At 65.8% G+C, this 57,671-nt stretch carries 49 protein-coding genes (2 of these 49 running past the window's edge); 37 read left to right on the forward strand and 12 right to left on the reverse strand.

Annotation, left to right across the window (positions count from 1 at the left end; translation table 11 throughout):
- A protein-coding gene (locus FG93_RS04175; protein ID WP_244448492.1) for an ABC transporter substrate-binding protein crosses the window boundary here: on the forward strand, positions 1–263 show its final stretch. It extends 874 nt beyond the left edge of the window; 263 of the gene's 1,137 nt are visible here — the last part of the coding sequence; its start codon lies off the left edge, out of view; it ends in the stop codon at positions 261–263.
- A 178-nt stretch (positions 264–441) separates the two neighbouring features.
- On the opposite strand, the gene FG93_RS04180 is transcribed toward FG93_RS04175, so the two are convergent.
- The 7 genes from FG93_RS04180 to FG93_RS04210 form a co-directional block, all read right to left on the reverse strand.
- Positions 442–1,446, reverse strand: a complete 1,005-nt coding sequence (locus FG93_RS04180) for a Gfo/Idh/MocA family protein (RefSeq protein ID WP_043232172.1) — start codon at positions 1,444–1,446, stop codon at positions 442–444.
- Positions 1,443–2,471 carry a Gfo/Idh/MocA family protein gene (locus tag FG93_RS04185; protein WP_043232174.1) on the reverse strand — a complete coding sequence of 343 codons (1,029 nt, stop codon included), beginning with the start codon at positions 2,469–2,471 and terminating at the stop codon, positions 1,443–1,445. The genes FG93_RS04180 and FG93_RS04185 overlap by 4 nt, the downstream gene beginning before the upstream one ends.
- Position 2,472: 1 nt before the next feature.
- Positions 2,473–3,663: an extracellular solute-binding protein gene (locus tag FG93_RS04190; protein WP_043232176.1), complete on the reverse strand. Its 1,191-nt coding sequence runs from the start codon at positions 3,661–3,663 to the stop codon at positions 2,473–2,475.
- Between the two features lie 271 nt (positions 3,664–3,934).
- Positions 3,935–5,428 (reverse strand): carboxypeptidase M32, encoded by a 1,494-nt coding sequence (locus tag FG93_RS04195; protein ID WP_043232179.1) that lies wholly within the window; start codon positions 5,426–5,428, stop codon positions 3,935–3,937.
- A 124-nt stretch (positions 5,429–5,552) separates the two neighbouring features.
- Entirely contained in the window at positions 5,553–7,091 is a 1,539-nt protein-coding gene (glpD, locus tag FG93_RS04200) for a glycerol-3-phosphate dehydrogenase (protein WP_043232181.1), read from the reverse strand.
- Between the two features lie 144 nt (positions 7,092–7,235).
- A complete protein-coding gene (locus tag FG93_RS04205; protein ID WP_043232184.1) occupies positions 7,236–8,012 on the reverse strand; it encodes a DeoR/GlpR family DNA-binding transcription regulator in 777 nt (258 codons plus the stop codon).
- A 282-nt stretch (positions 8,013–8,294) separates the two neighbouring features.
- Entirely contained in the window at positions 8,295–9,560 is a 1,266-nt protein-coding gene (locus tag FG93_RS04210) for an FAD-binding oxidoreductase (RefSeq protein WP_043232187.1), read from the reverse strand.
- A gap of 153 nt (positions 9,561–9,713) precedes the next feature.
- Here FG93_RS04210 and FG93_RS04215 point away from each other — a divergent pair, with 153 nt between their 5' ends.
- The 17 genes from FG93_RS04215 to eutC all read left to right on the forward strand — a co-directional run bounded on the left by FG93_RS04215 (position 9,714) and on the right by eutC (position 29,538).
- Entirely contained in the window at positions 9,714–10,592 is an 879-nt protein-coding gene (locus FG93_RS04215) for a MurR/RpiR family transcriptional regulator (protein ID WP_043232189.1), read from the forward strand.
- Positions 10,593–10,633: 41 nt separating this feature from the next.
- A complete protein-coding gene (locus tag FG93_RS04220; protein ID WP_043232190.1) occupies positions 10,634–12,217 on the forward strand; it encodes an ABC transporter substrate-binding protein in 1,584 nt (527 codons plus the stop codon).
- 36 nt (positions 12,218–12,253) lie between these two features.
- On the forward strand, positions 12,254–13,186 hold the full coding sequence (locus FG93_RS04225) for an ABC transporter permease (protein WP_043232191.1): 933 nt from the start codon (positions 12,254–12,256) through the stop codon (positions 13,184–13,186).
- Positions 13,183–14,028 (forward strand): ABC transporter permease, encoded by an 846-nt coding sequence (locus FG93_RS04230; protein ID WP_043232193.1) that lies wholly within the window; start codon positions 13,183–13,185, stop codon positions 14,026–14,028. The genes FG93_RS04225 and FG93_RS04230 overlap by 4 nt, the downstream gene beginning before the upstream one ends.
- A gap of 63 nt (positions 14,029–14,091) precedes the next feature.
- Positions 14,092–15,591 carry a M81 family metallopeptidase gene (locus tag FG93_RS04235; protein WP_043232195.1) on the forward strand — a complete coding sequence of 500 codons (1,500 nt, stop codon included), beginning with the start codon at positions 14,092–14,094 and terminating at the stop codon, positions 15,589–15,591.
- 218 nt (positions 15,592–15,809) lie between these two features.
- A complete protein-coding gene (locus FG93_RS04240; RefSeq protein WP_043232337.1) occupies positions 15,810–16,697 on the forward strand; it encodes a LysR family transcriptional regulator in 888 nt (295 codons plus the stop codon).
- A 183-nt stretch (positions 16,698–16,880) separates the two neighbouring features.
- Positions 16,881–17,687 carry a carbon-nitrogen hydrolase family protein gene (locus tag FG93_RS04245; RefSeq protein ID WP_081881293.1) on the forward strand — a complete coding sequence of 269 codons (807 nt, stop codon included), beginning with the start codon at positions 16,881–16,883 and terminating at the stop codon, positions 17,685–17,687.
- A gap of 12 nt (positions 17,688–17,699) precedes the next feature.
- Positions 17,700–18,368: an RraA family protein gene (locus FG93_RS04250; protein ID WP_043232199.1), complete on the forward strand. Its 669-nt coding sequence runs from the start codon at positions 17,700–17,702 to the stop codon at positions 18,366–18,368.
- 161 nt (positions 18,369–18,529) lie between these two features.
- Positions 18,530–19,510 (forward strand): ABC transporter substrate-binding protein, encoded by a 981-nt coding sequence (locus FG93_RS04255; RefSeq protein ID WP_052513368.1) that lies wholly within the window; start codon positions 18,530–18,532, stop codon positions 19,508–19,510.
- A 20-nt stretch (positions 19,511–19,530) separates the two neighbouring features.
- A complete protein-coding gene (locus FG93_RS04260; RefSeq protein ID WP_043232338.1) occupies positions 19,531–20,613 on the forward strand; it encodes an ABC transporter ATP-binding protein in 1,083 nt (360 codons plus the stop codon).
- Complete coding sequence (locus FG93_RS04265; RefSeq protein WP_043232205.1) at positions 20,610–21,500, forward strand: ABC transporter permease; 891 nt, start codon at positions 20,610–20,612, stop codon at positions 21,498–21,500. The genes FG93_RS04260 and FG93_RS04265 overlap by 4 nt, the downstream gene beginning before the upstream one ends.
- A gap of 13 nt (positions 21,501–21,513) precedes the next feature.
- A complete protein-coding gene (locus FG93_RS04270) occupies positions 21,514–22,308 on the forward strand; it encodes an ABC transporter permease (RefSeq protein WP_043232207.1) in 795 nt (264 codons plus the stop codon).
- A gap of 182 nt (positions 22,309–22,490) precedes the next feature.
- Positions 22,491–24,539, forward strand: coding sequence for a hydantoinase/oxoprolinase family protein (locus tag FG93_RS04275; protein WP_043232209.1), 2,049 nt, complete (start codon positions 22,491–22,493; stop codon positions 24,537–24,539).
- Positions 24,540–24,550: 11 nt separating this feature from the next.
- Entirely contained in the window at positions 24,551–26,251 is a 1,701-nt protein-coding gene (locus FG93_RS04280; RefSeq protein WP_043232212.1) for a hydantoinase B/oxoprolinase family protein, read from the forward strand.
- The gene (locus FG93_RS04285; RefSeq protein WP_043232214.1) at positions 26,248–27,279 is read left to right on the forward strand and encodes an Ldh family oxidoreductase; all 1,032 of its coding nucleotides are present in this window, start codon (positions 26,248–26,250) and stop codon (positions 27,277–27,279) included. Before FG93_RS04280 ends, FG93_RS04285 begins: the two co-directional genes overlap by 4 nt.
- Positions 27,280–27,355: 76 nt before the next feature.
- Complete coding sequence (locus tag FG93_RS04290; RefSeq protein ID WP_043232216.1) at positions 27,356–28,744, forward strand: ethanolamine ammonia-lyase subunit EutB; 1,389 nt, start codon at positions 27,356–27,358, stop codon at positions 28,742–28,744.
- A gap of 11 nt (positions 28,745–28,755) precedes the next feature.
- Positions 28,756–29,538, forward strand: a complete 783-nt coding sequence (gene eutC / locus FG93_RS04295) for an ethanolamine ammonia-lyase subunit EutC (protein ID WP_043232340.1) — start codon at positions 28,756–28,758, stop codon at positions 29,536–29,538.
- Between the two features lie 98 nt (positions 29,539–29,636).
- Here the strand turns inward: eutC and FG93_RS04300 are convergent, their stop codons facing one another.
- Positions 29,637–31,265 carry a GMC family oxidoreductase gene (locus FG93_RS04300; RefSeq protein ID WP_043232219.1) on the reverse strand — a complete coding sequence of 543 codons (1,629 nt, stop codon included), beginning with the start codon at positions 31,263–31,265 and terminating at the stop codon, positions 29,637–29,639.
- Positions 31,266–31,399: 134 nt separating this feature from the next.
- On the reverse strand, positions 31,400–32,281 hold the full coding sequence (locus FG93_RS32265; RefSeq protein ID WP_161783770.1) for a GntR family transcriptional regulator: 882 nt from the start codon (positions 32,279–32,281) through the stop codon (positions 31,400–31,402).
- Between the two features lie 96 nt (positions 32,282–32,377).
- Here FG93_RS32265 and FG93_RS04310 point away from each other — a divergent pair, with 96 nt between their 5' ends.
- Together FG93_RS04310 and FG93_RS04315 are read left to right on the forward strand one after the other, a co-directional pair.
- Positions 32,378–33,529 (forward strand): C45 family peptidase, encoded by a 1,152-nt coding sequence (locus tag FG93_RS04310; protein WP_043232224.1) that lies wholly within the window; start codon positions 32,378–32,380, stop codon positions 33,527–33,529.
- 24 nt (positions 33,530–33,553) lie between these two features.
- On the forward strand, positions 33,554–35,107 hold the full coding sequence (locus FG93_RS04315; RefSeq protein ID WP_043232226.1) for an ABC transporter substrate-binding protein: 1,554 nt from the start codon (positions 33,554–33,556) through the stop codon (positions 35,105–35,107).
- A 113-nt stretch (positions 35,108–35,220) separates the two neighbouring features.
- Here the strand turns inward: FG93_RS04315 and FG93_RS04320 are convergent, their stop codons facing one another.
- Together FG93_RS04320 and FG93_RS04325 are read right to left on the reverse strand one after the other, a co-directional pair.
- Positions 35,221–36,558 carry an aminotransferase class III-fold pyridoxal phosphate-dependent enzyme gene (locus FG93_RS04320; RefSeq protein WP_043232227.1) on the reverse strand — a complete coding sequence of 446 codons (1,338 nt, stop codon included), beginning with the start codon at positions 36,556–36,558 and terminating at the stop codon, positions 35,221–35,223.
- A gap of 104 nt (positions 36,559–36,662) precedes the next feature.
- The gene (locus FG93_RS04325; protein WP_043232230.1) at positions 36,663–37,559 is read right to left on the reverse strand and encodes a GntR family transcriptional regulator; all 897 of its coding nucleotides are present in this window, start codon (positions 37,557–37,559) and stop codon (positions 36,663–36,665) included.
- Positions 37,560–37,642: 83 nt separating this feature from the next.
- On the opposite strand from FG93_RS04325, the gene FG93_RS04330 reads away from it, so the two are divergent.
- Both FG93_RS04330 and FG93_RS04335 read left to right on the forward strand, forming a co-directional pair.
- Complete coding sequence (locus FG93_RS04330) at positions 37,643–38,785, forward strand: C45 family peptidase (protein WP_043232233.1); 1,143 nt, start codon at positions 37,643–37,645, stop codon at positions 38,783–38,785.
- A gap of 74 nt (positions 38,786–38,859) precedes the next feature.
- Positions 38,860–40,431, forward strand: a complete 1,572-nt coding sequence (locus FG93_RS04335) for an ABC transporter substrate-binding protein (RefSeq protein WP_052513364.1) — start codon at positions 38,860–38,862, stop codon at positions 40,429–40,431.
- On the opposite strand, the gene FG93_RS04340 is transcribed toward FG93_RS04335, so the two are convergent.
- Positions 40,428–41,084, reverse strand: coding sequence for a GntR family transcriptional regulator (locus tag FG93_RS04340; protein WP_052513365.1), 657 nt, complete (start codon positions 41,082–41,084; stop codon positions 40,428–40,430). The two genes, FG93_RS04335 and FG93_RS04340, sit on opposite strands and share 4 nt — an antisense overlap.
- Positions 41,085–41,324: 240 nt before the next feature.
- On the opposite strand from FG93_RS04340, the gene FG93_RS04345 reads away from it, so the two are divergent.
- The 15 genes from FG93_RS04345 to cysN all read left to right on the forward strand — a co-directional run.
- Positions 41,325–42,218, forward strand: coding sequence for a hydrolase (locus FG93_RS04345; RefSeq protein ID WP_043232344.1), 894 nt, complete (start codon positions 41,325–41,327; stop codon positions 42,216–42,218).
- A 1-nt stretch (position 42,219) separates the two neighbouring features.
- On the forward strand, positions 42,220–43,770 hold the full coding sequence (locus FG93_RS04350; RefSeq protein WP_043232236.1) for an ABC transporter substrate-binding protein: 1,551 nt from the start codon (positions 42,220–42,222) through the stop codon (positions 43,768–43,770).
- A gap of 83 nt (positions 43,771–43,853) precedes the next feature.
- Complete coding sequence (locus tag FG93_RS04355) at positions 43,854–45,404, forward strand: ABC transporter substrate-binding protein (RefSeq protein WP_043232238.1); 1,551 nt, start codon at positions 43,854–43,856, stop codon at positions 45,402–45,404.
- 31 nt (positions 45,405–45,435) lie between these two features.
- Positions 45,436–46,380, forward strand: coding sequence for an ABC transporter permease (locus FG93_RS04360; protein ID WP_043232240.1), 945 nt, complete (start codon positions 45,436–45,438; stop codon positions 46,378–46,380).
- The gene (locus FG93_RS04365; RefSeq protein WP_043232242.1) at positions 46,377–47,192 is read left to right on the forward strand and encodes an ABC transporter permease; all 816 of its coding nucleotides are present in this window, start codon (positions 46,377–46,379) and stop codon (positions 47,190–47,192) included. Before FG93_RS04360 ends, FG93_RS04365 begins: the two co-directional genes overlap by 4 nt.
- Entirely contained in the window at positions 47,192–48,853 is a 1,662-nt protein-coding gene (locus tag FG93_RS04370; protein WP_043232244.1) for an ABC transporter ATP-binding protein, read from the forward strand. Before FG93_RS04365 ends, FG93_RS04370 begins: the two co-directional genes overlap by 1 nt.
- A gap of 145 nt (positions 48,854–48,998) precedes the next feature.
- Complete coding sequence (locus FG93_RS04375) at positions 48,999–50,486, forward strand: FGGY-family carbohydrate kinase (protein WP_244448493.1); 1,488 nt, start codon at positions 48,999–49,001, stop codon at positions 50,484–50,486.
- Between the two features lie 260 nt (positions 50,487–50,746).
- Positions 50,747–51,688 (forward strand): ABC transporter permease, encoded by a 942-nt coding sequence (locus FG93_RS04380; protein WP_043232248.1) that lies wholly within the window; start codon positions 50,747–50,749, stop codon positions 51,686–51,688.
- 47 nt (positions 51,689–51,735) lie between these two features.
- Complete coding sequence (locus FG93_RS04385; protein WP_043232250.1) at positions 51,736–52,677, forward strand: sugar ABC transporter substrate-binding protein; 942 nt, start codon at positions 51,736–51,738, stop codon at positions 52,675–52,677.
- A gap of 64 nt (positions 52,678–52,741) precedes the next feature.
- Complete coding sequence (locus tag FG93_RS04390; protein WP_043232252.1) at positions 52,742–53,515, forward strand: ATP-binding cassette domain-containing protein; 774 nt, start codon at positions 52,742–52,744, stop codon at positions 53,513–53,515.
- Position 53,516: 1 nt separating this feature from the next.
- On the forward strand, positions 53,517–54,443 hold the full coding sequence (locus FG93_RS04395) for a nucleoside hydrolase (RefSeq protein ID WP_043232255.1): 927 nt from the start codon (positions 53,517–53,519) through the stop codon (positions 54,441–54,443).
- Between the two features lie 13 nt (positions 54,444–54,456).
- Complete coding sequence (locus FG93_RS04400; RefSeq protein WP_152579299.1) at positions 54,457–54,975, forward strand: hypothetical protein; 519 nt, start codon at positions 54,457–54,459, stop codon at positions 54,973–54,975.
- 156 nt (positions 54,976–55,131) lie between these two features.
- Positions 55,132–55,953 (forward strand): phosphoadenylyl-sulfate reductase, encoded by an 822-nt coding sequence (locus FG93_RS04405; protein WP_081881294.1) that lies wholly within the window; start codon positions 55,132–55,134, stop codon positions 55,951–55,953.
- The gene (cysD, locus tag FG93_RS04410) at positions 55,950–56,852 is read left to right on the forward strand and encodes a sulfate adenylyltransferase subunit CysD (protein WP_043232260.1); all 903 of its coding nucleotides are present in this window, start codon (positions 55,950–55,952) and stop codon (positions 56,850–56,852) included. The genes FG93_RS04405 and cysD overlap by 4 nt, the downstream gene beginning before the upstream one ends.
- On the forward strand, positions 56,852–57,671 hold the 5' portion of the coding sequence (cysN, locus tag FG93_RS04415) for a sulfate adenylyltransferase subunit CysN (RefSeq protein WP_052513366.1). The gene runs 815 nt beyond the window's last position; 820 of the gene's 1,635 nt are visible here — the first part of the coding sequence; the start codon lies at positions 56,852–56,854; its stop codon lies off the right edge, out of view. Before cysD ends, cysN begins: the two co-directional genes overlap by 1 nt.

Raw genomic sequence — 57,671 nt, forward strand, 5'->3', positions numbered from 1 at the left:
TCGATCTGATGGCCTATGTGCTGACGCCGAAGGCCCAGGCCTATGCCTATGACGAGGGCTATCTCTATCCCGGCCCGGCGGTGAAGAACGTGCCGCTGTCGCTGGCGCCGGAGAGCAGCCAGAAGGTGATCGCCGAATTCGGCCGGCCGGAATATGCCGACCTGATCGCCAAGAACCCGATCGAGCTGCCCTTGAAGCCCGACAAGATGGTCGTGGCCTTCCGCAAATGGGACGAGTTGGTCGGCGCCAAGCGCGCCCGCTGAGCGAGGGGCGGTCGAACGCGACGGTTCGGCATACGACAAGGACATCCCGGGCGCCCCCAGGGCGACCCGGGATCCAGGTCCGCTTTCTTGCGGGATTCGCCCCGGCATGGGATCCCGGATCTCTGCTTCACAGCGTCCGGGATGCCATGATGGGTCGATAGGGCTGTCGCCCGCCGCTTCAGCGCCTCGCGGCGGCGAGGATGTCATCGACGAGGCGCTGGGATGCCAGCGCCTCGTTGCCCGTCACGACGGGGTCGCGGCCGGTCGATACCGCCTCCAGGAAATCGGCGATCACGGCGCGGTGGGCATCATGGGGGAAGTCCATGATATTGGCGCCGCTGCCGGTGCTGCCTTCCGCCTCCACGACCTCCTTGCGGCCATCGAGGAAGGAGAGGCTGAGTGTGCCGCCGATCAATGTGGCGAAGCCCTGGGTTCCGATGATCTCGATGCGCTCGGGATGGCCGGGATAGGCGGCCGTCGTCGTCATCAGCGTGCCCGGTGCGCCATTGCCGAGTTCGAGCAGCGCAGAGGCGAAATCCTCGCTCTCCATGCGGTGCAGTTTCGTGGTCCGCGCCTGCGCCGCGACCACGCGGGATACGCCGACCAATGAGCGGAACAGGTCGAGTGAATGGATAGCCTGGGTTAGCAACACGCCGCCGCCGTCACGCGCCAGCGTGCCGCGGCCCGGCTCGTCGTAATAGGCCTGGGGGCGCCACCACGGCACGCTGAGGAATGCAGCCTCGACGGTTCCAAGTTCGCCAGCGGCCAGCGCGGCCTTGAGGCGCAGGCTCGCGGGCCGGAGCCTGTGCTGCAGCACGACCCCGAAGACCTTGCCAGCACGACGCGCGGCTTCGACCAGTGTCTCGCCGCGCGCGACTGTCAGCTCCAGCGGCTTCTCGACCAGCACGTGTTTGCCATTCTCGAAACAGCGCGCGGACACGTCGAGATGGCTGCTCGGCGGGGTCAGCACGATGGCGGCCTCGACCGTCGGATCAGCCAGCACGGCCTCGAGATCGGTCGTCACCGCAAAGGGGAATTGCTTGCGGTAGGCCTCGGCTCGCTCCGCTGAACGACTGACTGCCCAGCGAACGTCGACGCGCTCCGCAAGGTCGATCAGGCTGTGGGAATGCGGCAGGGAGGCTGGCCCGAGGCCAATGATGGCAACGCCGATCTTGCGGGTCACGAAGCTTTCCTTTCGCTCGCGCGGGCGGGCAGCCGCACTGCTTTCGCCTGCGCCTCCAGCGCCAGCCGGCAGACCGTGAAGGCGTGCTGCTGAGACATGGCGGTATCGGTCCTGCCGGCGATATCGGCGACCAGATTGCGGAAATAGGTCAGCGGCTCGCCGGAGGCATCGATATGGCGGGTGCCCTTGCCGTCGACGAGGAAGAGATGGTCGGTGCCCGGCCGGCCGGCGATATCGATATATTTGCGCAGCTCGATCGTGCCGTCCGTCCCGAGGATGGTCAGCCGCCCGTCGCCCCAGGTCGGAAGCCCGTCGGCGGTGAACCAGTCGACGCGGATATAGCCGCCGGCCTGCGGGCTGCGCAGCAGAATCTCGCCGAAATCCTCGAAATCCGGCAGCTCTGCGCTGCCGAAATGACCCGTTCCCGATGCAACGATGTCCGCATCGCGCGAACCGGTGAAGTGCAGGAACTGGTCGATCTGGTGCGAGGCAATGTCGGTGAGGATGCCGCCGAAATAGCTTGGCTCGAAGAACCATGACGGCCGGATCGCGCGGTTGAGGCGATGCGGGCCGAGGCCCAGGGTCTGCACCACGCGCCCGATCGCGCCGTCGGCGATGAGCTTGCCGGCGACGATCGTCGAGGGCACCAGGAAGCGCTCGGAGAAGCAGATCGAGAAGATCCGCCCGGTCCGGGCGACCGTCGCCTCGACATCGGCAAGCTGCGCGAAGGTCGTCACGCCCGGCTTGTCGACCATGACGTCCTTGCCGGCCTGCATTGCCCTGATCGCGATCGCAGCGCGCTCCGAGGGAATGGCGGCGCAGACGACGAGATCGATCGACGGATCCTCGATCAACCGGTCCGCGTCCATGGCCTGGAGTTGCGGAAAGCGCTCGCGGAAGCCCGCGAGGACACGCTCGTCACTGGTGCGCGGATCGAAGCCGGCGCAGACAGCGCCGGCTTCGAGGAGGCCTTCGACCATGTTGTAGATATGGCGGTGGTCGAGGCCGATGGCGGCAAAGCGCATGCTATTGCGGCGCCCCGTGACCGACACCGATCTCCTGGTCCCAGCGCCGGAAGGCGGCGACGAGCCGTTCCGGAGTCAGCGGCGGACGGGTCGGCAGCTTGGCGATCAGCTCGTCATAATGGGCCCGCCCGAACTCCTTGACGACGTCGCGGCTTTCCTGCGGCGCCATCGCCAGCGTCACGCCCTTCACGGCCGGCCCGGGATAGAAATAGCCCTTGTCATAGGTGGCGGCCTGCGGCTCGGGCTTCAGCATGAACGACATCAGCGCCAGGATGACAGCGACCTTGGCCTCCGGCACGCCCTTGGGAATGCACATGAACTGGGTATCGGGAATCCAGTGGGTGTTCTCCAGCGCGAAGACCTCGGCCTCCTTCGGCACGATGCCGAGCACGCGGGGGTTGATGTCCCAGCCGAGCGTCGAGACGATGACGTCGCGGGTGCCTTCGCCGAGTTCCTTCATCGTCGCGGCCGTGCCGCCAGGGTAGTAGTCGATGCCGGTGCCGAGCTCCTTGAGATAGGCCCAGGTCTTGTCCCAGCCATTCATCGGATCGCTCGGATCCTTGTCGCCGAGGATGTAGGGCATGCCCTGGAGGAAGGTCCAGCCGGGACCGGAATTCAGCGGGCGGGCATAGGTCAAGCGCTTGGGATTGGCCTTCACATAGGCCAGCAGGTCGGCAGCCGTCTTGGGCACGGTCTTCAGGCGGGCTGGGATATACTCAAAAAGCGGTCCCGACGGCGAATAGACGACGGCGACACCTTCGTTCTGACCGAAATTGCGCTGCATCATCAGCGCCTGCTCGTGATAGACCTCTTCGGCCTTCGGCAGTTGCGACGGGTAGGACTTCCAGACGTCGATCCACAGCCCTTGCTGGATGCCGTCCGACATCGCGCCCGGGCCCGTCAGCACGAGGTCGAGATCGACCCGGTTGGCCTGCTGCTGTGCCTTGAGCTTCGCCGGCAGTTCCGGCGAGGGCGCCCGCGAGAAGTTCACCCGCGAGATCAGTTTTGGGTTTTCCCTCACGAAGCGTTCGATCGAGGCCTGGGTCAGCTGCAGATTGCCGGCGACATCGATGATGTTCAGCGCGACCGGGCTGGAGGGCAAGGGCAGGCCCTGGGCGAAGGCGCCCGTCGCCTGGAGAGCGGCAAGGCTGGCTGCTCCATGCAGCACGCCGCGGCGTGTGATTTCGGTCATGGTCTCTCCCTGGATAGGCCTGCTATCCGCGCAACCCGACCGGCCGCGCGCCGAGGCCTTAACATGTATACTAGTACACCAATCCAGGGCCGACTAGCGGATGGAGCTGGACCTTAAGGAGGGGGACGGCTTCGCGGAGAGCATGGCGGCGCGCAGGCAGCCCCGAGGCTGACTGATCGTCGGATCGTGACGATCGCGGGTCGGCGGCGGCCGGCTCAGAGCACCGGCGCCTGGCTTTCCGCGATTATGTCCCGGCCGTTAGCAGGTGATCTCACGTTTCTCCGACATAGCGTCGGCGCAGATGCGCCTTAAACACTCCGGCATCGAGCGGGCGGCCGGTGGCGCGGGTCAGCAACTCGTCTGTCTCGTGGAGCGAGCCCTGGCTGTGGATGTTGGTTCGCAACCAGTCGAGGAGCGGTGAGAAGTCGCCGCCTCCGATGGCGGGCAGGATCTCGGGCTGGGCCCGGCAGGCCGCATCGAAGATCTGCGCCGCCGTCATCGCGCCGAGCGTATAGGTCGGAAAATAGCCCCAGCCGCCGCTCGGCCAATGCACGTCCTGCAAGCAGCCGAGCCGGTCGTCCGGCGGCGTGATCCCGAGCAACTGCCGCATCTGCTCGTTCCAGGCCGAGGGCAGCTCCGAGAGCGGCATCGCGTCCGCGATCAGGGCCTGTTCCAGCCGGTAGCGCAGGATGACATGGGCGGGATAAGTGACCTCGTCGGCATCGACGCGAATGAAGCCCGGCTGGACCCGCGTCGCATTGCGCCACAGCGCCTCGGCTTCCCAGCCCGGTCCGCTCGCGCCAAAGGCCTCCCGCATCAGCGGTGCGGCGAAGCTCATGAACTCGGGGCTGCGGCAGGCCTGCATCTCGATCAGCAGCGACTGGCTCTCGTGCAGGCTCATGCCGCGCGCATGGCTGACCGGCTGGCTCAACCAGGTCTGCGGGCGGCCCTGCTCGTAAAGGGCATGGCCGGTCTCGTGCAGCACGCCCATCAGGGCCTTGGTGAAGTCGCCTTCATCATAGCGGGTGGTGATACGGACATCATTGTCGGCGCCCCCGCAGAAAGGATGCGTCGAGATGTCGAGCCGGCCGCGTTCGAAATCATAGCCGAGCGCCGCCATCATCTTCAGGCCCAGCGCGCGCTGCGCCGCGATCGGAAAGGGCCCTTCCAGTCTCGGGGCCGGAGATCGCCTGGCCTGTGCTGCCAACGCCTCCTGCGTGAACCCGGGCAGGAAGGCGGCGAGGTCGTCGAACAGCCCGTCGATCCGCTGCGAGCGGCCGCCGGGCTCGTAATCATTCAGCAGCGCATCATAGGGCGAGAGCCCGAGCCGCTCGCCCTTGGCCCGCCCGATCTCGCGCTGAAGCTTGAGCACCTCGGCGAGAAAGGGCAGCAGTCCGGCAAAATCGGAATCGACCCGGGCTTGGCGCCAGCGCATCTCACAAGCCGAAACCGCCTTGCTCGATGCCTCGACCAGGTCGCTGGGCACCGCCGTCTCGACCGTCCAGCTGCGCCGGATCTCACGCAGATTGGCCTGCTCCCAGGCGCCAAGCGCCGTATCGGCCTCGGCTGCGGCCAGCCAGTCGCCGATCCGGGGCTCGGTGACCATGCCGTGGCGCAGCACATGCAGCAACGCCATGCTGTCGGCCCGCGTATCGGCCGCTCCCTTCGGCATCATCGCGTCATTGTCCCATTGGAGGATACCGATGGCATTGGACAGGGCGGCGACGCGGCCGAAATGGGCGGAAAGCTCGGCATAGGCAGTCATGGCGGAAACTCGCAATCCGGTAGCCGTAGAGGGCAGGGCGCAAAGTGGTGCGTCATTCCCGCGGCTTGATCAAGCACGCGGGAGCGGACGGCGCCTTGCGGTCCGGGACTGCGGGAGGCCAGCCTCACGTCGCGGGGGCGATACGTGCGTCCGCGGTCGTGGTCATGAAGGCGTCCAGTGTCCGGGCCCCGGCCTCCGACAGCCTCAGGCCGAGCTTGCTCCGGCGCCAGAGCACATCCTCGGCCCTCTCGGCCCATTCCGCGCGCATGAGATAGCGGACTTCGCGTTCGTAGAGATCGGCACCGAAATGCTGGCCAAGATCAGCGAGCGAGCCTGCGCCATCAAGGATGTCGCGGGCCCTGGTGCCGTAGGCACGGGCGAGCCGGGTGACCGTCTCGCGCGGCAGCCACGGATGCGCGGCACCGAGCGAGGCGACGAGCGTATCGAAGCCGGTGACCGGAAAGTCGCCGCCCGGCAAGGGGTCGCGGATTGTCCAGCTGGGCTGCTTGGCCCAGCCCGCATGCGGCGCCAGGCGCTCGATCGCAGCTTCCGCCAGCCGGCGATAGGTGGTGATCTTCCCGCCGAACACAGACAGCAGCGGTGCCTCCCTTTCGGGCGCGTCAAGTGTCAGGACGTAATCGCGCGTTGCCTCCTGGGCCATCGAGGTGCCGTCGTCATAGAGCGGGCGGACGCCGGAATAGGTCCAGACTACTCCATCACGCGTCACCGGCTGCTTGAAATACTCGCTTGCCGCCGTGCAGAGATAGTCGATCTCCTCGGCCGTGGCCGAAGCGGTCGCCGGGTCGCCGTGGTAGTCGCGGTCGGTCGTGCCGATCAGCGTGAAGTCGCGCTCATAGGGAATGGCGAAGACGATCCGGCCGTCGGAGTTCTGGAAGATATAGCAGCGATCATGCTCGTAGAGCTTGCGCACCACGATATGGCTGCCCTGGACCATGCGCACGGCGGCCTGCGTGTTCGAGCGGACGATGCCGCTCAGCACCTGCCCGACCCAGGGGCCGGCCGCGTTCACCAGGGATTTGGCGCGGACGCTGTTGCGCACGCCGTCGCGCACGGTGGTGATCCGCCAAGTGTCGCCGTCGCGCTCGGCATGGAGCACCTTCGTGCGCGTGTGGATCTCCGCGCCGCGCGCTGCCGCGTCGGCTGCGTTCAACACGACGAGCCGCGAATCCTCGACCCAGCAATCCGAGTATTCGAAGGCCTTCACCAACCCCGGCTTCAGCGGCTGGCCCTGTGGGGCTTGCCGGAGGTCGATGGTGCTGGTCGGCGGCAGGAGCTTTCGGCCGCCAATATGGTCATAGAGGAAGAGGCCAAGCCGCAGCAGCCAGGCCGGGCGCAGGCCCTTATGATGCGGCAGCACGAAACGCAGCGGTCGGATGATGTGTGGCGCGAGCTGCCAGAGCACCTCGCGCTCCATCAGCGCCTCGCGCACCAGCCGGAACTTGTAGTGCTCGAGATAGCGCAGCCCACCATGGATCAGCTTGGTCGAGGCCGAGGAGGTGGCGCTGGCGAGGTCATTCTGTTCGAACAGGACGACAGAGGCGCCGCGGCCGGAGGCGTCGCGTGCGATGCCGCAGCCATTCACGCCACCGCCGATGATCGCGAGATCATATGGCTGGGCAGCATTTTCGGGAACGGCGGTCACGGCTTCTCTCCGGCTGACGGGGGGCGGATTCAGGTGGAATTTCGTTTTTAGGATGATTTTTGAATAGGTGAACCTAAAAACGAAAGCAATGGCCCGGCCAGCGAAGCCAGGCGAGCGCACGTCAGGCGGGCGTGCTGACGCCGTTCAATCCCGGCGGCCGACTTCGACGAGTTGGACGGCTTCACCTTTGCACAGGGTTCGCAGTCCGGGTGAGGGCAGTTCGTCGGTGACGAAGACGTCGACCTCGGAAAGATGTCCGATGCGGATCGGGGCCGCCCGCTCCAGCTTCAGCCGGTCGGCGACCAGCATCACCCGACGCGCATTGTCGATGATCGCGCGTGAAATCTTGACCTCCCGGAAGTCGAAATCGAGCAGCGCGCCGTCCTCGTCGATGGCCGAGGCGCCGATCACGGCATAATCGACCTTGAACTGGCTGATGAAATCAGCCGTGCTCGAGCCGATCAGCCCGCCATCCGTGCGCCGGACCGGCCCTCCAGCCAACACCACGTCGATCCTGGGCTGCCGGTACAGCAGCGTGGCGACATTCAGGTTGTTGGTGATGACCATCAGGCCCTCATGCTGCATCAGGGCGCGCGCGACCTCCTCGGTCGTGGTGCCGATATTGATGAAGAGCGAGGCGTTGTTTGGAATCAGCCGGGCAGCCGCTTCGCCGATGGCGCGCTTTTCAGCCTGCGCGATGAAGCGGCGGGCCTCATACGCGACGTTCTCGACTCCCGAAGCGATAACGGCGCCACCATGGATGCGCGTCATCAGCCTGCGGTCGCAAAGCTCGTTGAGATCCTTGCGAATGGTCTGCGGGCTCACGTCGAAGCGAGCTGCCAGCTCGTCGACGCCGACCTTTCCCTGCAGTCGCGCGGTGGCCAGAATCTCGGTCTGCCGAGGGGTGCTGAGCTGATCCATGGGCCCGTTGTCGCCAGCGTGATTGCGATTGGCTTTCAGTTTGCAACAGAATCACGCAAAATGTGAATAGCTGATTGCGCTGCGCCGGCCGCGCTATGGCAGATCAGCGATATCGCCGAGGAAGCGCCGAAAGTGACTGGTCCGGCATCAGGATGCCGATACTGACGCCTGATAGGTTCTCCTTCGCGGCATCGCCGCTCCGATGGCCTGCCGGGCACGCTGCTTCAGGCGTTGCCCACCGCTCATTGATCGAGGCGCGACCGAGTGGCCTCAGATCTCCATTCAGCCGCGATCGGTGAAGCGTTCGGCGGCGTAGGGACGCGGGTCGGTGAACGGTTCTTCGCCGGTCATCATTTCCCCGAGCAGGCGCCCCGTGACGGGCCCGAGCGTAAAGCCGTGATGGGCGTGGCCGAAGGTGAACCAGAGCCCGTCATGCCGCGGCGCCTTGCCGATGATCGGCTTCATGTCGGGCAGGCACGGACGCGCCCCGCGCCAGGGTGCGGGATCGATCGCCTTGCCGAGCGGGAAGATGCGCCGTGCGATCTGCTCCGCCTGCTTCATCTGCCGCATATCGGACGGGGCGTCGCGGGCGGCGAGTTCGATGCCTGTGGTCAGGCGGATGCCGCGCATCATCGGCGACAGCACGAAGCCGGCCTCCGCATCGCAGATCGGGTGGTTCAGCACAGCGTTGCCCTGTGCCTCATAATGCATGTGGTACCCGCGCTTGTAGGCGAGCGGGAAACGGTAGCCGAAACGTCGGCAGAGATCGTCCGACCAGGGACCAAGCGCGACGACGGCCGCGCCGGCGCGGTGCCGCGCGCGCGGCGTGGCGATCGTCCAGGCGGCACCTTCCTGTTCCAGGCCATTGGCATCGCCGGTCACGAGCTCGCCGCCACGCGCCGTAAAGAGATTTGCATAGGCGCGCGTCACGGCGCCGGGGTCACTGACGGTGACAGGGTCGCGCCAGTGTAGCGCACCGGCGATATCGCCCTGCAGGGAAGGCTCCCTGCGTCCGAGTGCCTGGCTGTCGAGGACGTCATAGGACAGTTGGAACGGACCGAGCTCGGCCGCGCTTTCGGCCGCGCGTTCGAAACTGCGAACCGAGCGGTAGTACTCGATCCAGCCCTCGCGACGCATCAGCGGCTCGACCTCGGCCGGACCCGCGAAATGCTCGTGTTCGCCGATGCAGCGCTCGATCAGCGGCAGCATCTCCCGGGCGGCGCGGTTCAGCCGTTCACTTGCCGAGTTCCACCAGTAGCGGGCGAGCCAGGGCAGGATGCGCGCCAGAAAATCCGGCTGATAGCGCACCGCGACCGAGCGGTTCGAGGCATAGGCCAGGATCGTGGTCAGGTCCCGCGGGAAGGCATAGGGGATCACCGAGGAGCGCTCGATCAGGCCGGCATTGCCGTGGCTGGTTTCGGCACCGGGCAGGCCCTTGTCGATCAGCGTGACCGCGCGGCCCCGGGCCTGCAGATGCAGCGCCACGCTGACTCCGACGATGCCCGCGCCCAGCACGATGACGTCGGATTGCTTGATCGTTTGGCCCATCGCTCCTCGGCGGCATCAGTCGCGTCGCGCTCGACCCAGTTGGCAGCCGACCTGTTCGAGAAGCCTCATATTTCGGCAATATGCAAGAAAAGAAAAATCGTTTGACACCATGAAAGAAAAATTTCTTGATTGCGCCATCAACCGGGCAAACCCATGACCCAGACGCTGCGCCAGAGATTGCAGGCTTGCCTTGAGGACGGCTCCAAGGCCGACAAGGCGCTGGCGAGCTACATGCTGGCACGCCTGAGCAGCGTGCCCTTCGAGACCGCTGGCAGCCTGGCCGAGAAGGTCGAGGTCAGCGAGCCGACGGTTGGGCGCTTCTGCCGTTCGCTCGGCTACAAGAGCTTCAAGGATCTCAAGGAGCAGCTCAGGCAGGATATCGGCGATCGGCCCTGGCTGATCAGCGACCGCCTGCGCGATTTCCAGCAGCGCAGCCTGGCCGGCGAGGACCAGCTCGCCCGCGGCCTGCAGCTCGAGATCTCCGGGCTGGTGGCCATCTACGAGCTGGCCCAGACGGATGAATGGAAGCGGGTCGCCAGGCGGCTCGCCGCGGCCTCGGCTGTCTATGTCACGGGGTTCCAGACCGAACGGGGCCTCGCCCAGTATCTCGCCAATCAGCTGCAATATCTGCGCGAGGGCGTCCATCTGGTCGACCTTGCGGGAGGAAATTTCGCCGAGCTGCTGCTCTCGGGCGGGCCGTCGCCCTGTCTCGTGATCTTCGAGGCCCGCCGCTATTCGCGCATGGCCAAGCTCCTGGCCCGCGAGGCGAAGCAGGCCGGCATCCGGACCACGCTCGTGACCGACGCGTTCTGCGACTGGGGCCGGGACCTCGTCGACGAAGTGCTCGTGGTCTCGACCGAGTTCAACCAGTTCTGGGACTCGACCGCGCAGATGGCGAGCCTCGGCAGTCTCCTGGTCAACAGCGTCTTCGTCGAGCTCGGCCCGTCCGTCGAGGAGCGCTTGAACAGGATGGCGACGCTTTACGGCCGATTCACGGGGCATGTGGGGGATGGTTCAGGCCCCGTCGAGTGAACGAAGACCCATCAGCAATCAAAAAAGAGGGGAATGGCGTCATGACGAAGATGAAGGTGAGGGGAGCAGCACTCGCTCTCGCGCTGGCCGGGACGGCGATCTCGGGAGCGCTGTCGGCTGTCGTCGCGCAGGAGGCGACCTTCGTGCTGACGGCACGCTGGGTTGGCGCACCGACCTACAACCCGATCAAGGCGACGAAGCTGAACACGGCGACGACGCTGATCTATGACCGGCTGGTCGTTCAGGATGCCGACCAGAGCTTCCACGGCCAGCTCGCGACGTCGTGGGAGACGACGGCCGACGGCAAGCAATGGACCTTCAAGCTCAAGCCGGGCGTGAAATTCCACAATGGCGAGCCCTTCAACGCCAAGACGATCGAATGGTGGGTGCCGCAGTTCAAGGGCACGGAGAACGCCTTCACGGTCGAGGCGATCGAGCGCGTCGAGGTCATCAACGACCTCACCGTGCGCTTTCACATGAAGAACCCTGATCCGAACCTGCTTTCGAACCTCGCGAGCTCGTTCATGTGCATTCCCGAGCCGAAATCCTATCAGGCCCTGGGCGACAAGTTCGGCGTCAGCGAGGCTGTCGGCACCGGCCCCTACAAGCTGCAGCAGTTCACGGTCGGCCAGCAGACCGTGCTGGTCCGCAATGACGACTATGCCTGGGCCTCCGACCTTTCGAAGAACCAGGGGCCGGCCAAGTTCAAGAAGCTGACCTTCCGCGAGATCGCCGAGGAATCGACCGCCTATCTCGAGCTGAAGACCGGCGGCGCGGACCTGATCGTCGCCGTCCCCACCGATTTCCTGCCGCGCATGCAGGCCGACAAGTCGATCAAGGTGGTGACCATCCCGGGCACCGAGCTGGTCTACATGCCGATCAACACCAACGTGGAGCCCTTCACCGACATCAAGGTCCGCGAGGCGACCGCCTTCGCCGTGAACCAGGCGGAGATCATGAAGAGCCTCTATGGCGGGCTCGGCCAAGTGGCCGACACCTTCCTGATCTCGTCGCTGCAGGAATCGAAGGTCGATCCGAAATACAAGATCAACTATGACCCCGAACGCTCGAAGCGGCTCTTCGACGAGGCCGGCTGGAAGCTTGGCCCGAACGGCATCCGCGTCAAGGAGGGCAAGCCACTCCAGGTCAAGTTCTGGGCCCAGAATGGCACGGAATTCAAGCGACTGGCCGAGGTTCTTCAGGCCCAGCTCAAGGCGGTCGGCATGCAGGCCGACATCACGATTCTCGATTCCAGCACCATCAACTCGCAATACCGCAAGAAGACCGACCATCAGCTCGCGGTCCGCGCCTATCTCTGGACCAATGCCGATATCGTCGACTGGTTCTTCAGCGCCAAGCGCCTCGGCTATCCCAATGTCTCGATGTTCAACGATCCCGAAGCCGAGAAGCTGAACGACACCGCCATGAACAGGTCGCGCAACTGGGACGAGCGCGTCGTCAACTTCACCAGGTACCATGAGTACGTGTTGTCCCAGTACCCGTTCGCGCCGATCTACCAGCCGGTCCAGCTCTTCGCCCATGGCAAGCGCGTCGCCATGCCGGAGAAGATCCGCGGCTCGGGTCTGTCGAGCCAGTCGATCATCGATATCGAACCCGTCAACTGACGGGATCGCGGACCGGTTCGAGCGGGAGAGGGCGCCTTGCTTCACTTCGCGATCAAGCGACTGCTTCTGCTCGTGCCGGTTTTCCTGGCCGTGTCGCTGGTGATCTTCCTGATCATCCATCTCGTGCCGGGCGACCCGCTCGACCATATCGTCCAGGTCGGGTCGTCGCCCGAGCAGCAGGCGCAGATGATTGCGCGATACGGGCTGGATCAGCCCCTTGTCGCCCAGTATCTGCGCTGGCTCGGCAAGGTCGTCTCCGGCGACCTTGGTGATGCGATCGTGCTGCGCCAGCCGGTCGCGAAGCTGATCGCCGAGAACCTGCCGCACAGCCTCGCTCTCGGCGGCCTCGCCTTCCTGTTCTCCACCGTCATCGGCATCATGGTCGGCGTGCTGGCCGCCTCGTTTCGCGACAGCCTGTTCGACCGGGCCGTGATGGGGCTGATCCTGCTCGGCTCGACCCTGCCGAGCTTCTGGCTCGGGCTGCTGATGATCCTGATGTTCGCCGTCCAGTTCGAATGGTTCCCGGTCTCCGGTGCCCGCAACTGGGAGGCGCTCGTTCTGCCTGTGCTGACCATCGGCATTGGCGGCACTGCGCTGATCGCCCGCGTCACCCGGGCGGCGATGATCGAGACGGCCAATCGCGACTTCGTTCGGGTGCTCTACGCCAAGGGGCTGCCGTTCTGGCGGATCCAGCTCCGGCATGTTCTGCAGCATGCGTTGATGCCGGTCGCCACCATCCTGGGCCTGCGCATCGGCTGGATTCTCGGCGGCGCGGTCACGGTCGAGTTCGTCTTCGCTCGGCCGGGGCTGGGGTCGCTGCTGATCACCGCGCTCGGCCAGCGCGATTATCCGCTCGTCCAAGGCTGCCTGCTGATGCTCGCCATCGCGGTGATGCTCGGCACACTGCTCGGCGATCTTGTCCAGGCGGCCATGGATCCGCGGCTGCGCGAAGTGATGGGTGCCCGATGAGCCGGTCTTCGCTGCCTGCGCGGATCGCGCGTTCGCCACGCGGAGCGCTCAGCGCGCTCTTCCTCCTCGGGCTCGTGCTCTGCGCGCTGCTCGCCTACTGGATCGCACCCTATGACTATGCGAGCCAGAACCTGAGTCTGGCCAACTCCCCGCCATCGCCCGCCCACTGGCTGGGCACCGACGAGTTCGGGCGCGACCTGCTCTCGCGCATCATCCAGGGCGCGCGCACCTCGCTCAGTGTCAGCGTGCTGTCGATCGCGCTCTCGGTCGCCGTCGGCGCATCGCTCGGCGCCGCCGCCGGCTATTTCGGCGGCGTCTTCGATCGGATCGTGACCGTCATCGTCGATCTGACTTGGTCGTTTCCGGAAATCCTGCTGGCGCTGATCCTGATCGCCATTCTCGGTCCAGGCCTGCACAGCACGGCGATCGCGATCGGCATCGCCTATCTCGCCCAGTTCACGCGCCTGACGCGGGCGCAGGTGATGACCCTGAAGAACGAGGTCTTCATCGAGGCGTCGATCAATATCGGCGCCAGTCCGACCCGCATCCTGTTCTGCCATCTGCTGCCGAATGCGATCACGCCGGTGATCGTTGCGGGAATGCTGGCGACGGGCGATGCCATCGTTCTCGAGGCCACGCTCGGTTTCTTCGGCCTGGGCGCTCAGCCGCCTCTGCCGAGTTGGGGAGCGATGATGAGCTCGGGCACGGCGCAGATCTTCATCGCGCCCTGGATCATCGTGTTCCCCGGTCTCGTCATCGCGGCGACGGTCATTGCCATCAACCTGTTCGGTGACGCGCTGATCGAGGCGCTCGATATCCGCCGGCCCCTTCGTGACGGCTGAGGCATGCCGTTCGCCCCTTTCCATCCGATCCTATCCGCCAGAAGAAACGCATGAGGAAGCGCCATGTCCTTCACCGTCCTGACCGCCGAATTCTCGCATGAGAGCAACACCTTTAGTCGCAAGCCGGCCGATTATGCGGCGTTTGCGTCCCGCAATATCCAGCTCGGCGACGAGGCCATGGCTGCCCGCAGCGAGGCGAACACCCCGATCGCCGGCTTCCTCGATATCGGCCGCCCCAGTGGCTGGACGGTGATCCACACGATCAGCGCTTCGGCGCAGCCCTGCGGGCCGGTGACGCGCGATGCCTATGAGCGGATCGCCGGCGTCATCGTCGAGGCCGCGAAGCAGAACAAGGACCGGCTGGACGGCATCCTGCTCGGCCTCCACGGCGCCATGGTCACCGAGTTCGATCAGGACGGCGAGGGCGAACTGCTGGAGCGTCTGCGCGCCGTGGTCGGGCCGGATCTGCCGATCGGCATCACGCTCGATCCGCATGCCAATGTCACCCCAAGGATGGCAGCGCTCGCCAACATCATCGTCGCCTACAAGACCTATCCGCATGTTGATGTCCGCGACTGCGCCAAGCAGGCGGCCGGCATTCTGCAGCGCGCCATGACCGGCGAGATCAGGCCGGTCACCATTCGCGCGCACCGCCCGATGCTCGAAGAGATCAATGGCGGGCGCACCGATATCGGGCCGATGGTCGAGCGCATCGCCCGCGCGCGCGCCTATGAGCAGACGCCCGATGTCTTTGCCGTCAGCGTTAACGGCGCTTTCGGCAATGCCGATATCGAGGAGGTCGGCCCGACCGTCCTGGTGACGGGGCAGGGCGATCTGTCCGCGCACCGCGCCTTCGCGGAGGAGCTCATCCATGACATGTGGACCCGGCGTTTCGAGAATGTGAACATCTATCTCACGGTCGAGGAAGCGGCACGGCAGGCCAATGCCTTCGACGCCAAGGATGGCCCGCTGGTCATCGCCGATTACGCCGACAACCCGGGCGGCGGCGGCTATGGTGACTCCACCGAGTTGCTGCGTGCCATGATCGCGGCCGACGTCCAGGATGCCTGCTTCGGTCCGATCATCGATCCGGAAGCGGCCGAGGAGCTGCATCGCCACACGGTCGGTGACCTCGTCTCGATCCGGCTCGGCGGCAAGACCGATCCGCGCGTCGGGGGAGCGCCGCTTGCGCTCGAAGGCACGCTTCTCTTGCTGAGCAATGGCGACTTCGTCGGCGACGGTCCGATGCTCGGCGGGCTGAAGGGAAGCTGGGGCACGACCGCAGTGCTGCGTGTCGGCGGCATCGATATCCTCGTTGCCACCTTCCCGGCCCAGATGCTGGACCTGCAGCAGTTCCGTGCCTTCGGGATCGATCCGGTTGCCAGGCGGGTGGTGGGGCTGAAATCCATGCAGCATTTCCGCGCCGCCTTCGAGCCGATCGCCGGCAAGGTCGTGGTCTGCGACAGTGGCGCGCTCTGCACCCCCGACCTCACCAAACTGCCCTACAAGCATGTCCGCCGGCCGATCTTCCCGCTCGACCGCGACATGCAGCTCGCCGGCTGATCTGACGCCAGGGGAACTGGTCCTCATTGTCCTCCGGAGCTGCGGCACGCATTTTCGGGGGACATGTAGCTGCGCGCCGACTCGCATCTCGGCGTGCTATCGCGTCGCGTGGTGGCTATGGTTCGGCTGCATCGCTCCTGACGTCACCCGCATCGGTTGCTTGCCGGTTGCGCTCGCATCGTCGATGGGTGACCAAGGCGGATGAGGGTTGGCCCGACGTGAATCTGAAATTCCTGGAAACCTTCGTCTGGGTCGCAAGGCTGCGCAGCTTTTCCGTCGCTGCGGACAAGCTCTGCACGACGCAGGCGTCGGTCTCCAACCGCATCGCGACCCTGGAGCGCGATCTCGGCGTCCGCCTGTTCGAGCGCGACCTGCGCAATGTCAGCCTGACGCCGCATGGCCAGCGCGCCCTGGCGCAGGCGGAAGCGATCGTGCGCATGGTCAATGACTTCCAGCGCACCATCGGCGACGCCAGCAACGAGCGCGGGACGGTGCTGATCGGCGCGATCGATTCCGTCGTCTATGCCTGGCTGCCGCGGCTGATCGAGCGCGTGAAAGAGGCCTATCCGAACGTCACGATCGACCTGAACGTCGACACCAGCCTGAACCTCGCGCGCCAGATCCAGGACGGTCAGATCGATCTCGGTCTGGTCATGGGGCCGGTTGTCGCTCCGCATATCCGCAATATCGAACTCTGCACCTTCGAATGCCTCTGGATCGCCTCGCCGAAGTTGTCCCTCAAGACCGGCAGGCTCGCGATCGCCGATCTCGTCGACTACCCGATCTTTGCCTATTCAAAGGGCTCCCAGCCGCATCAGGCGGTGCTGCGGGTGATCGAGACGGCGGGGCTTGATCCCAGCGCGATCCGCATCTTCAACTCCAACTCGCTTGCCACCATCACGCGGCTGATCCGCGACGGCGTCGGCATCGCCGTCCTGCCGCGCGTCGTCGTGCAGGAGTTCCTGGAGACGGGTGATCTGCGTGTTCTCGATGTCGATGCGCGCTTGCCGCCGCTGAATTTCCACGCGGTTTTCGCCGACGATCCAGGCAACACGCTACCGGCGCTGATCGCGGACATGGCCGTCGAGATCGCGGCCTCGAACTGACCGTCCGGCGCTTGTCCCAGGAACTTGTCCCAAGAACTTGCCCCAGGGACTTGCCCAAGTAAGCGGCAGGGCATGGCGCTGGCGTTCTCATAAGCAATTCTTGTCGAGGCGAACAAGAATTTCGCGTTTGCCGGGCCGGCTCGCGTTTGTTCTGCTGCGGAAACGCCTGCAGGGAGAACGCCGTTGAAAGTCTCGCTCATCCAAATGAACTCGCAGGACGACAAGTCCGCGAACCTCAAGACCGCCAGGGCCATGATCGAGAAGGTCGTCGCCGAGGATAATCCTGATCTCATCGTGCTGCCGGAATATTACGCCTTCCTGGACGGCAGTCCGGCGGCGATGCGCGAGAGCGCCGAGACCTTTCCGAACGGCGAGAGCTATCGCCTGATGTCCGGCCTCGCCGAGAAGCACGGCGTCACCATCCACGCCGGCAGCGTCTGCGAGCGCGATGGTGACGACTACTTCAATGCGACCCTCGTCTTCGGTCCGGACGGCAAGCAGATCGCGCATTACCGCAAGATCCACCTGTTCGATGTCGATGCTCCCGGCGGCTCGAGCTACCGCGAGTCCAACATGGTCTCGCGTGGCAAGGAGGTCGTGACCTACCAGGTCGGGGAGGCCACCGTCGGCTGCGCGATCTGCTACGACATTCGGTTCCCGGAGCTCTTCCGCAAGCTGCGCGATGCCGGGGCCGATCTGATCGTGCTGCCCGCCGCCTTCACCCTGATGACCGGCAAGGATCATTGGGAATTGCTGGCCCGCGCCCGTGCGGCCGAAACGCAGACCTGGTTCCTGGCGACGGGACAGACCGGCACCCATGCGCAGGGCAAGAACGCCTGCTACGGCCATTCCATGGTGATCAATCCCTGGGGCCATATCGCCGCCCAGGCTTCGGACGGTGTCGGCACGACGAGCGCCAGGCTCGATTTCGACTACACCGCCAAGGTCCGCGCCGCGGTCCCGGTCGCCAATCACCACGTCCTCGGCTGACCGGAGCGCAGCATGTTCATCGTCAATCCCATGCCGGCGCAGATCCCAGCCAGCCTCACTGCGCTGCTTGAGAAATGCGAAGTCGCGACCATCGGCCATGTCCTGCATTCGGGCTTCGTCGATCGTGAGATCCGCGCGGTGCTGCCGACCAAGCGCGTCGCCGGCACCGCCGTCACGATCCGCATCCCGCACGCGGATTCGACTGCGTTGCACTACCTGACCAAGCTCGTCCGCCCGGGCGATATCGTCGTGATCGACCGCTGCGGCGACACCAAGCATGCCTGCTGGGGCGGCGTCGTCACCCACGCCATGAAGAATGCCGGAGTGGCCGCCGGTGTCATCGACGGCCCGGCCACCGATTTCTCCGAGATCGTCAAGACCGACATGCCGATGTGGTGCCGCGGCCCGTCGCCGATCACGACCAAGATCCTCGGTACCGAAGGCGCGATCAACGTGCCGGTCAGCGTCGGCGGCCAGACGATCGAGCCGGGCGATGCCGTGCTCTGCGACGAGAGCGGCATCGTCGTACTGAAGGCCGCGACGGCGGAAGCCTATGCCCGTCGCGCCATCGAGATGCAGGAACAGGAACTCGTCCTGCTCGAGCGCCTGCGCAAGGGGGAGAAGCTGCCCGACATCTCGGGCGCCACCGCGATGGTCGAGGGCAAGCTCGCCAGGGTTTGAACGTCCCAGGGCCTGATGTCCACAACCTGACTGTCCGACATGTCGAAGCAGGCGGCAAAAGCCGCTCGCACAACCAAAAACAGAGGGGAAGTCGCATGAAGACATATGCCAAGATCGCAATCGGAGCCGGGCTCGCAACCGCACTCCTGTCAAGCACCGCCATGGCCCAGCAGACCGTGACGGTGATGGCCTATTCCGGTCTCTTCCAGGAGCGCTACACCAAGGCGGTGGTCGAGCCCTTCATGAAGGCCAACCCCGGCATCAAGGTCGAATACTTCCCGATGCCGAACTCGGCCCAGATGCTGGGTAACCTGCGTGCCCAGAAGGCCGCGCCGCAGGCCGATGTCGTCATCATGGACGTTTCGGTCTCCAAGGCTGCGACCGACGAGAAGCTGCTGACCAAGATCGACGAGAAGAACACCCCCAACGTCGCCGATCTCTACCCCAGTGCGCGCATCGCCGATGTCGACGGCGTCGCCGTGACCTTCGACAACCTCGTGCTGCTCTACAACACCGATACGGTGAAGGAGACGCCGAAATCCTGGATGGATCTCGCTGACAAGAAGTTCGCCGGCAAGGTCGCAATCCCCGGGATGCCCGACATCCAGGGCCTCTCGCTTGTGCTGATCACCGACAAGGCGCGCGGTGGCACCGACTATCTCAAGAATGTCGACAAGGGCATCGCCGCGCTCGGCGAGATCGCGCCCAACGTCCAGACCTGGGAGCCGAAGCCCGAGGTCTATGTCACGATCATCTCCGGTCAGGCGACGATCGGCGCCGGTTGGAATGCCCGTGCGCAGGTGAACATCGACACCTCGAACGGCAAGCTCGGTGCGACCCTGCCGAAGGAGGGCAGTGTCTTCCAGATCAACACCATCAACCAGGTCGCCGGCGGCCCCGGCAAGGATGCCGGCGCAAAGTTCATCAACTACGCGCTCAGCCCCGAGGCGCAGAAGGCTTTCACGGAAGCGATGTTCTACGCGCCGACCAACGCCAAGGCGCAGATCTCGGAGGCCGCGATCGAGCGCACGGCAGTGAAGTCGATGGACAAGGTCATCCCTGTGGACTGGATCGCTCTCGCCAAGGTCCGCGAGCCGATCATGGACCAGTGGCGCCGCAAGGTGATCCCGCTGAGCCGCTGAGCCAAAGGAGGATGTCGACCATGACCAGCCGAACCGATGCACCAGAGGGCTTCCTTTCGATCCGGAGCCTGACCAAGCGCTACGGCGACTTCGTCGCGGTCGACACTCTCGATCTCGAGGTGCCGAAGGGCGAGCTCGTGGCCTTCCTCGGCCCCTCGGGCTGCGGCAAGACGACATCGCTGAGGATGATTGCGGGCCTCGTGCCTGCGACCTCCGGGCGCATCGTCGTCGGCGGCAGCGACCTGACCGAAGTCGCGACGCATCGCCGCGACATGGGGCTGGTCTTCCAGAGCTATGCGCTGTTCCCGCATATGAGCGTGGCGCGCAACGTCGCCTTCGGCCTCGAGATGCGCAAGGTCGACAAGGGCGAGATCGCCAGGCGGGTGAAGGAGGCGATCGCGCTCGTTCATCTCACCGGCAAGGAAGAGCACCGGCCGGGTCAGCTCTCCGGCGGCCAGCAACAGCGGGTGGCGCTGGCGCGTGCACTCGTCATCCGTCCATCGATCCTGCTGCTCGACGAGCCGCTCTCCAATCTCGATGCCAAGCTGCGCGACGAGATGCGCAACGAGATCCGCGACATCCAGAAGCGCCTTGGCATCACCGCGATCTTCGTGACGCATGATCAGGTCGAGGCGCTGACCATGTGCGACAAGGTCGTGGTGATGAACCAGGGCCGGCTCGAGCAGCTCGGCACTCCGGTCGAACTCTATGAGGCGCCGAAGACGGCCTTCGTCGCGAGCTTCGTCGGCCGCAGCAATCGCCTGACAGCGGTCGCCCGCAATGGCGCGGCCGAATTCGCCGGCCAGCGCATCGCGGCCCCCGCCGGCCTCGAGGGGCCGGTGCAGGTGATGATCCGCCCGCACCGTCTCGGCCTTTCGCCGGCCTCTCCTGCAGCAACAGATCCCGCGCGCCAGCAGGTCACGGGCACCGTCGCCCGCGCGATCTTCGCCGGCGACATCCTGCAATATGACGTCGATGTCGGCGGCCAGATCGTCTCGGTCGAGCTCGCGACCCGCGGCGGCGAGAGCGTGATCGAGCCGGGCCGCCCGGTGACCCTGTCCTGGCGACCGCAGGACATCTTCGTCTACGGAGCGGCAGCATGAGCGCGGTTGCGCCAGCCGCAGCGATGGCGGCCCCGATGCCGGCCGCGGAGCGGAGCAGCGGCCTGCCGCTGGTCGTGCTGCTGCTCCTGCCGATCGCGCTCGTGAACGCCTTCGGCTTCCTTGCACCGGTCTTCAACCTGCTGCGCATGTCGTTCTACGAGTCGCAGGCGACGGGCGCGATGGTCGAGGTCTACACGCTCGCGACCTGGATCTCGGTGCTGCGCGACAGCTTCTACGCCGAGCTCATTCTCAACAGCATCCTGGTCAGCCTCGGCATCACGCTGATGACGCTGGTCTGTTCATATCCGATCGCCCTCTATCTTCATCGCTCCAGCGGCACATGGCGCACGATCCTGCTGGTGCTGGTCATCTCGCCGCTGCTGACCTCGGCGGTGGTGCGGACCTATGGTTGGGTCGCGATCCTGTCGGAGAACGGGCTCGTCAACAATGCGCTCGGTGCCATCGGCATCGCGCCGCTCAAGCTGATGTTCAACAAGACCGGCGTGGTGATCGGGCTGACGGAGATCCTGATGCCCTACATGATCCTCGCTCTGCTTGCCGGCTTCGGCCGGCTCGATCCGCGGGTCGAGGAGGCTGCCTCCACGCTCGGCGCACCGCCCTGGAAGGTGTTTCGCCATATCGTCGTGCCGCTGACCCTGCCGGGCATCGCGCTCGGCTCGCTGCTCTGCTTCGTGCTGGCTGTCTCGTCCTTCATCACGCCGAAGCTGCTCGGAGGCGGCCGCGTCTTCCTGCTCGCGACCGAGATCTACGACCAGGCCATCGTGACACTGAACTGGCCGCTCGCCGCGACGCTCTCGATCCTCGTGCTCGTCATCTTCGGCGGTGCGCTCGTGCTCTATACCCGCGCCCTGCGCGCCATCATGTGAGGGGGAGGACATCATGGACGAACGCCCGATTTCTCCCGCCCTGAAGATCCTCGCCGGTGCGATGTTCGTCTTCCTGCTGGCACCGCTGATCGTCGTCGTGCCGATCTCGTTCTCCGGCGACAGCTACATGATGTTCCCGCCATCGAGCTGGAGCACCAAATGGTACCCGGCGATCTTCGCTGACGGGAAGATGGTCTCCGCCTTCTGGACGAGCCTGCTGCTCGCCTTCGTGGTGACCGTGCTCAGCCTGCTGATCGGCCTGCCGGCAGCCTATGCGCTGGTCAGGCTCAAGCCGCGCGGAGCGGAATTCCTGTCGAGCCTGTTCACCGCGCCGCTGCTGCTGCCGACGATCGTGCTCGGCCTCGCGATCCTGATCGTGTTTTCCGGATACGGCCTGCTCGCGACCTTCCAGGGTCTGGTTGCAGCGCATCTGGTCGTGACCTTGCCCTACGCCATCCGTGTGCTCTCGACCGCTCTCGCCACCCTGCCGATCCCGGTGGAGGAAGCGGCCGCAACGCTGGGCGCCTCGCCGCTGACGGTGTTTCGGCGCGTCACCCTGCCGATGATGCGTTCCGGCATCGTCGGCACCACGGCGCTCTGCTTCCTCGTCTCCTTCGACGAGGTCGTGCTCTCGCTCTTCATGACCGGCCCGCGCATTTCGACGCTGCCGGTCGCGATGTATCACCGCGTCGAACAGCAGGCCGATCCGCTGGTCGCCGCCTTGTCCGTGCTGCTCGTCGTGCTCACGCTCGTCGTCGTTCTCGTGGTGGACCGGACCTCCGGCCTCGCCAAGACGTTCGTCAAATGACCACCTTGGTCAAACGAAGACCGCCGGACAAAGGAGGCCGCATGGTCTCGAGCTGTCGTGAAGCAGGCCGCTAGTCCGGCCGGATACTGAAGGCGGACGGGCAGGCCCGCCGCCGCGCCGAAACGCCCACTCTTCGAACCTGGCCTGCTCGCGGCGCGAGCGGGAACCCTGGAGCTTGCCTGATGGAACAGGATATCCGCATCGCCGTCGACATCGGCGGCACCTTCACCGATATCGAGATCCTCGATGCCGGGACCGGCGCCATCCACCAGATCAAGACGCCGAGTACGCCGAAGGACCCGTCCGTCGGTCTCCTCACCGGCATCCGGCAGGCGTCGGAGCGCTTTGGCTTCCCGCTGGAGGCAGTACAGTACCTGCTGCACGGAACGACCATCGCGACCAACGCCGTGCTGGAGCGCAAGCTGCCGCTCGGGGCGGTGGTCACGACGGCCGGCTTCGAGGACGTGATGCAGATCGGCCGGCATGGCCGCAAGGACGTCTACGCGATCACGCTGGAGCAGCCGGAGCCGCTGGTTGCCCGCCGCTTCTGCTTCGGTGTCGAGGAGCGTGTCGGTGCGGATGGGCGAATCATTGCGAAGCTCCAGGAAGAGGGCGTTCGGCGGATCGCGTCCGAGCTCGCCAGGGCCGGCGTCAAATCGGTCGCGGTCTGCTTGTTGCACGCCTATGCCAACCCGGCCCATGAGCGTCGCGTCGGCGAGATCCTGTCCGACATGCTGCCGGGCGTCGCCATCTCGCTCGCCAGCGAGATCTCACCCGAGATCCGTGAATATGAACGCATGTCGACCACGGCGCTGAACGCGCTGCTGGTGCCGATCGTCCAGAGCTATACCGACCGTCTCGCCGGGCGCCTCGCCGAGGAGGTGCCGCAGACGCAGGTCTACCTCGTCCAGTCCAATGGCGGCGTGTCCGGCCTCGCCAAGGCCGGGCGCGAGCCGGCCCGCCTGCTGCTCTCCGGACCCAGCGGCGGTGCCGCGGCGGCCAGGCGCCTGTCGGCCGAGCTCGGCGAGCCCAATCTCGTCGCGGTCGACATGGGGGGCACCTCCTTCGACGTCTCCGTGGTCCATGACGGCGTGGTCTCGATGGTCAATGAGGGCGAGGTCGACGGCCTGCCTGTGCGGCTGCCGATGATCGAAATGCGCACCATCGGCGCCGGCGGCGGCTCGATCGCCTGGGTCGACGACGGCAATCGCCTGCGCATCGGCCCGCACAGCGCCGGCGCCGATCCCGGCCCCGCCTGTTATGGCAAGGGCGGCATTGCGCTGACGGTGACCGACGCCAATCTCCTGCTCGGTCGCCTCGACGGCAAGAGCTTCATGGGCGGGACGATGCCGCTCGACCGCGAGGCCGCGCGCCGCGCCGCCGAAACCGTGGCAACGCCGCTTGGGCTCTCCGTCGACAGCACTGCGGCCGGCGTCATCGACGTCGCGAATTCCGCGCTCGCCATGGCGATCCGGCTCTCGCTCTTCGAGAAGGGGCTCGACCCCGAGGATTTCGCCATGCTGTCCTTCGGCGGCGCTGGCGGCGTGCATGCCTGTGAGGTGGCGGAGGAACTCGGCATCCGCCGTGTCATCTTCCCGGCCCATGCCTCGACGCTCTCGGCCTGGGGGATCCTCTGGTCCGACATCGCCCATGACCTGAGCGCCACGCAGATCGGCCTGTTCGATGAACTCGGGCCTGATTTGGGAGCGACCGCCTCCCGCCTTGTCACGGAGGCGGAAACCCTGCTCGCCGAAGACGGTGTCGCGCCCGCGGCGCGGCGCTTCGAATGGGCCGTCGACCTGCGCTATGCCGGGCAGGCCTTCGACCTGCGTGTGCCGCTGGACGAGGCTGATTTCTCAGCCGCAGGTGTCGCCAAGGCGAGCGCGGCCTTCCACGCCCTGCACAAGCAGCGCTTCTCCTATGACGAGCCCGAGGTCCCGGTCGAAATCGTCGCCCTGCGGCTGAAGGCCGTCGGCGCGCTGGCCAAGCCCGTGCCTGCGCGCCGCGTCGCCGGCTCGGCGAAACCGGCCGCGCATGCGCGCCCGGTCCATGGTCGGGGAGCCGCTGTCGACACGCCGGTTTGGGAGCGCGACGCGATCGGGACCACCGATCCCGTCAGCGGCCCCGCGGTCGTCGAAGAACCCTACACCTCGATCTACCTGCCGGCCGGCTGGAGCATCGTCACCCATTCCGCCGGCGCCCTGATCGCCGACCGCATCACCGCGCAGTGAGGCCTGACACCATGAGCGACACCTTGAAGGGCATCGACCCCGTCCGCCTCGAAGTCATCCGCAATGCGCTGGTCGCTGCGGCCGAGGAAATGAGCATCACGATCTGGCGCACCAGCCGCTCGACCGTGGTCCGCGAGATCCTCGATTTCTCCACCGCCGTCTTCGACGCGCAAGGCCGCAACATTGCGCAGTCGGCCCGCATCCCGGTTCACCTGAACTCGATGTCGGACTGCCTGCGCACCATCCTCGACCGCTTCATTCCGCTCGACCAGTGGAACGACGGCGACGTCATCGTCACCAATGATCCCTATTCCGGCGGCCAGCATCTGCCGGACATCCAGACCTTCCGGCCTGTCTTCGTCGATGGCGAGCGGGTCGGCATCGTCGGCACGCTCTGCCACCATGTCGATGTCGGCGGCGGTGCGGCCGGCAGCTACTATGCCAACGCGACCGAGATCTTCCAGGAAGGCATCCGCATCCCGCCGCTGCGCCTCGTCGACAGGGGCGTGCTCAATGCCGGCGTCTTCGAGATGCTGCTGCACAATGTACGGCAGCCCGACGAGACGCGCGGCGACCTGAACGCGCAGATCGCGGCGCTCGGCATCGGCGAGCGGGCAGTGGCGCGCATGGCGCGGAAATACGGTTCCGGCTCGCTCGCAGCCGCGATGTCGGCCATCCTCGACGGCTCCGAGCGCATGCTGCGCGCCGCGCTGAAGGCGCTTCCCGACGGCGAAACCTCCTTCGTCGAACTGGTCGACGATGACGGCCAGTCGGAAGAGCCGATCCGGCTTGCGGTGAAGATCATCAAGCGGGGCGAGACCATCACGCTCGATTTCGAGGGGTCGAGCCCGCAGGTGAGGGGGCCGGTCAACAACACGCCCGCGATGACCTGCTCGGCCGTCTATTACGCGCTGCTGGCCGCACTCGGCGGCGAGATCCCGGCCAATTCCGGCTGCTATCGCGCTGTCACCGTGAAGCTGCCGGAAGGCAGCGTGGTCAATGCGGCCTTCCCGGCGCCGGTCGCCGGCCGCATGGTCGTCAATCATCGCATCGCGACCGCCGTCTTCGGGGCGCTGGCGCAGATCATGCCCGAGCGCATCCCGGCGGCCTATTACGCGATCTCCTATGTCTACGCCCTGCAAACGACGAACCCGAAGGGCAAGCGCCAGGTCTATTTCGACATCGAGGTCGGCGGCTGGGGCGGGCATGCCAGGGGCGACGGCGCGAGCGCGCTCTCCTGCGGCCTGCACAACAACACCAATGCACCGATCGAGATGGTCGAGGCCAAGTATCCGGTGACCTTCACCCGATACGGGTTGGTCCCGGATTCCGGCGGCGCCGGTGAGTTCCGTGGTGGCCTGGGCCTCGTGCGGGAATGGCGGCTGGACGCGGCCGAGGGCTCGCTCTCGACCAATTTCGAGCGCTTCCGGCATGCGCCCTACGGCATCGGGGGCGGCGAACCCGGTTCGCTCAGCCGCACCATCGTGACGCGCGCGGACGGCTCGAAACTCTCACTGCAATCCAAGGTCTCAGGCATCCCGCTGAAGGTCGGCGACACCGTCACCATCGAGACCTCCGGCGGCGGCGGCTTCGGCGATCCGGCGCGCCGCGATCCGAAGCGCCTCGCCAAGGACCTCGCCGACGGTTTGGTGACTCCGCAGGCAGCGTCCCGGTTCTATGGCACCGAACAGGCCAAGGAGGAGGCGGCATGAACACGCATAGTCCTGCTGACGGCGTGCATCTGACGCTCGCCCAGGTCGAGGCGCTGACGCGGCGCGTGCTGCTCGCCTGCGGCGTCGATCCACGCAACGAAGCGCCGATCACGGCCTCGGTCGTCGCGGCGGAAGCCGAGGGCGTGCACAGCCACGGCCTCGCACGCCTGCCGACCTATTGCGAGCACGCCCGCGTCGGCAAGATCGACGGCAAGGCGCGCCCGGTGCTCGATAGTCCGAAGCCGGGCCTGGTCCGCGTCGATGCCAAGGCGGGTTTTGCCCATCCGGCGATCGATTTCGGCCTGCCGGCCTTGTGCGAGGCGGCAAAGGCGCAGGGCATTGCCGCGCTCGCCATCACCAACTCGTATAATTGCGGCGTGGTCGGCTATCATGTCGAGCGCATCGCCCAGAACGGGCTGCTGGCCTTAGGCTTCGTCAATGCCCCGGCCTCGATCGCGCCTGCGGGCGGTGCACGGCCGGTGTTCGGCACCAATCCGATCGCCTTTGCGGTGCCGCGTGCGGGACGCGAGCCGCTGGTGCTCGACCAGTCCTCCAGCGTCGTCGCCAAGAGCGAGATCGTCGTGCACCAGCAGCGCGGCGAGGCCATCCCGCTCGGCTGGGCGCTGGACAGGGACGGCAACCCGACGACCGATCCCAAGGCGGCGCTTGCCGGCGGTTCGATGGTCCCGTCCGGCGGCTACAAGGGCGCGGGCCTCGCCTTGATCGTCGAGATCTTCGCAGCCTGGCTGACCGGAGCCAGCCTCTCGATCGATGCGTCCTCCTTCGCCGATAATCTCGGCGGCTCACCACGCACCGGCCAGTTCTTCATCGCGATCGACCCCGGCGAACTGGCGGGCGAGGGCGCCTCGTCCCGCCTCGAGCGCCTGTTCGATGCGGTGGCGGGCCAGCCAGGGGCTCGCCTGCCGGGCGAGCGTCGTGCCGCGGCCCGCGCCCGCACGGCGACCGGGGGCATCACCATTCCGCGCAAGCTCTTCGATACGATCGAGGCCTACGCCAGGCCGGCATAGGCCCTGCATGGGCGCGGCTTGCGCTCCGGCGCGGCCGCTCCCACACTCGAACGGCCAGGATCCGGGGGACAGGTTGATGACACACCGCGTCACGGTCGGAGGGCATGTGCATGTCTTCGCCGATCTGAAGCAGTTGATGGCGAAGGCGACACCGCTCCGTTCCGGCGACATGCTGGCCGGCATTGCAGCCGCCAGCATGGAAGAGAACATGGCGGCGAAGATCGCGCTCGCTGACCTGCCCTTGCGAACCTTCCTCAGCGAAGCGCTGGTACCCTACGAGGAGGACGAGGTCACCCGTCTGATCCTCGATACCCATGATGCGGCAGCCTTCTCACCGATCGCGTCGCTGACGGTTGGCGAGTTCCGCGACTGGCTCTGTTCGGAGAGGGCGACACCGGAGGTCCTGGCCGCCATCGCGCCGGGTGTGACGCCGGAAATGGCAGCCGCCGTCTCCAAGCTGATGCGCAACCAGGACCTCATCCTCGTTGCCCGAAAATGCCGGGTCGTCACGCGCTTCCGCGACACGATCGGCCTGCCCGGCACGATGGCGGTACGCCTGCAGCCGAACCACCCGACCGACGATGCCGCCGGCATCCTCGCCTCGACGATCGACGGGCTGCTCTATGGCTGCGGCGACGCCGTGATCGGCATCAACCCGGCGTCCGATTCCCTGCCGGTGCTCGGCGATCTCGTCCGCCTGCTCGACGAGTTGATCCGCCGCTTCGAGATTCCCACGCAAAGCTGCGTGCTGACCCATGTCACCAGTGCGATCGCGCTGATCGGGCAAGGCGCACCGGTCGATCTCGTCTTCCAGTCCGTCGCCGGCACGCAGAAGGCCAATGAATCCTTCGGCATTTCGCTGTCGGTGCTCAGGGAAGGCCTGGAGGCAGGGCGGTCGCTGAAGCGCGGCACCGTCGGCGACAACGTCATGTATTTCGAGACCGGCCAGGGCTCCGCGCTCTCGGCCGACGCCCATCACGGCGTCGACCAGCAGACACTGGAGGCGCGCGCCTATGCCGTCTGCCGGCCCTTCGAGCCGCTGCTGGTGAACACGGTCGTCGGCTTCATCGGCCCGGAATATCTCTATGACGGCAAGCAGATCATTCGCGCCGGGCTGGAGGATCATTTTTGCGGCAAGCTCATGGGCGTGCCGTTGGGTTGCGACGTCTGCTACACCAACCATGCAGAGGCCGATCAGGACGACATGGACACGCTCTTGACCCTGCTCGGCACCGCTGGTGTCAATTTCGTCATGGGAGTGCCCGGCGCCGACGACGTCATGCTGAATTACCAGTCCACCTCCTTCCATGATCAACTCTATATCCGCGAGGTGCTCGGGCTTCGGCGCGCGCCCGAGTTCGAGGCCTGGCTGCGGCGCATGGACATCACGGACGAGGCCGGGCGGTTGAGCAGCGGGCGGGGCGGGCAGGCCTTGCTGGCCGCGATGCAGGGGAAGGCGGCGTGAGCGGCGACGACATGCTCCCGCCCGACGAGCGCTGGGCCGCGCTGACGCGGCTGACGCCGGCCCGCATCGCGCTCGGCCGTGCGGGAGCCTCCCTGCCGACGCGTGAGGTCCTGCGCTTCGGCCTTGCCCATGCGCAGGCGCGCGACGCGGTTCATATCCCGTTCCGCCCCGAGGAGGTCGCGGCCGATCTCGCAGCACTCGCGCTGGAGACGGTGCAGGTTGAGAGCGCTGCGCCCTCGCGTGATCTCTATCTGCGGCGGCCCGATCTCGGCCGGCGCCTCTCTCCCGAGGGGCAGGCGGTGCTGGCAGCCCGGCGTGGTGCGTTCGATTTCGCCTTCGTCGTCGCCGATGGCCTGTCCTCGACCGCAGTCCAGCAGAATGCCGCGCCGCTCATCGCCGCCATGCTGCCATTCCTGAAGCAGCAGGATCTGAAACTCGCGCCGGTCGTGATCGCGAGCCAGGCGCGCGTCGCGCTGGGCGACGAGGCGGCCGAGGCGCTGGGCGCACGCCTCGTCGCGGTGCTGATCGGCGAGCGACCCGGCCTGTCCTCGCCGGATTCGCTTGGGGCCTATCTCACCTTCGCGCCACGGCGCGGACTCAGCGACGCCATGCGCAACTGCGTCTCGAACATCCGCCCGGGCGGGCTCACCTTCGAACACGCTGCCTTCAAGCTGGCCTGGCTCGCGCGGCAAGCGCTCAGGCGCGCGCTGACGGGTGTCGATCTCAAGGACGAGAGCGAGCTTGCCCTGGTATCGGGCGAGGGAGCGAGCCGGCTCCCGATCGCGTCGAAATGAAGCGGCCGTGAGATCAGCCTGCTCCGCAGGCAAGCAGTCCTGGAGGCCGATTGAGCGCCCATGCCGGGCTGACGGCCGACCCCCGCTCGGCGATGACGTCAACGCCCTCGGGCATCGTCCCGGATCATCTGGGCGCCCTTTTCCGCGATCATCATCGTCGGGGCGGCGGTATTTCCCGAGGTGATGCGCGGCATGGCCGAAGCGTCGATGACCCGCAGGCCGTCGACGCCGCGCAGGCGCAGGCGTTCGTCGAGCACGGCGCCGGCATCGTCGTCGCGTCCCATCCTGGCGGTTCCGGCGGGGTGGAAGATCGTGGTGCCGAGCCGGCCCGCTGCCTCCAGAAGTTCCGCATCCGACGTCACCGAGGGACCAGGCACATGTTCCTGGGGCTTGAAACATGCGAGCGGCTGCTGCGCGACGATGCGGCGCGCGAGCTTCAGCGCATCGACCGCGACCTGCTTGTCTTCATCCGTTGCGAGATAGTTCGGCGAGATCGCGGGAGCGTCGCTGGCGTCGGTGCTCTTCAGATGCACGCTGCCACGGCTCGAAGGTCTCAGGTTGCAGACACTGGCGGTGAAGGCGCCGAACGGGTGCAGCCCATCGCCCCATTTATCGAGCGAGAGCGGCTGGAAATGGAATTCGAGATTGGCCGTGGCGTAGTCCGGCGAGGATTTGGCGAAGGCGCCGACCTGCGACGGCGCCATGGTCAGCGGCCCGGTGCGCAGCGCTGCATATTCCAGCGCCATCAGCGGCCTGCGCCAGAGTTTGGCGTAGTCGCTGTTGAGCGTGCGCACGCCCTCCACCTTGTAGACAGGCCTGATCTGCAAATGGTCCTGCAGGTTCTCGCCGACGCCCGGCAGATGGCGCTGCGTTTCGATGCCCAGAGCCTGAAGCCGCTCGCCGTCGCCGATGCCTGATCGTTCGAGAATGGCGGGTGAGCCGACCGCGCCGGCGCTCAGCACGACTTCGCCGGGGACCTCCACCCGCAGCTTCTCACCCTGATGGATGAACTCGACCGCACGGGCGCGACCGTCTTCGATGATGATGCGCTCGACCAGCACATGGGTTTCCAACCGGATATTGGAGCGGCCCAGCGCCGGAACCAGGAAGGCGCGATAGGAACTCACCCGCCGGCCGCGCTTCTGGTTGACCTGGAAATAGGCCGACCCTTCATTGTCGCCGGTGTTGAAGTCGTCGATCTTGGCGATGCCCGCCGCCTGCGCCGCGTCGCGGACGGCATCGAGAATCGCCCAGCGCACGCGCGGGTTCTCGACGCGCCACTCACCGCCGGAGCGATGCAATCCGCCGGCCGGCGGCGCGATATGGTCCTCGTGCTTGAGGAAATAGGGCAGTACGTCGTCCCAGCTCCAGCCCTGCAGGCCGAGTTGCCGCCAGCCGTCATAATCGGCCGCCTGACCGCGCATGTAGATCATCGCGTTGATTGCCGAGCAGCCGCCGACGACCTTGCCGCGCGGATAGGCCAGCGCCCGCCCGCCCAGGCCCGCCTGCGGCTCGGTCTGGAACAGCCAGTCGGCACGCGGATTGCCGATCGCGTAGAGATAGCCGACCGGGACGTGGAACCAGATCCAGTCGTCCATGCCGCCGGCTTCCAGCACCAGCACGCGTTTGGATGGATCGGCCGACAGCCGGTTCGCGAGCAGGCAGCCCGCCGACCCGGCACCGATCACGACATAGTCGAAAGTGCCGATATTCCTGCGATCAGACATGGCGTCCTGCTGGCAAAAGGGAGGCGCGGGCATTGCCGCCCTTCAGGAGCGGCGTCCGAACCATCGAGAAGACCGAAGGAAAAGCCAAGCCCCGGCGTACGGCGCTCCGTTTGGGCAAAGGCGCGCATGCGCCTCTAGTTCTGATTGTGCCAGTCCTGTGCCGCCTGGCTCAGATGGGCCGAGAGCAGGGCGACGGCGCGCGGGCGATCGCCTGCCGCAAGGGCATCGAGGATGGCGAGATGATCCTCGCAGGACTGCTTGATCTGCTCGGGGGTCAATTGCGGGAAATCGACGAACTGATGCATGCGACGCAATGCATTCTGGCGCTTGACCGCCTGCAGGAAGAAGCGGTTGCGCGACCAGGAGGCGAGCGTCTCATGGAATTCTGCATTCACCTGGAACCACATGTCCGGGGCGATCTCGGAGGCGGGCTTGCGCATCAGCGCTTCATGCGCATTGCGCATCCGTTCAAGGGTGGCGCCATCGACGCGATAATCGGGCTGGCTGAGCGCCGCGGTCTCGACTGCCTCGCGGAAAGCATAGCTCTCGATGATGGCCTGCGGGTTATCCAGGCTTTCCGAGAACTGCCAGCCATGGCCGCGCTGGCGCTGGACGATTCCTTCGGCCGAGAGGCGCAGCAAGGCGCGCCGCAAATCGCCACGCGATGCGCCGAAATGCGCGAGCAAGGCGTTCTCGGTCACCGATAGCGGGATCAGGCCCGCGGCCCGGTCGTTCAGGATCTTCCGGTAGAGTTCCTTGCCGCCGGCGGCATCATTGCTGCATTCCGCGATGACCGCGGCATCGATCGGGCGGTTGAGCTTGAAGCCCGAGCCGAGGACCCGCCGCAGGATGCCGCGTTCGCTGAGATCGATCAGGGCGCGGCGCACAGGCGTTCGCGAAACGCCCAGGCGCGCGGCCAGTGGCTTTTCCCCGACCGGGGCATCGACCGCCCATCCTTCGTCCCGACCGAGCCGCAGGATGTCACCAATGATTTCGCGATGCAGTCCGCTCGACACGTGGGCGTCTCCGAAGCTTCCCTTTCTTGCCATTGACAATAAGGTTTGGCGATGGTCCAGTGTATATAATTCAATTAAAAAACACAGAGCCTGTGGATGATTGCGCCATTTCCCTTCGTCTCGGTGTCTGGGTCGCCCTATGAACGAGGGCGGCAGCATGGTGCGGCAGTTGCGGATCGCGTGCATCGCAGCGCAGGTTTCTATGCCGGCCAACTCGACAAGCTCGGATCGCAACCAGGTGAACGTGAAGCGTTGATCGCCGAGTTCAGTCGCGGCATCGCGGCCTTCGACGAGGCCTATCTCGAGGAAATGCGCGGCATCGCCGACGGGGCCGGACTCGACCTCTCGGCGATCATCATGATCAATGCACGGACGGAGATCGTCGCCAAGGCACGCCTGCTCGCCTCTCGCCCCATCGATGAGGATGACGAGGACGAGGAGAAGATGGCTGATGGCTGCACGGGCGCCATCATCCTGCCGGAGCGAAGCTGGAGCGGGGGCATCATCCAGGGCCAGAACTGGGACTGGCAGCCGGAATGCGCCGAGACCGCGATCGTGTTGCGTGTGCGCCGGCAGGACGGTCCCGATCTGCTCACCTTCGTCGAGGCGGGCGGTCTCGGTCGCCACGGCATGAACGAGGCCGGCATCTGCGTGACCGGCAATTATCTGCGCAGTGACCGTGACTACCGCCAGGAAGGCGTTCCGCTCGCTTTGGTTCGCCGCAAGGCGCTGGAGCAGGAGCACCTGGCGCTGGCGATGAAGGTCGTGGCGACCACGCCGAAGGCCTGTTCGACCAATATGATGCTGAGCCAGGATCGCGGTTTTGCCATCGATCTCGAATGCGCCCCGGACGAGGCCTTTCCGGTCTATCCGGAAAATGGACTGATCGTGCACGCGAATCACTGGATCAGTCCGGTGGCGCTCACCAAGCTGCGCGATACCGGCTTCAACTCGTCGCCTGACAGTCACTACCGCGACTGGCGCGTCAGGCGACTGCTGAGCAAGCCGCAGCGTTTCCTGACGCGGGAGGATCTGAAGGCCGCACTCTTCGACGACTTCCTGTCGCCCTATGCCGTCTGTCGCCCGCCACGGGCCGGAGCGACCGGCGACCTGACGGCCAGCGTCGCGATGATTGTGATGGAGCCTGCGCTTGGCATCATGGAAGTGGCGCCGATGCCCGCGCTCAACCGACACTTCACCCGCTACAGCCTTTCCGGCGATCCGGTCGCCGTCGCGGCTGCGGCCTGACACGGGGCTGGGAGGTCCTTGTTCATGAGACGTACTTCACGTGCCCGCATCGTGACGGCAGTGCTGCTTGCAGCGCTGGCGAGCGCCCCGGTCGCCGCGCAAACCCTGACCATTGCCCTCAAGGCCGACATTCGCGGCACGAATCCCGGCGTCAACCGCGACGACGATACTGACGCCGTAACCCTGCACATGGTCGAAGGGCTGGTCGCCTATCGCGAAGGCGGCACGGTCGGCCCCATGCTGGCCGAGAAGGTCGAGACCTCTCCGGACGGGTTGAGCTACACCTTCGAACTGCGCAAGGGACTGACCTTCCACAACGGCGCGCCGCTGACGGCCGCGGACGTCGTCTGGAGCTGGCAGCGCTATATGGATCCGAAGACGGAATGGCGTTGTCTTGCCGATTTCGACGGCCGCAACGGGCTGAAGGTCGAGGCGGTCGAAGCCGTATCGCCAACCACGGTGCGGATGCGGATCAACGAGCCCAATGCGCTCTTCCTGTTCTCGCTCGCGCGCACCGATTGCGGCAGCGCCGCGGTGATTCACAAGGATTCACTCAATCCGGACGGGTCGTGGAAGGCGCCGGTCGGAACCGGACCGTTCAAGTTCGGCGAGTGGCGGCGGGGCCAGCAGATCAGCCTGACCCGTTTCGAGGGCTACCAGTCGCTTGCAGGCGGCCTCGACGGCTTTGCCGGCAGCAAGCGGCCGCTCGTCCCGGAGGTCAGGTTCCTGGTCGTTCCGGACGCCGCCTCGGTGAAGGCCGGCCTGATCGCAGGCCAGATCGACATCGCCGAAGTGCTGGGCTCGGATGTAGCCGAGCTGAAGAAGGCTCCCGGCATTACGGTCCAGACCGCAACCACGGCGGCGCGCCACGCACTTCTCTTCCAGACCAATGACCCGGTCTTCAGGACGCCGGCAATGCGCCGGGCGCTGGCGGCGGCCATCGATTTCCGCCAGCTCGTCGCAATCGTTTCCGATCTCGGCGTGCAGCCGAACAACTCCACCATCCATGCCAAGTCGGCCTATCACAGCGACGTGCAGAACCTCTCGCACGGCTACGATCCGGCGCGCGCGAAGAAGCTTCTCATCGAGGCCGGCTACAAGGGCGAGCGGTTGAAGATCACCACCAATAACCGCAAATCGGCGCCGAGCTTCAACATCGCTGTCGTGCTGCAGTCGATGTTCCAGGCTGTCGGCATCAACTCGGACATCGATGTCGTGGAGTGGGCGACCCATATGGATCGCTTCCTCAAGGGCAATTACCAGCTGATGGTTCATTCCTACTCGGCGCGGCTCGACCCGGCGCTGAGCTTCGAGCATTTCACCGGTCCGAAGGCGAACCAGCCGCGCAAGGTCTGGGACGATCCCGCCGTGATCGCGCTGCTCGACAAGGCCTCGAAGATCGAGAGCCCGGCCGAGCGTCAGGAGATCTTTGACGAGTTGCACAAGCGGATGATCGACGACGTGCCGCTGGTGATGCTGTTCAACTCGATCGAAGCCTGGGCCTCGACCGCGCGCGTCTCCGGTTTCGTGCCATGGGAGTCGCGCGCGCGGGCCTGGGAGGTCGCGATCAAGTCCTGAGGAACTGCGGCACGAGATCATCGGGCCGGATATCGCATCCGGCTCAATGATCTAACCCTCTAGGCTTGCATCAACTTGTCCGAAAACCGCAATTCACGTCTCGGGCCGATGCATCAGTCGATGCTGCGCAGGGCTGTCGCGATAGTCGCGAAGATCAGGTCGATCTCGCCTTCCGAGACGATGAGCGGCGGCGACAGCACAATCGTGTCGCCGGACCCGCGCATCAGTACCCCTGCCTCATAGCAGGCCTTGGCGCAGGCCGCTCCGCGCGCGCCGGGCTGCCCTGGCCGTGGCGTCAGCTCCACGGCTCCGAGCAGGCCGATGCTGCGGATGTCGGCAACATGCGGGGCGCCCTTGAGCGCCAGCGCACGCTCCTGCCAGTGAGTGCTGGCGACCTTCGCGCGTGCCACAATGCCCTGTTCGGCGAAGACATCGAGCGTGGCGAGCCCTGCGGCGCAGGCGAGCGGGTGGGCCGAATAGGTATAGCCGTGGAACAGCTCGATCACCTCGGGCGGGCCGGCCATGAAGGCATCGTAGACCGTGTTCGAGACGATGACACCGCCCATCGGCACGGCGCCATTGGTCATGCCCTTGGCGCAGGTGATGAGGTCGGGCGTCACGCCGAACGCCTGCGCCGCGAAGGGCGCACCGAGGCGTCCGAAGCCCGTGATGACCTCGTCGAAGATCAGGAGCACGCCATGCTTGTCGCAAATCGCGCGCAGGCGTTCGAGATAACCCTTCGGTGGCGGGTAGACGCCGCCGGAGCCGGTCACCGGCTCGACGATCACGGCAGCGACGCTGGCCGGGTCGTTCATATCGAGAACGCGCTCGAGTTCCTCGGCATAGGCCACGCCGGTTTCCGGCTGGCCGCGCGAGAACGCCATGCCGGCATCATAGGGCAGGGCGAGATGGGCGACTTCCGGCAGCAGCGGCCCAAAGCCGCGCTTATGCCGGCCGAGGCCTGCCACGGAGAGCCCGCCGAAGCCCATGCCGTGATAGCCCTTGGCGCGGCCGATCAGCTTGGTGCGTCGTGCATCGCCCCGTGCATGGTGATAGGCCCGCGCGATCTTGAGGGCGGTATCGACCGCCTCGGAGCCGGAATTGACGAAGAAGACGTGATCGAGCCCGGCGGGCGCGAAATCGCACAGCCGCGCCGCATAGGCCTGTGCGGCCGGATGGCTCATCTTGAACGACGAGACGAAGTCGAGGCGCCCCGCCGCCTCGCGGATCGCATCGACGATGCGTTGCTGACCGTGGCCGGCATTGACGCACCAGAGGCCAGCCATCGCGTCGAGGACCTGGCGCCCCTCGGGCGTGAAGTAGTGCATGCCCTCGGCGCGCTCGAACAGCATCGGCTCGTGCTTGAAGCCACGCATCGGCGTGAACGGCATCCAGAAGGCATCCGGCGCATTGCTGCGGTCGGTTTCGCTGCGAAGGGCGGTGACTGACATGAAGCGATCCTCGGGCGGGGGCGGTCCCGTCACGGGCGCGCCATTGGCGAGGAGAGATACTGTCTTTATTTCGTAGGAAAGACAATATCGCTCCGCATGTCCCGCTACCCAGCGTTGGGCGGCGGCTGCCGGGCTCTTCGCTTGAGTTCGCTAGCGCGCTGCAAGTGCCGGCGCATCAGGACGGAGGCGATCTCCCGATCTCCCGCTAGCAGCCGCTCGAGGATCTCGATGTGCTCGACGCAGCTGACCTGGACCCGTTCGGTTCCGGAGCCCCAATCATAATTGGAGAGTCGCCGCATCTGGTTTTCCCGGCGTATGGCAGAGTGGATGAAGCGATTGCCGGATGCGGCTGCAAGGCCTTCGTGAAAGGCTGCGTTCATTTCGTAGAAGGCGACGCTGGAGGACTCGCGCCAGGGCTGGGTCAGGGTCTGGCGGTGCCGCCTCAGCATCTCGGTTGCCCAGTGCTCATCGAGGCGAAAGCCTGGCTCGAGAAAACCCATGGGTTCGAGCAGCATGCGGAAGCGATAGCGCTCCATTCGCAGTGACGAATCCGAGGATTCGTGCAGGAAGCGCCAGCCATAGCCCGGCTTGCGTTCCACCATCTCCAGTTCGGCCAGGCGCTTCAGAGTGCGCTGGATTTCCGGTCGCGCCATCTCGTATCGGCGCATCAGCTCCAGCTCGGAAACGTCGTCGCCGAGCGCGCCGCTCTCGCGATCGCGTGCGATCCTGACCAGGGCGAGGTCTGTCTCGTCGGGCGAGCCGCCACTGTCTGCCGGGATGGGAAGCGCACTGACCAACTCGACGCCCTTGTTGGGATGGCGAAGCACGATCCCCTGGCCTTCGAGATGGCTGAGCGCGGCCCGAACCGGGGTGCGCGAGACATTCAGGCGCTTGGCCAGATTGTTCTCGTTCAGCCATGCACCCGCCGCGAGACCGTCTTCGCGCGCCAACTGGATGATGCGCTCGGCCAGATCCTGTTGGAGCCGGGTCGGTTCGGCCATGAGATTCCTCTTGATTGTCTTACTGCGTGATGAAATACATTAACTGTTAGCCGGGCGCCAGAGCCGGCGCGGAGATTAGGTCCATGGTTGAGCCCTTTCCATTCATCGATGTTTCGGGATCGCCCTATGAGCGCGGCCGGCAGCATGGCGCCGCGGTTCCCGCGCGCGTCAAGCGCAGCATCGAGCTCTATGGCGGCCAACTTGTCGATCTCGGCTACGATACGGTTGCCAAATCCCGGCTGATCGCCGAATTCGCTCGCGAGATCGAGGCTTTCGGCGCCCATTATGTCGAGGAGATGCGCGGCATCGCCGACGGCGCCGGCGTCACGCTCGAAGACATCGTGATGGTCAATGCCCGCACCGAAGTCATGGCCAAGGCGCGGCTCGAGAAAGCCAAGCCCGTCGAGGCCGGCGAGGAGCTCGACGATGGTTGCACTGGCGCCGTCATCCTGCCGGAGCGCAGCGCGACGGGCGAACTCATTCATGGCCAGAACTGGGACTGGAAGGCGGAATGCGCCGAGACCGCCATCGTGCTGCGCGTGCGTCGCGATGACGGTCCGGACTTCCTGACCTTTGTCGAGGCTGGCGGTCTCGCTCGCTGCGGCATGAACGCTGCCGGTGTCTCGATCACCGCCAACTATCTGGAGTCGGAGCGCGACTTCACCCAGGCCGGCGTGCCACTGGCGCTGATCCGTCGCAAGGTGCTGGAGCAGGAGCATTTCGCCATGGCGATGAAGGCCGTGGCGACGACGCCGAAGGCCTGCTCGAACAACATGATGCTCTCGACGGTCGCCGGTTTCGCCATCGACTTCGAATGCGCTCCGGATGAGGCCTTCCCGATCTACCCTGCCGACGGCCTGATCGTTCATGCCAACCATTGGGTGGGCTCGATCGCACTCACCAAGATCAAGGACACCGGCATTCCGCGTGTGCCGGAGAGCTTCTATCGTGACTGGCGCGTCCGCAAGCTGCTCGACGATGCCGGCCGCAAGCTCAGCGTCGCCGATCTCAAGAACGCGTTCTTCGACGACTTCCTGTCACCCTATGCGGTCTGCCGCCCGCCGCGTCCGAACGAGACCGGCAATCTCTCGGCCACGGTCTCGATGGTGATCATGCAGCCGGCGAAGGGCATCATGGAAGTGGCCCCGCTGCCGGCTCTGAACCGGCAGTTCACCCGCTACAGCCTGACTGACGCTCCGGTGACGCTGGCCGAAGCCGCCGAGTGAATTCTTTGCATGCGTCGGAGCCGTAGAGGGCGGCCCGACGCGATCATGCTAATAAAAACAGGAGGGGATCGAACATGGCTTTCAAACCGATTGCAGCAGCAGCCCTTGCCGGCGCGGCAATGACCTCGCTGCTGGCGGGTCTCGGCCCGTCGCTCGCGGCGCCGACGAGCATTCGCGCGCATCTCAACGCCGATATCCGCAGCATCAATCCAGGCGTGAACCGGGACGACAACACCGACGCCGTCGTGCTGCATATGGTCGAGGGCCTCGTCGCCTATGGCGAGGATGCCGAGGTCAAGCCGCTCCTGGCCGAGAAGGTCGCGCCGTCCGAGGACGGGCTGAGCTACACCTTCACCCTGCGCAAGGGAGTGAAGTTCCACAATGGTGCGCCGCTGACCGCTGCCGACGTAGTCTGGAGCTGGAACCGCTACATGGACCCGAAGACCGAATGGCGCTGCCTTTCGGAGTTCGACGGGCGAGGGCGGGTCAAGGTTGAATCCGTGACGGCGCCTGATGCTTCGACGGTCGTCTTCAAGCTCGACAAGCCGAGCTCGCTCTTCCTCGCCAGCATCGCCCGCACCGATTGCGCCATGACCGCGATCCTCCACAAGGATTCGGTGAAGGCAGATGGCAGTTTCGACAAGCCGATCGGCACCGGGCCCTACAGCTTCGGCGAATGGCGCCGCGGCGAATATATCCGGCTCGTACGCAATGCCGACTACGCCAGCCTTCCCGGCAAGATCGATGGCTATACCGGTGGCAAGCGTCCGCTGGTCGATGAAGTCCGCTTCCTGATCATCCCGGACAGCTCCACCGCCAAAGCCGCATTGCTGCGTGGCGATATCGACATTATCCCCGACGTCGCCAATGCCGAAGTCGGAGAGTTGCGCAAGAACCCCAAGGTCGAGGTCTCGCTCGTCTCGAACATGGGCCTGGTCGGCCTGCTGCTGCAGACGCGCGATCCGTTGCTGCAGAACCAGAAGCTGCGCCAGGCGATTGCTGCGGCGCTCGACGTCAACGAGATCGTCTCTGCCGTCACGGACGGGCTCGGCAAGCCGAACAACTCGATTGTCCCTGCGATGTCGTCCTATTACGGGCCGGTGCAGAAACAGGGCTACAAGCACGATGTCGCAGCCGCGAAGAAACTGCTCCAGGAAGCCGGCTACAAGGGCGAGCCGATCGTGATGCTGGCCAACAAGCGCTATCCGCAGAGCTTCGATTCCGCCGTGATCGCGCAGCAGATGCTGCAGGGCGCCGGAATCAATGTCACGATCGAAGTGCTGGAATGGGCGACGCAGCTCGACCGCTACAGCAAAGGCAACTACCAGATGCAGGCCTTTCCCTATTCGGCCCGCCTCGACCCCGCGCTGAGCTTCGAGTCGATCGCCGGTCCGAAGGCGACCCAGCCGCGCAAGGTCTGGGACGACCCGGACTCGCTCGCCCTGCTCGACAAGTCGATGGTGGTTTCGGACAAAGCCGAGCGCCAGAAGCTGTTCGACGAGCTGCACAAGCGCTTCATCGCCCAGGTGCCGATGGTCATGCTCTATAATGGGCTCGATGCCGGCGTCTATGGGAAGCGCGTGAAGGGCTACCAGTCCTCGATCCTGTCCAAGCCGAGGCTCTGGGAAGTCAGCGTCGCGGACTAACGGTCCCGCAGCTCGCTCTCGGGGGCATCCTTGAGAATATGAGCCGCGATCAACTCTGAGAGGCGCGCGACGTCGCGCTTCTCGATGGCTTCGAGCATGGCGTGATGGTCGCGGTCGCTGCGCAGCAGCGACTCGTGCGAGGTCCATACCGTCACATTCGACCCGCGCCCGCGATCACGCAGGTTCCAGATCAGCTCCTCCAGCACGGGGTTGCCGCTGAGATGATACATCGCTTCGTGAAATTCGGCGTTGACCCGGCTCTGGTCGGCGCGCGTGCCCTCGCGTACCGCAACGCCGAACTCCTCGGCGAGGCCACGAAGCGTCGCGAGGGTTGCCGGCGTCATCCGGCTGACGATCGCGTCGGCGGTCGAGGTCTCGATCACGATCCGGACAGAGCGGATATGGCGCAGGGTCTCTCGATCGATCTCGGCCACGCGGTAGCCCCGGTTGGGGACATGCTCGATCGCCTTGCGGACGACGAGTTCGTCGAGCGCGGTGCGGACATCGAAGCGCGTCGCGGCGAATTTCTGCTCGATGTCGATTTGGCGGAGCCACTCGCCGGAGCGGAACTGGCCGAGCTTGATCGCTTCCGCGATCTCTCCAGCCAGGGCGTGTTTCGATTTCGGCCTACGCTTCACGGTGGTCATCGTCATCCCCTAGATCACGCCGCGTTTGGCGAAATCGTCCAAACGCAGAAAACGTGATCGAATCCAATAGTTTAGAGCACGCTTAATGCGAAAAACCGTTGCCACTTTTTCGCAGCATGCTCTAGCGCATCTTGCCGCGATTTCGCTACCGGGCGGAGCGACCGAAGCAAGCTTGCAAGCCTCAATTCAACGTGCAACATAATTGGCGCCAATTTAATAGCCAATAGAGGATATCCGATGGCTGTGATGACTGCGACGCGTGAGGCGCCCGAGGCCAAGAAGGCCGACAAGGCTGCCGCGCTCTACGACATGGACCGGACCACGGTCTTCGCCAGCCGGCATGATCCCCGTTTTGCCTATTGCCTCTATGTGCCGCCGTCGCTGGGGCAGGGCGGCGAGCCGCCGGCACTGGTCGTCGCCATGCATGGCACCGGCCGCAGCTTCATCACCTATCGCGACGCCTTCGCGGAGTTCGCGCGCTGGAACAACTGCATCGTGCTCGCGCCGCTCTTCCCGGTCGGGGTGCGAGGCGATGGCTATCGTGATGGCTTCAAATACATGCGCGAAGCCGACATCCGCTACGATCACGCACTGCTTGCGATCGTCGACGAGATCGGCGAGCGCTATGACCTCGACTTCAAGCGCTTTGCCCTGTTCGGTTATTCCGGCGGCGGGCACTTCGCTCATCGCTTCATGCTTTTGCATCCCGACCGCCTCTGGGCCGCCTGCATCGGCGCACCGGGTTCGGTCACGCTGCTTGATCCGACGCGCGACTGGTGGGTCGGCACGCGCAATTTTGCATCGCTGTTCGGACAGGAGATCGACACGGCCGCCCTGGCCAAGGTGCCGGTCCAGATGATCGTCGGAGCTGCCGATCTGGAGACCTGGGAAATCACCCACAAGGAGGGCGGCCGCAACTGGATGCCGGACGCCAACCATGCCGGCAGGACGCGCCCTGAGCGGCTCGCCAGCCTGCAGCGCTCCTTCGAGGCCGCGGGGGTCAAGGTGCGGTTCGATCTGGTGCCGAACATGCCGCATGACGGCGTCAAGGCCGTGCCGCGCGTCGAGGAGTTCCTGGCGGAAACGCTGACCCGCCACCGTGCGGATGCTGTGCCTCTCACCGTGCTGAAGGGGAAATGACGTGAGCCCGAAGGCGTCCCTGGCTGTTGCCCTGACCCTTGTTGCTGCGCCGGTCCTGGCGCAGCAATCGACGATCAATGTCGCGCTCAATGCCGACATTCGTTCAACCAACCCGGGCGTCAACCGGGACGACAATACCGATGCCGTCGTGCTGCATATGGTTGAGGGTCTGGTCGGCTACCGCGAGAACGGCGCGGTCGCGCCGTTGCTGGCGGAGTCGATCGCGGTCTCGCCCGACGGCCTGACCTACACCTTCACGCTGCGCAAGGGCGTGAAGTTCCACAATGGCGCGGTCATGACCTCGGCCGATGTGCTGTGGAACTGGAACCGCTACATGGACGCCAAGACCGACTGGCGCTGCCGGGCGGAGTTCGACGGCCGGACCGGCATGAAGGTCACGAGCGTCGACGCACCCGATCCGTCGACCTTCGTCATGAAGCTGGAAAAGCCGAGCGCGATGTTCCTCGACACCATGGCGCGCACGGATTGCGCCATGGTCGCGATCATCCACAAGGATTCGCTGAAGGCCGATGGCAGCTGGGACCGGCCGATCGGCACCGGCCCGTTCACGCTCGGCGAATGGCGACGCGGCGAGTTCGTCTCGCTGAAGCGCTTCGACGATTATGTCTCGCCTCCCGGCGAGCAGCGCGACGGCTATGTCGGCCGCAAGCAGGCCCTGGTGCCGGAGGTCAAGTTCCTCTCCATCGCCGATGGCGCCACGATCAAGGCCGGCTTGATGTCGGGCGCATTGCATGTCGCGGACATTCCCGATTCCGACATGCCGGAAATGAAGAAGAGCCCCAATATCGAGGTCATGAGCGCCCCGAGCGCAACGAAGCACGCCTTCCTGTTCCAGACGCGCGATGCCTTGCTGGGCGATGTCCGGATGCGCCAGGCGATCGCGGCCGCGCTCGATCTCGACCAGATCGTCGCGCACACCTCGAACGAGCTCGGCAAGACCAACAATTCGGCGATCTATGTCTCGTCGCCCTATTACAGCGACGTGCAGCGCCAGCGTTACAGCTATGACCTCGCCAAGGTGAAGAAGCTGCTCGCCGAGGCCGGTTACAAGGGCCAGCCGATCAAGCTGATCGCCAACAAGCGCTCGACGGTGCCGAGCTTCCCGGCCGCGGTCGTGGCCCAGGCCATGCTGCAGGCCGCCGGCATCAACAGCGAGATCGAGGTGCTGGAATGGGCGACCCAGCTCGACCGATACGCCAAGGGCAACTTCCAGATGATGTCCTTCAGCTATTCCGCCCGCATCGATCCTGCCCAGAGCTACAACCAGTTCAGCGGCCCCAAGGACACATTCCCGTCCAAGGCCTGGGACAGCCGGCGTGCTGACGAGCTGATCGAGAAGGCGACGCTCGTCGGCGATCCGCCCGAGCGCCAGAAGCTGTTCGACGAGCTGCACAAGCTGATGCTCGCCGAGGCGCCGCTGATCTTCCTCTACAATCAGGTCGACACGGCGGGGGTCTCCAGGAAGCTGCGTGGCTTTGCCCCCTGGGTCGCTGGAAAGCCGCGGCTCTGGGAGGTCAGCTTCGCCAACTGACGCGTTATCCCTGGCCCGCGCCAGATAGGCCCGGGCCAGCACATCTCAAAACCAAGAAGAACGACGACAACAGGGACATCGACATGAACCGCATCTATGCCTCGGCCTTCGCACTGGCGACCTCAGCTCTCGTAGCTGGTCCGGCCGCCGCCCAGTCCGTCACGGTCGCGGTCGCTGCCGATATCCGCAGCTCCAATCCCGGCGTGAACCGCGACGACAACACGGATGATTTCGTGCTGCAGCTCGTCGAGGGGCTGGTCGGTTATGCCGAAGATGGCACGGTTGGGCCGCTTCTCGCCGAAAAGGTCGAGATGTCGGCCGACGGCAAGGCCTACACCTTCACCCTGCGCAAGGGCGTGAAGTTCCACAATGGCGCGGAGCTGACCTCGGCCGACGTCGTCTGGAGCTGGAACCGCTACATGGATCCGAAAACGGAGTGGCGCTGCCTGTCCGAATTCGACGGGCGCAATGGCCTGAAGGTTGAGGCGATCGAAGCTCCCGACGCCAACACCGTCGTGATGCGCATCAACTCGCCCAGCGCGCTCTTCCTCGACGCGCTGGCGCGCACCGACTGCGCCATGGCCGCCGTCATCCACAAGGACTCGCTGAAGGCCGACGGCTCCTGGGACAAGCCAGTCGGCACCGGACCGTTCAAGATCGGCGAGTGGAAGCGCGGCGAGTATTTCACCATGACCGCCTTCGACGGCTATGCGTCAGCGAAGGGCGACAAGCGCGATGGCTATATCGGTTTGAAGAAGACGCTCATCAAGGACGTGAAGTTCCTGGTCGTCCGCGATCCCGCGACGGTGAAGGCCGGACTGACCTCGGGCGCCATCGACATGGCCGAAATCCTCCCGAGCGACGTCGAGGAGCTGCGCAAGAATCCCAAGCTCGACGTGAAGATCGCTCCGAACGCCGTGCGCCACACCTTCCTGTTCCAGACGCGCGACCCGCTGATGAAGAACGTCAAGCTGCGCCAGGCCATCGCCGCCTCGCTCGACATGACCGAGTTGGTCGCCGCGGCCTCGAGCAATCTCGGCACGCCGAACAATTCGGCGATCTATCCGAGCTCGGCCTATTTCGGCCCCGTCGAGAAGCAGGGCTTCAGCTATGACCCGGCCAAGGTGAAGAAGCTGCTCCAGGAGGCCGGCTACAAGGGCGAGAAGATCTCGATCGTCGCCAACAAGCGCCCGACCGTGCCGAGTTTCCCGGCCGCCGTCGTGGCTCAGGCGATGATGCAGGCTGCCGGCATCAATGCCGAGATCGAGGTCCTGGACTGGGCGACCCAGCTCGATCGCTACAACAAGGGCAATTACCAGATGCAGTCCTTCTCCTATTCGGCGCGCTTCGACCCCGCGCTCGGGTTCGAGCAGTTCGCCGGGCCGAAGGACAAGCAGCCGCGCAAGGTCTGGGACAATGCCGAAGCGCAGGCGCTGATCGACAAGTCGATGGTCATCTCGGACAAGGCCGAGCGCCAGAAGCTCTTCGACGATTTGCACAAGCGCATGATCGAAGAGGTGCCGCTGGTCATCTACTTCAACGGCCTCGACGTGATCGCGCATTCCAAGCGCGTGCGCGATTTCCAGCCGTGGCAGTCGAAGATGCGGATGTGGGGCGTCAACCTCGCCAATTGAGGCGAAGGTCCGACGGGGAGGGTAAGCACCAATGCTGCGTTTCGCGCTCACGCGCATCTTGATGGCGTTGCCGACACTGTTCATCGTGGCAGTCTCGGTCTTCGTCCTGATTCGGCTGATCCCGGGTGATCCAGCCCAGCTCATGCTGGGCGACCTTGCCGATCCGGCGAGCCTGGCCGATCTGCGGGCACGCCTGGGTCTCGACCGCAGCCTGCCGATGCAGTTCGTGATCTGGTTCGGCAATCTGCTGCAAGGAGATCTCGGCCAATCGATCAACTCGCAGCAGGCGGTCCTGCCGCTGATCGCCCAGCGCTTCCTGATCAGCGCGCAGGTCGTGCTGGTCGCGGTGCTGTTCGCCTGCCTGGTCGCCGTGCCGGCCGGCGTGATCGCAGCCTGGCGCCAGAACAGCACGCTCGACCTCACCCTGGTCGGGCTGGCGACCCTGCTGCTCTCGATCCCGACTTTCTGGCTCGGCCTGCTGCTGCTGCTGTTCTTCGGGCTGAAGCTCGAATGGCTGCCGGTCGTCGGCTATGTCTCGATCGGCGAGGACACGACGCGCGGCATCCTCTACCTCGTCATGCCGATCCTGACGCTGTTCCTGCACGAGATCGGCGTGATCCTGCGCATGGCGCGCGCCTCGACGCTGGAGGTGCTGCGGCTGGACTACATCACCCATGCCCGGGCCAAGGGCCTGTCGGAAGGGGCGGTGCTCTGGCGCCACGCCTTCAAGAACGCCTTCGGGCCGACCTGGACGCTGATCGGTCTCGTGCTCGGCAACCTGCTCGGCGGCATCGCCGTGGTCGAGACCGTCTTCACCATTCCGGGCCTCGGCCGTCTGCTGGTCGATTCGATCTTCGCGCGCGATTACCCGGTGATCCAGGGCTGCCTGCTCTTCGTCGCCTTCACCTATGTCCTCGTCAATCTGGTGATCGACCTGTGCTATCCCATCTTCGACCCGCGGGTGACAGCCGAATGAAGCTCCCCGCATCCAACGCCCTGCTGGGCGGTCTTCTCATCGGTGTCCTGCTCATCGTCGCCCTCACCGGCGCGGTCTGGACACCCTATGATCCCCTGCAGCTCAGCTTCCGCGCCAAGCTCGCGGCGCCGAGCGCCATGCACTGGCTCGGCACCGACGAGTTCGGCCGCGACGTGCTGAGCCGCCTGATGGCGGGCGCCGCGACCAGCGTCTGGATCAGCCTGCTGACCGTCACGCTCGCCGTGACGCTGGGTACTTTGATCGGCATCTTCAGCGGCTATATCCGCGGCTGGCTCGACCGCATCGTCATGGCCTTCAACGACGCGCTGCTCGCCTTTCCCGGCATCCTGCTGGCGCTTGGCCTGCTCGCCGTGGTGGGGGCCAACAAATACGGCATCATCGTCGCGCTCGGCATCGCCTATGCGCCCTCGGTCGCCCGCATCGTGCGCGGCACGGTGCTGTCGCTGCGCGAGCGCGAATACATCGCCGCCTCCCGCGTGATGGGCAATTCCGAGTCCTTCACCATGGCCCGGCACATCCTGCCGAACTGCATCGCGCCGCTGACCGTGCTGGCGACTTCGATGTTCGGCTATGTGCTGCTGGCGGAGAGCGCGCTCTCCTTCCTCGGCCTCGGCGTGCCGCCACCGGCCCCGACCTGGGGCAACATGCTCGCCGGTTCGCGGCCCTATATCGGCCAGGCCGTCTGGCTCGGCATCTTCCCCGGCCTGTGCATTTCGCTGACGCTGCTCGGGATCAATCTTCTCGGCGATGCGGTGCGCGACAAGCTCGACCCGCGCATGAGGGGGATGTGATGGCCTCGTCCGAAACACTTCTGCGCGTCGACGACCTCACGCTCGAGATCGGCCGCACCGGCAAGCGCGTCGTCAACGGCGTCAGCTTCTCCATCTCGCCGGGCGAGATCGTCGGCATCGTCGGCGAGTCCGGCTCCGGCAAGACCCTGGCGGCGCGCGCTCTGATGGGCTTCGTCCCGCCAGCGGTCCGGCGCGTCGCCGGCTCGATCAAGTTCGAAGGCCAGGACGTCACGACCATGGAGCCGAAGCAGCTGCGCGCCATGCGCGGCTCGCGTGTCGGCATGGTCTTCCAGGAGCCGATGACCTCGCTGAACCCGTCGATGCTGATCGGCCGGCAGCTCGACGAGGGGTTGGCGTTGCATCGCAAGCTCAGTGCGAGCGAGCGCAAAGAGCTGATCCTCGACATGCTCAGGCGTGTCGGCATCCGCGATCCGGACGGGGCGCTGACCTCCTATCCGCATCAGTTCTCGGGCGGCATGCGCCAGCGCATCATGCTGGCCTCGGTGATGCTGCTGAAGCCGGCGCTGCTGATCGCCGACGAACCGACCACGGCGCTCGACGCCGTGGTGCAGCGTGACGTGCTCGAGCTGATGGTCGACCTGACCAAGGCCAACAACACCGCCGTGCTGATGATCAGTCACGACCTCGGCATGATCGCGCGCTATTCCGACCGGGCCATCGTGATGTGCCAGGGCGATGTCGTCGAACAGGGCCAGACCCAGGAGCTGCTGGCGCGCCCGCAGCACCCCTATACGCGCAAGCTGCTGGCCGCGATGCCGCATCGCGGCCCGGCGCGCGCCCTGCCGGAAGCCGGGACGCCGATCGTCTCGGTGCGTGATCTGGTGATCGACTATGGCGGCCGCCAGGGCTTCTTCCGCAAGGAGGCGCCGAAGCGCGCGCTGCATGGCATCAGCCTGGATGTCGTGCCGGGCCAGGTCGTCGCCGTCGTCGGCGGCTCCGGCTCCGGCAAGACGACGCTCGGCCATGCGATCGCCGGCCTGATCAAGCCGACCAGCGGCGAGATCCGCTTCGAGGGCAAGCCGATCGACAAGAGCGAGACGGCCTATTGGGATTACCGTCTGAACTGCCAGATGGTCTTCCAGGATCCCTATTCCTCGCTCGATCCGCGCATGACCATCGGCGATCTCGTGGCCGAGCCGCTCAGGCTGGTCCCCGGCATGAGCGCCGCCCAGAAGGCGGCACGCCTGCAGGAGGTGCTGACCGAGGTCGGTCTCGCCGACGGCTTCGCGTCACGCTATCCGCACGAGCTCTCCGGCGGGCAGCGCCAGCGCATCGCGATCGCACGCGCCGTGGTGCGCCGTCCAAAATTCGTGATCGCCGATGAGCCGGTCTCGGCCCTCGACGTCACGGTGCGGGCGCAGGTGCTGGAGCTTTTCGCCGAGCTGCAGCGGCGCCACGGCTTCTCCTGCCTGTTCATCAGCCATGATCTCGGCGTGGTCGAGCAGGTCGCTGACCGTGTCGTGGTGATGAACGAGGGCCGGATCGTCGAGGAGGGGACGCGCGACGCGATCTTCGACCGGCCGCAGCACGCCTATACCCGCAAGCTGCTCTCAGCCGTGCCCGGCCTCGAAACCGCGCCGGACGGCGGCGTGCGCCTGTTCTGGCGTCTGGTCGACGAGACGGAAGCCGCGCTCGCCTGATCCCCAACTTCCAGCGGCGGGCGCTACGCGCCCGCCTGCTCCGCTGCTATGAGGCAGGTCCTGGCAGGGGGCGACGGATCAAGGCGATGCGGGTGAGGCTGATGTCCGGCAGGTGCGGTGGCGACGGGAGCATTTGCCCGTGAGCATGGTTCTCGCCTGCGATCTCGGCGGCACCAGTTTTCGCGCGGCTCTCGTCGACGCGGCGGGGCAGCTTCGGGCTCGCCATAGCATCGTCATGCGGGTGCCGGTCGAGCAGGACGGTACCGCCGAGATCGATCCCGAGCTCTGGTGGAGCGCGCTCCGCGAGAGCGCAGCTATACTCCAGGCCTCCCATCCGACGCTCTTCGGGCAGGTCGAGGCATTGGCGATCTCGGCGCTGACACGGACGCAGGTCTTCGTCGATCACGACGGGCAGGTGCTCCGTCCCGCCATGCTCTGGCGCGATACGCGCGCCGGCGCCACGCTGCCCTCGCTTCTGGCTGCGTGCCCGAAGGAGCATCCGGAGACGGCGAGCCTCAATGCCTTCCATCCGCTCGCCCGGCTCTGGTGGCTGAAGCGGTCCGAGCCGGACATCCTCGCTGCGACCGCACATGTCCTCGATCCCAAGGATTTTCTGAATCTGCGGCTGAGCGGGGTCGCGGCGAGCGATACCGTTTCGCTGGCGCGGTTGGACGCGGCTGCAGCAGCAGTTGCTGGAGGCGGCTCGCTGTTCGACGCTGCCGCCCTGCCGGCGACGCTACTTCCGCCGCTGCGAGAGCCGGTTTCGGTCATGGGTCATGTCCAGCCGGGGCTGGAAGGAGCGCTTGGCCATCTCGCCGGCCGGCCCGTCATCGCCATGGCGAACGATACCTGGGCGAGCGTCGTCGGGCTCGGCGCCATGCGTCCGGGTTTCGGCTACAACCTATCCGGGACGACGGAGGTGCTGGGTCTCGTCAATGCCCGGGCCGCGTGGGCCGAGGGGCTGATGACGGTTGACTGGGGAGCCGGTCTCACCCAGCTCGGCGGCCCGAGCCAGACCGGGGCCGACACGCTGATCTGGCTGCTCGAACTGCTCGGGCGCTTCCAGGGCGAGCCGGCGCAGGCCGGTGGCGAACTCGTCCGTATCCTGGCGGAACCGCGCGATGCCGACCCGGTGCTCTTCCTGCCCTATCTCCAGGGAGAACGTGTGCCGTACTGGGATCCATCCCTGCGCGGGGCTCTGGTCGGGCTCAATCGCCGCCACCGCGCGGTCGATCTGGCCTGGGCGGTGATGGAGGGTATCGGCTTCCTCAATCGCGTGGTGCTGGAGCGCGCCGAGGCGGCGGCCGGCCGGCCGATTGCGGAACTTCGCTTCGGCGGAGGCGGGGCTGCCAATCCCCACTGGTGTCAGGTCAAGGCGGATATCCTCGGCCGGCCGGTCGGCGTTGTCGAAGGCGAGGAACATGGCCTGCTCGGCGCCGCCATCGTCGCCTGGACCGCTCTCGGACGCTTTCCGGATCTCGCTGTAGCGCAGGAATCACTGGTCAGGCTGGCACGGGTCTACCAGCCGAGCCCGGCCGCGCACGAGCCCTATGACCGGCTGTTTGCACTCTTCCGGCAGGCCGAGCAGGCTCTGGCTCCGATCGGGCGCCAGCTCGCCGGTTGGCGTGCGTGAGGCGGCGCGTGCGGCAAGGGCCTGACGTTGCGCAATTGGGCGTGGAGAATTCGGTCTCAACCCGTTGCGCCGGCTCGCATTCGCCTTTGCCCCGAACTACGGTTCGGCTGTTCCATTCGGTACAGCTTCGGCCGACTCGGATGAAATGCCCGTTCGCCTGCTGTCATGACATGATGTCCCGACCTTCGATCCCGTCTCCCCATCTGCCCTTTGCGACGACCGAAGGGCGCATGGCGCGCCCGTTGCGGGGAGCGCACTAGATGCGTACGCTTGTCGAGCGGCATGGCACCGCATTGGCGGGTCTCGCCCTGATCGGGTTCTTTGTCGCCTTCGCTCCGAATTTCGCGAGTCCGGGCAACCTCCTGAACATCGCCAAGGATACGAGCTTCCTCGCCATCCTCGCACTCGGCTTTGCGCTCGCCCTGACGATTGCCGAGCTCGATCTCTCGATCGCCGAGGTAGCGAGCCTGGCTGCGGTCGCCGCTGGCTGGTTCATCCAGGCGGGCTATGACCCCGCGATAGCGGTCCTTGCCGCTCTTGCAGTGGGCGCCGGGCTCGGGGCCTTCAACGGTTTCGGCGTCACGGTGCTGAAGGTCCCTTCGCTGATCGTCACGCTCGGCACGGCCGCCATCGCCAAGGGCCTCGCCTTCATGATCACGCAGGGGGTCGCGTTCGTCGGGCGCTGGCCGGTCGGCTTCACCGGCCTGGCACGCGGCTCGACGCTCGGCCTGCCGAACCTGATCTGGTTCCTGCTTGCGGCAACCGGCATCTCCTATGTGCTGCTCAAATGGACCCGCACCGGCGCCCATATGGCGGCGACGGGCGAGGCGGACGAGGCGGCCCGGCTCGCAGGCATCGCGACCATGCGGATGAAGCGGCTCGGCCTGCTGCTCGCCGGCGTTTTCGCCGCGCTCACGGCGGTGCTGCTCGCGGCCAGCCTGTCCTCGGCCGCTCCCAACATGGCCGGCGACTATTTCCTCTACGCCATTGCTGCCGTGCTGCTCGGCATGACGATGTTCGAGCCCGGCAAACCCAATGTGGCCGGCACGGTCTTTGCCGCGCTCGTGCTCAAGGTGCTCGGTAACGGGCTCGTGCTGATGGGCGCAGCCTATTACGTGCAGGATATCGTGCTTGGCATCATCATCATCGGCTCGGTCGCATTCTCGGCCAGCGTGGTGCGGAAGGCTGCCTTCAAGGTTTGAACGCAACAACGCCGCGCAGCCATCCGCGCGGTTGGGAGGAGGTAGTCATGAAGTTCGTGAAGATGGTTGCGGCCAGCTGTCTGGTGTTGGCCTGGGGCGTCGGCAGCGCCTCTGCGTTCGAGCTCGGCGTCATCGGCTTCCAGTTCACCTCGGAGACGCATGCGCGCGTTGCAAACGCGGCCGCGGCTGCGGCCAAGGCCAAGGGCTGGAACGTCACGCTTCTGAACTCCGAAGGCGCGCTGCCGAAGCATGCCGAGCAGTTCGAGGCGCTGATCGCCAAGAAGGTCGATGCCATCATCGTCGCCATGGGCAAGCCGGTCGAGGCCGATGCCCAGTTCAAGGCCGCGAAGGACAAGGGCATCCCTGTGATTACGGTGCAGTCCGGCGCCGGGCCGTACTCGCTGTTCGACATCCAGACCAATGAATACAAGGTCGGTGCCGACGCGGCGCTCTATCTGCTCGGGCAGATGGGCTATACCGGAAACCTGATGTCGGTGCGCTTCGACGGCAATATCGCCTCGCGCATTCGCGGCAAGGTGCTCGACGTCGTTCTGTCCGAGAATACGGCTGTCAAGGAAGTCGGCAAGCACGGCATGGCGCGCACCCAGAGCTGGCGCGACGATGTCCGCAGCGGCGTACAGGCGCTGCTCCTGCGCAATCAGGGCAAGATCAACGGCATCTGGGCCTCCTTCGACGGTCAGGCCTACATCATCGACGACCTGCTCAAGGCTCAAGGCGTCAAGAAGGGTGAGATCCCGCTCGTCTCCGTCGATGGCGGCGCCGAAACCTATCGTCGCATTGCCGACCCCGACAGCACCTTCCTCGCGACCGTCACGGTTCCCTTCGAGGAAATGGGCGTGAAGGCGGTCGAGGCCGTCGAGGCAATCGCGGTGAAGAAGCAGCCAGCAAGCACGATCACCACTGGCCCGTATCTCTTCATGGACGCCGTTGTCGTCGACAAGAACAACGTCAAGGACTTCCTGAAATAGGTAGGTCCTCGTGCGGGCCGGCCTTTGCTGCCGGCCCGTTTGCGGGCCTGCGGAGAGCATGCGGATGACAGACAAGGCGGCCTCGGAGCCCATCTTCGCGATGCGCTCGATCGGCAAGAATTACGGCGCCGTCCAGGCACTGAGTGGCATTGATCTCGACGTCCATGCCGGCGAGGTCCTGGCGATCTGTGGCGACAACGGCGCCGGCAAATCGACGCTGATCAAGATCATGTCGGGCGCCGAGGCCCCGACCGCCGGCACCATTCGCCTACGCGGACGCGAGGTGCATTTCCGCTCGCCGCATGATGCGCTCGAGCAGGGCGTGGCGACGATCTATCAGGAGCTTGCGCTCGCGCCGCGCCTGTCGATCGCCGCCAATGTCTTCATGGGCGCCGAGCTGACGCGCCCGCTCGGGCTGCCCTTCCTGCGCGTGCTCGACAAGGCGCGGATGGCGGAAGAGGCGAGGGGTTATCTGCGCCGGCTGTCGGTGCAGATCGAGGACATGACGCGCCCGGTGGAGCGGCTCTCCGGCGGGCAGCGCCAGGCGGTGGCGATCTCGCGGGCGCTTCGCTGGAATGCCGAGGTCATCATCATGGACGAGCCGACCGCTGCGCTCGGCGTCAAGGAAACGGCGCAGGTGCTTGATCTCGTGCGCCATCTCAAGGCGGAGGGCCGCACGGTCCTGCTGATCAGCCACAACATGCGCGACGTGGTCGCGCTGGCGAGCCGGGTGGTGATCCTGCGCAGCGGCCGCAAGCTGCACGACCTGCCGATCGGCAATCTGACACCCGACGATCTCAGCCATCTGATCATGTCCGCCCCGGCGCTGGCGGCCTGAAATGGCACGGCCGATCATCATCGACACCGATCCCGGGCAGGACGACGCGGTCGCGTTGCTGCTTGCCTTCTCGCAGCCGGGCGAACTCGACATCCGCCTGGTCAGCACGGTCGCCGGCAATGTCGCGATCGACCTGACCACCGCCAACGCGCTTCGCGTCCGCGATCTCGCGGCGCGTCCCGATGTCTCCGTGCAGGCGGGTATGGCGCGGCCGATGCTGGAGCCGCTCGAGACGGCAGAGTTCGTGTCCGGCCCCGACGGACTGAGCGGCGCCGGGCTGCCGCCCGCCGGATCATCGGCGGTTCCCGGCCACGCCGTTCAGGGAATCGTCGATATCCTGCGCGCAGCCGTGGATAGCAGCGTCACGATCTGCGCGCTCGGCCCGTTGACCAATGTGGCGATGGCCTTGCGGCTCGCACCGGAGCTTGCGCCCAGGTTACGCGAGATCGTGGTGATGGGCGGCGCCATGGGCCTCGGCAATATGACACCGGCAGCCGAGTTCAATTTCTATGTCGATCCGCATGCCGCGGCCGTCGTCCTCGGAGCGGGCGCTCCTGTCACGCTGTTCGGCCTGCATGCGACGCACCAGGCCATCGCCTCGTCGGCGGCCATGGCGCGGCTGGACGGGCTCGGCACCCGCACGGGGCGGGCGGTGCACGGCATGCTGACGCGTCCACGTCCGGGCGGCCTGGGCACGGCGGCCCATCCCATGCACGACCCGTGCGTCATCGCCTGGCTGCTCTGGCCCGAACTGTTCAAGGGGCGCGATTGCCATGTCGAGATCGAGCTCGCCGGCAATGTCCGGGGCCGATCGACGATTGACTGGAACGGTCGGACGAAGCGCCCGGCGAACGCCTTCGTCGTCAATGAGGTCGATGCCGACCGCCTGTTCGAGCGCATGATCGATGCGCTCGCCCGCCTGCCTTGAGGATTGCTGGATCATGACCCACCCGGTCGACGAGTGTCTCGCCGAGGCCGATGCAGCGATTGCACGCATGAAGGAGGCCGCGATCGCCGCGCGTCACCTGCACGCGCGTGCCGAGTTGATGCGCCATATGCGGACCACGGCCGGCAAGGTCGTCTCACGTCCGCTCGATGAGGCGGTCGCGCTCGTCTCGCATGAATGGATGAAGGCCTGGAGCCTCGATGCCGGCGCTTATCCCGAGCTGGCCCATGACGTCACCGCCTTCACCGCCGCCTTCTGCGCCGATGCGCGCGAGAGCACGGCGCAGACGCAGGCTGCGATCCGGGCTGCCATCGTCGCGCTGGAAGCCGGCTTCCGGCATATCGGCACGAGCCTGAGCGACCAGATGGCCTTCCGCTCGGAATGCGCCCATGGCTGGTGGCAGAGCATCGTGGCCTTGCCGGCCGAATTCCGCGCCACCGATCGCCGCAGCATTCCGCGCGCCGGCGAAGATGCGCCCTTCTGGAGCGCCGGCGCCCAGCCACATTGCGGCTGAGGTCTTCGTCCCCCCGAGATGCCAGCCTCAGCGAAAGGTTCTTCTCTTCAGTTTGTGAAATAAGAAAAACCACACTACCTCAAGTGAATTGCCTCGATGGGCGTTCGGGTATAGCTGAATTGTTCGATTTACAGAACAATACAGGCGGCCAAGCCCATGGCCAGAGACCCCATCGATCCGCACTTTCCTGCGCAGCAGGGCGCGCCCACTGAGGCAATTGTCTTGCCCGAGCGCGCTGCTGAGCTCGTTCGCGCGTTCGGCAAGTCGGATGCGCGCGACCGGCTCATCGGATTGAGCCAGGCGATTCCCGGAAGGATCGTCTTCACCACCAGTTTCGGCCTTGAGGATCAGGTCCTCACCCATCTGATCGCTGGCGCCGGGCTTCCCGTCGAGATCGCCACTCTCGACACCGGCAGGCTCTTTCCCGAGGTCTATAGCCTCTGGGAGGAGACCGAGCGCCGCTATGGCGTAGCGATCCGCCCCTTCTACCCGCGCCATGACGCGATCGAGCTCTATGTTCGTCAGAACGGCATCAACGGCTTTTATGCCTCGCGCGACGCCCGCAAATCCTGCTGCGGTATCCGCAAGGTTGAGCCGCTTGGCAGGGCCCTGGCCGGGGCAGATGTCTGGATCACCGGGTTGCGGGCCGACCAGTCGGCGGCGCGCGGCGGCGTTGCCCTCGCCGAGGCCGATGCAGAGCGCGGCCTGATCAAGTTCAACCCATTGCTCGACTGGTCGCGAGAGGCGGCATTGAGCTTCTCCAAGGCGGAAGGAATCCCGCTCAACCCATTGCACGAGAAGGGCTTTATCTCGATCGGCTGCCAGCCCTGCACCCGTGCGATCGCGCCGGGTGAGCCGGAGCGGGCCGGGCGCTGGTGGTGGGAAGACGACGCGGCCAAGGAATGCGGCCTGCATGTCGGTCCTGACGGGAAGCTGATCCGGGCCGGGGCCGCCGCCCCGGTAGAGGCGCGACCATGATCCAGCTCAGCCATCTGCAGAAGCTCGAGGCCGAGGCGATCTTCATCATTCGCGAGGTGGTGGCGACCTGCGACAAGCCGGTGCTGCTCTATTCGATCGGCAAGGATTCCGCCGTTCTGCTGCATCTCGCCATGAAGGCGTTCTATCCGGCCAAGCCGCCTTTCCCGTTGCTCCATGTCGATACGACCTGGAAGTTTCGCGAGATGATCTCTTTCCGTGATGAGACGGCCGAGCGGCTCGGGCTCGATCTGATCGTCCATGTCAACCAGGACGGGGTCAGGGGCGGCATCGGGCCCTTCGCTTCGGGCTCGCGCGTCCATACCGACGTGATGAAGACGCAAGGCCTGAAGCAGGCGCTCGACCTGTACAAATTCGATGTCGCCTTCGGCGGCGCGCGGCGCGATGAGGAGAAGAGCCGCGCCAAGGAGAGGATCTTCTCGCTGCGTAGCGCAGAGCATCGCTGGGATCCGAAGAACCAGCGCCCCGAACCCTGGCAGCTCTTCAACACCCGCAAGCACAAGGGCGAGAGCTTTCGCGTCTTTCCGCTCTCCAATTGGACCGAGCGTGATGTCTGGGACTACATCGCGCTCGAGAATATTCCGGTCGTGCCGCTCTACTTCGCCGCGCCGCGCCCCGTCGTGCGCCGCGACGGAGCCTGGATCATGCGCGACGACGAGCGCATGGAACTCGCCTCCGGCGAAGTCGTCGAGACCCGGATGGTCCGGTTCCGGACACTCGGCTGCTACCCGCTGACCGGTGCGGTCGAGAGTGAAGCCGCAAGCCTTACCGACATCATTGCCGAGATGCGTGCGTCGCGCGCCTCCGAGCGCCAGGGCCGTGTCATCGACCATGACGGCGCCGGGTCGATGGAGCAGAAAAAGCAGGAAGGGTACTTCTGATGGCCGTCGCCGCCGAGAAGAAGCGCCCTGGCGCCACGGCCCCGCTCCCCGCGAACGATTCCTCCGGACTTGCTGAAAGCGGCCAGCATTCGCTGCTGCGTTTCATCACTTGCGGCTCGGTCGATGACGGCAAGTCGACGCTGATCGGACGCATGCTCTATGAGGCCGGCGCCGTCTTCGACGATCAGCTCACCGCCCTCGACGCCGATTCGCGCAAGTTCGGCACGCAAGGTGCGGAGCCTGATTTCGCGCTGCTGGTCGACGGTCTCTCGGCCGAGCGTGAGCAGGGTATCACCATCGATGTCGCCTATCGCTATTTCGCGACGGAGAAGCGCAGCTTCATCGTCGCCGATACGCCGGGCCACGAGCAGTATACCCGCAACATGGCGACCGGCGCCTCGACCGCCGATCTCGCCATCATCCTGATCGACGCCCGCAAGGGCCTGCTGCCGCAGACCCGTCGCCACTCCTTCATCGTCTCGCTGGTCGGCGTCCGCCACGTCGTGGTTGCGATCAACAAGATGGACCTCGTCGGTTACGACGAAGCGGTTTTCGACCGGATCGCAGCGGACTATCGCGCGGCGGTGAAGAGCCTCGGCTTCAGGTCGATCGACATCATCCCGGTTTCGGCTAGGGACGGCGAGAACGTGATGCGACCCTCAGCCGCGATGCCCTGGCATGCGGGACCGGCGCTGCTGCCTCTGCTGGAGGCGATCGTCGTCGAGCAGGAGACACGCGACGAGGCGGGTTTCGTCTTGCCCGTGCAATGGGTGAACCGGCCCGATCTCGATTTCCGTGGCTATGCCGGCACAACGGCCC

Origin of the sequence: Allobosea sp. LC85 (assembly GCF_000735605.1) — a bacterium.
Taxonomy (GTDB): Bacteria; Pseudomonadota; Alphaproteobacteria; order Rhizobiales; family Beijerinckiaceae; genus Allobosea.

Bases quoted from the DNA above. Each gene is read 5' to 3' on its own strand.
- FG93_RS04400 (WP_152579299.1), top strand. From the start codon at position 54,457: ATGACCCACCCGGTCGACGAGTGTCTCGCCGAGGCCGATGCAGCGATT.
- eutC (WP_043232340.1), top strand. From the start codon at position 28,756: ATGCTCCCGCCCGACGAGCGCTGGGCCGCGCTGACGCGGCTGACGCCG.
- FG93_RS04300 (WP_043232219.1), bottom strand. From the start codon at position 31,265: ATGTCTGATCGCAGGAATATCGGCACTTTCGACTATGTCGTGATCGGT.
- FG93_RS04340 (WP_052513365.1), bottom strand. From the start codon at position 41,084: ATGACGATGACCACCGTGAAGCGTAGGCCGAAATCGAAACACGCCCTG.
- FG93_RS04195 (WP_043232179.1), bottom strand. From the start codon at position 5,428: ATGACTGCCTATGCCGAGCTTTCCGCCCATTTCGGCCGCGTCGCCGCC.
- FG93_RS04280 (WP_043232212.1), top strand. From the start codon at position 24,551: ATGAGCGACACCTTGAAGGGCATCGACCCCGTCCGCCTCGAAGTCATC.
- FG93_RS04375 (WP_244448493.1), top strand. From the start codon at position 48,999: ATGGTTCTCGCCTGCGATCTCGGCGGCACCAGTTTTCGCGCGGCTCTC.
- FG93_RS04370 (WP_043232244.1), top strand. From the start codon at position 47,192: ATGGCCTCGTCCGAAACACTTCTGCGCGTCGACGACCTCACGCTCGAG.
- FG93_RS04385 (WP_043232250.1), top strand. From the start codon at position 51,736: ATGAAGTTCGTGAAGATGGTTGCGGCCAGCTGTCTGGTGTTGGCCTGG.
- FG93_RS04330 (WP_043232233.1), top strand. From the start codon at position 37,643: ATGGTTGAGCCCTTTCCATTCATCGATGTTTCGGGATCGCCCTATGAG.
- FG93_RS04230 (WP_043232193.1), top strand. From the start codon at position 13,183: ATGAGCCGGTCTTCGCTGCCTGCGCGGATCGCGCGTTCGCCACGCGGA.
- FG93_RS04235 (WP_043232195.1), top strand. From the start codon at position 14,092: ATGTCCTTCACCGTCCTGACCGCCGAATTCTCGCATGAGAGCAACACC.
- FG93_RS04185 (WP_043232174.1), bottom strand. From the start codon at position 2,471: ATGCGCTTTGCCGCCATCGGCCTCGACCACCGCCATATCTACAACATG.
- FG93_RS04310 (WP_043232224.1), top strand. From the start codon at position 32,378: ATGATTGCGCCATTTCCCTTCGTCTCGGTGTCTGGGTCGCCCTATGAA.
- FG93_RS04190 (WP_043232176.1), bottom strand. From the start codon at position 3,663: ATGACCGAAATCACACGCCGCGGCGTGCTGCATGGAGCAGCCAGCCTT.
- FG93_RS04355 (WP_043232238.1), top strand. From the start codon at position 43,854: ATGAACCGCATCTATGCCTCGGCCTTCGCACTGGCGACCTCAGCTCTC.
- FG93_RS04365 (WP_043232242.1), top strand. From the start codon at position 46,377: ATGAAGCTCCCCGCATCCAACGCCCTGCTGGGCGGTCTTCTCATCGGT.
- FG93_RS04315 (WP_043232226.1), top strand. From the start codon at position 33,554: ATGAGACGTACTTCACGTGCCCGCATCGTGACGGCAGTGCTGCTTGCA.
- FG93_RS04220 (WP_043232190.1), top strand. From the start codon at position 10,634: ATGACGAAGATGAAGGTGAGGGGAGCAGCACTCGCTCTCGCGCTGGCC.
- FG93_RS04345 (WP_043232344.1), top strand. From the start codon at position 41,325: ATGACTGCGACGCGTGAGGCGCCCGAGGCCAAGAAGGCCGACAAGGCT.
- FG93_RS04265 (WP_043232205.1), top strand. From the start codon at position 20,610: ATGAGCGCGGTTGCGCCAGCCGCAGCGATGGCGGCCCCGATGCCGGCC.
- FG93_RS04275 (WP_043232209.1), top strand. From the start codon at position 22,491: ATGGAACAGGATATCCGCATCGCCGTCGACATCGGCGGCACCTTCACC.
- FG93_RS04395 (WP_043232255.1), top strand. From the start codon at position 53,517: ATGGCACGGCCGATCATCATCGACACCGATCCCGGGCAGGACGACGCG.
- FG93_RS04210 (WP_043232187.1), bottom strand. From the start codon at position 9,560: ATGGGCCAAACGATCAAGCAATCCGACGTCATCGTGCTGGGCGCGGGC.
- FG93_RS04250 (WP_043232199.1), top strand. From the start codon at position 17,700: ATGTTCATCGTCAATCCCATGCCGGCGCAGATCCCAGCCAGCCTCACT.
- FG93_RS04255 (WP_052513368.1), top strand. From the start codon at position 18,530: ATGGCCCAGCAGACCGTGACGGTGATGGCCTATTCCGGTCTCTTCCAG.
- FG93_RS04360 (WP_043232240.1), top strand. From the start codon at position 45,436: ATGCTGCGTTTCGCGCTCACGCGCATCTTGATGGCGTTGCCGACACTG.
- FG93_RS04270 (WP_043232207.1), top strand. From the start codon at position 21,514: ATGGACGAACGCCCGATTTCTCCCGCCCTGAAGATCCTCGCCGGTGCG.
- FG93_RS04215 (WP_043232189.1), top strand. From the start codon at position 9,714: ATGACCCAGACGCTGCGCCAGAGATTGCAGGCTTGCCTTGAGGACGGC.
- cysD (WP_043232260.1), top strand. From the start codon at position 55,950: ATGATCCAGCTCAGCCATCTGCAGAAGCTCGAGGCCGAGGCGATCTTC.
- FG93_RS04335 (WP_052513364.1), top strand. From the start codon at position 38,860: ATGGCTTTCAAACCGATTGCAGCAGCAGCCCTTGCCGGCGCGGCAATG.
- FG93_RS04380 (WP_043232248.1), top strand. From the start codon at position 50,747: ATGCGTACGCTTGTCGAGCGGCATGGCACCGCATTGGCGGGTCTCGCC.
- FG93_RS04320 (WP_043232227.1), bottom strand. From the start codon at position 36,558: ATGTCAGTCACCGCCCTTCGCAGCGAAACCGACCGCAGCAATGCGCCG.
- FG93_RS04325 (WP_043232230.1), bottom strand. From the start codon at position 37,559: ATGGCCGAACCGACCCGGCTCCAACAGGATCTGGCCGAGCGCATCATC.
- FG93_RS04405 (WP_081881294.1), top strand. From the start codon at position 55,132: ATGGCCAGAGACCCCATCGATCCGCACTTTCCTGCGCAGCAGGGCGCG.
- FG93_RS04290 (WP_043232216.1), top strand. From the start codon at position 27,356: ATGACACACCGCGTCACGGTCGGAGGGCATGTGCATGTCTTCGCCGAT.
- FG93_RS04260 (WP_043232338.1), top strand. From the start codon at position 19,531: ATGACCAGCCGAACCGATGCACCAGAGGGCTTCCTTTCGATCCGGAGC.
- FG93_RS04285 (WP_043232214.1), top strand. From the start codon at position 26,248: ATGAACACGCATAGTCCTGCTGACGGCGTGCATCTGACGCTCGCCCAG.
- FG93_RS04390 (WP_043232252.1), top strand. From the start codon at position 52,742: ATGACAGACAAGGCGGCCTCGGAGCCCATCTTCGCGATGCGCTCGATC.
- FG93_RS04205 (WP_043232184.1), bottom strand. From the start codon at position 8,012: ATGGATCAGCTCAGCACCCCTCGGCAGACCGAGATTCTGGCCACCGCG.